General features: G+C 62.6%; 48 protein-coding genes (1 of these 48 running past the window's edge). 35 read left to right on the top strand and 13 right to left on the bottom strand.

Features of this window, described 5'->3' with window-relative positions:
* The 3 genes in view from QCBJ_RS08935 to QCBJ_RS08925 are tightly spaced (at most 37 nt apart) and all read left to right on the top strand, a layout consistent with a single transcriptional unit that may run on beyond the window.
* Positions 1–230, top strand: the end of a protein-coding gene (locus tag QCBJ_RS08935; protein WP_370636195.1) for a secretin and TonB N-terminal domain-containing protein. It extends 430 nt beyond the left edge of the window; only the last 230 of its 660 coding nucleotides appear in the window; its start codon lies beyond the left edge, outside the window; it ends in the stop codon at positions 228–230.
* Positions 227–772 carry an RNA polymerase sigma factor gene (locus QCBJ_RS08930; RefSeq protein ID WP_046036215.1) on the top strand — a complete coding sequence of 182 codons (546 nt, stop codon included), beginning with the start codon at positions 227–229 and terminating at the stop codon, positions 770–772. Before QCBJ_RS08935 ends, QCBJ_RS08930 begins: the two co-directional genes overlap by 4 nt.
* Positions 773–809: 37 nt before the next feature.
* Positions 810–1,736, top strand: coding sequence for a DUF4880 domain-containing protein (locus QCBJ_RS08925; protein ID WP_102060605.1), 927 nt, complete (start codon positions 810–812; stop codon positions 1,734–1,736).
* Position 1,737: 1 nt separating this feature from the next.
* On the opposite strand, the gene QCBJ_RS08920 is transcribed toward QCBJ_RS08925, so the two are convergent.
* Positions 1,738–2,334 carry a prepilin-type N-terminal cleavage/methylation domain-containing protein gene (locus QCBJ_RS08920; protein ID WP_046036214.1) on the bottom strand — a complete coding sequence of 199 codons (597 nt, stop codon included), beginning with the start codon at positions 2,332–2,334 and terminating at the stop codon, positions 1,738–1,740.
* Positions 2,331–2,783 carry a type II secretion system minor pseudopilin GspH gene (gene gspH, locus QCBJ_RS08915; protein WP_012723638.1) on the bottom strand — a complete coding sequence of 151 codons (453 nt, stop codon included), beginning with the start codon at positions 2,781–2,783 and terminating at the stop codon, positions 2,331–2,333. The genes QCBJ_RS08920 and gspH overlap by 4 nt, the downstream gene beginning before the upstream one ends.
* A gap of 93 nt (positions 2,784–2,876) precedes the next feature.
* On the opposite strand from gspH, the gene QCBJ_RS08910 reads away from it, so the two are divergent.
* Positions 2,877–3,308: a type II secretion system protein N gene (locus QCBJ_RS08910; protein ID WP_012723639.1), complete on the top strand. Its 432-nt coding sequence runs from the start codon at positions 2,877–2,879 to the stop codon at positions 3,306–3,308.
* Here the strand turns inward: QCBJ_RS08910 and gspI are convergent.
* Positions 3,295–3,660, bottom strand: coding sequence for a type II secretion system minor pseudopilin GspI (gspI, locus tag QCBJ_RS08905; protein ID WP_102060604.1), 366 nt, complete (start codon positions 3,658–3,660; stop codon positions 3,295–3,297). The two genes, QCBJ_RS08910 and gspI, sit on opposite strands and share 14 nt — an antisense overlap.
* Positions 3,661–3,808: 148 nt before the next feature.
* On the opposite strand from gspI, the gene gspG reads away from it, so the two are divergent.
* From gspG to QCBJ_RS08810, 19 genes are all read left to right on the top strand, one after another.
* Entirely contained in the window at positions 3,809–4,258 is a 450-nt protein-coding gene (gspG, locus tag QCBJ_RS08900) for a type II secretion system major pseudopilin GspG (protein WP_012723641.1), read from the top strand.
* 8 nt (positions 4,259–4,266) lie between these two features.
* The gene (gene gspK, locus QCBJ_RS08895; RefSeq protein ID WP_012723642.1) at positions 4,267–5,136 is read left to right on the top strand and encodes a type II secretion system minor pseudopilin GspK; all 870 of its coding nucleotides are present in this window, start codon (positions 4,267–4,269) and stop codon (positions 5,134–5,136) included.
* Positions 5,133–6,194, top strand: coding sequence for a type II secretion system protein GspL (gene gspL / locus QCBJ_RS08890; RefSeq protein WP_102060603.1), 1,062 nt, complete (start codon positions 5,133–5,135; stop codon positions 6,192–6,194). The genes gspK and gspL overlap by 4 nt, the downstream gene beginning before the upstream one ends.
* Positions 6,187–6,699, top strand: a complete 513-nt coding sequence (gene gspM / locus QCBJ_RS08885; protein ID WP_012723644.1) for a type II secretion system protein GspM — start codon at positions 6,187–6,189, stop codon at positions 6,697–6,699. Before gspL ends, gspM begins: the two co-directional genes overlap by 8 nt.
* A complete protein-coding gene (gene gspD / locus QCBJ_RS08880; protein ID WP_102060602.1) occupies positions 6,696–9,005 on the top strand; it encodes a type II secretion system secretin GspD in 2,310 nt (769 codons plus the stop codon). The genes gspM and gspD overlap by 4 nt, the downstream gene beginning before the upstream one ends.
* Before the next feature lie 799 nt (positions 9,006–9,804).
* Positions 9,805–11,223, top strand: a complete 1,419-nt coding sequence (gene gspE, locus QCBJ_RS08875; RefSeq protein ID WP_012723646.1) for a type II secretion system ATPase GspE — start codon at positions 9,805–9,807, stop codon at positions 11,221–11,223.
* Positions 11,223–12,434 (top strand): type II secretion system inner membrane protein GspF, encoded by a 1,212-nt coding sequence (gspF, locus tag QCBJ_RS08870; RefSeq protein WP_012723647.1) that lies wholly within the window; start codon positions 11,223–11,225, stop codon positions 12,432–12,434. The genes gspE and gspF overlap by 1 nt, the downstream gene beginning before the upstream one ends.
* A 456-nt stretch (positions 12,435–12,890) precedes the next feature.
* Entirely contained in the window at positions 12,891–14,075 is a 1,185-nt protein-coding gene (locus QCBJ_RS08865; protein WP_012723648.1) for a substrate-binding domain-containing protein, read from the top strand.
* 205 nt (positions 14,076–14,280) lie between these two features.
* Complete coding sequence (locus QCBJ_RS08860; RefSeq protein ID WP_102060601.1) at positions 14,281–26,535, top strand: filamentous haemagglutinin family protein; 12,255 nt, start codon at positions 14,281–14,283, stop codon at positions 26,533–26,535.
* 1,146 nt (positions 26,536–27,681) lie between these two features.
* Entirely contained in the window at positions 27,682–28,275 is a 594-nt protein-coding gene (locus QCBJ_RS30665; protein WP_043205185.1) for a transposase, read from the top strand.
* A 59-nt stretch (positions 28,276–28,334) separates the two neighbouring features.
* On the top strand, positions 28,335–29,918 hold the full coding sequence (locus tag QCBJ_RS08850; protein WP_102060657.1) for a ShlB/FhaC/HecB family hemolysin secretion/activation protein: 1,584 nt from the start codon (positions 28,335–28,337) through the stop codon (positions 29,916–29,918).
* 24 nt (positions 29,919–29,942) lie between these two features.
* Positions 29,943–31,742, top strand: a complete 1,800-nt coding sequence (locus QCBJ_RS08845) for a DUF2341 domain-containing protein (RefSeq protein ID WP_102060600.1) — start codon at positions 29,943–29,945, stop codon at positions 31,740–31,742.
* 11 nt (positions 31,743–31,753) lie between these two features.
* Positions 31,754–32,179 carry a biopolymer transporter ExbD gene (locus tag QCBJ_RS08840; RefSeq protein WP_010211136.1) on the top strand — a complete coding sequence of 142 codons (426 nt, stop codon included), beginning with the start codon at positions 31,754–31,756 and terminating at the stop codon, positions 32,177–32,179.
* A gap of 3 nt (positions 32,180–32,182) precedes the next feature.
* The gene (locus tag QCBJ_RS08835) at positions 32,183–32,887 is read left to right on the top strand and encodes an energy transducer TonB (RefSeq protein ID WP_012723653.1); all 705 of its coding nucleotides are present in this window, start codon (positions 32,183–32,185) and stop codon (positions 32,885–32,887) included.
* A gap of 41 nt (positions 32,888–32,928) precedes the next feature.
* Positions 32,929–34,629, top strand: coding sequence for a putative porin (locus QCBJ_RS08830; protein ID WP_102060599.1), 1,701 nt, complete (start codon positions 32,929–32,931; stop codon positions 34,627–34,629).
* An 18-nt stretch (positions 34,630–34,647) separates the two neighbouring features.
* A complete protein-coding gene (locus QCBJ_RS08825) occupies positions 34,648–35,274 on the top strand; it encodes a DNA repair protein (protein ID WP_102060598.1) in 627 nt (208 codons plus the stop codon).
* 20 nt (positions 35,275–35,294) lie between these two features.
* Positions 35,295–35,756, top strand: coding sequence for a YbjN domain-containing protein (locus tag QCBJ_RS08820; protein ID WP_102060597.1), 462 nt, complete (start codon positions 35,295–35,297; stop codon positions 35,754–35,756).
* Positions 35,753–36,694 carry a peptidylprolyl isomerase gene (locus QCBJ_RS08815; protein WP_102060596.1) on the top strand — a complete coding sequence of 314 codons (942 nt, stop codon included), beginning with the start codon at positions 35,753–35,755 and terminating at the stop codon, positions 36,692–36,694. Before QCBJ_RS08820 ends, QCBJ_RS08815 begins: the two co-directional genes overlap by 4 nt.
* A 50-nt stretch (positions 36,695–36,744) precedes the next feature.
* Entirely contained in the window at positions 36,745–37,740 is a 996-nt protein-coding gene (locus tag QCBJ_RS08810; protein ID WP_012723658.1) for a LysR family transcriptional regulator, read from the top strand.
* A 184-nt stretch (positions 37,741–37,924) separates the two neighbouring features.
* On the opposite strand, the gene QCBJ_RS08805 is transcribed toward QCBJ_RS08810, so the two are convergent.
* Positions 37,925–38,791 (bottom strand): LysR family transcriptional regulator, encoded by an 867-nt coding sequence (locus QCBJ_RS08805; RefSeq protein ID WP_012723659.1) that lies wholly within the window; start codon positions 38,789–38,791, stop codon positions 37,925–37,927.
* 93 nt (positions 38,792–38,884) lie between these two features.
* Between QCBJ_RS08805 and QCBJ_RS08800 the strand changes: the two genes are divergently transcribed.
* Genes QCBJ_RS08800 through QCBJ_RS08785 form a run of 4 tightly spaced genes read left to right on the top strand, consistent with a single transcriptional unit; the run spans position 38,885 to position 41,567 of the window.
* Positions 38,885–39,433, top strand: coding sequence for a DUF4865 family protein (locus QCBJ_RS08800; RefSeq protein ID WP_093546603.1), 549 nt, complete (start codon positions 38,885–38,887; stop codon positions 39,431–39,433).
* Positions 39,434–39,480: 47 nt separating this feature from the next.
* Positions 39,481–40,035: a histidine phosphatase family protein gene (locus QCBJ_RS08795; RefSeq protein ID WP_102060595.1), complete on the top strand. Its 555-nt coding sequence runs from the start codon at positions 39,481–39,483 to the stop codon at positions 40,033–40,035.
* A gap of 45 nt (positions 40,036–40,080) precedes the next feature.
* Positions 40,081–40,836: a precorrin-6A synthase (deacetylating) gene (cobF, locus tag QCBJ_RS08790; RefSeq protein ID WP_102060594.1), complete on the top strand. Its 756-nt coding sequence runs from the start codon at positions 40,081–40,083 to the stop codon at positions 40,834–40,836.
* Positions 40,837–40,847: 11 nt separating this feature from the next.
* Positions 40,848–41,567: an alpha/beta hydrolase gene (locus QCBJ_RS08785; protein ID WP_102060593.1), complete on the top strand. Its 720-nt coding sequence runs from the start codon at positions 40,848–40,850 to the stop codon at positions 41,565–41,567.
* 64 nt (positions 41,568–41,631) lie between these two features.
* Here QCBJ_RS08785 and QCBJ_RS08780 read toward each other — a convergent pair whose 3' ends face one another.
* Both QCBJ_RS08780 and QCBJ_RS08775 read right to left on the bottom strand, forming a co-directional pair.
* Positions 41,632–42,186: a hypothetical protein gene (locus QCBJ_RS08780; RefSeq protein WP_012723664.1), complete on the bottom strand. Its 555-nt coding sequence runs from the start codon at positions 42,184–42,186 to the stop codon at positions 41,632–41,634.
* A gap of 72 nt (positions 42,187–42,258) precedes the next feature.
* Positions 42,259–44,067 (bottom strand): monovalent cation:proton antiporter-2 (CPA2) family protein, encoded by a 1,809-nt coding sequence (locus QCBJ_RS08775; protein WP_102060592.1) that lies wholly within the window; start codon positions 44,065–44,067, stop codon positions 42,259–42,261.
* A 222-nt stretch (positions 44,068–44,289) separates the two neighbouring features.
* Between QCBJ_RS08775 and QCBJ_RS08770 the strand changes: the two genes are divergently transcribed.
* A complete protein-coding gene (locus QCBJ_RS08770) occupies positions 44,290–44,655 on the top strand; it encodes a type II toxin-antitoxin system RelE/ParE family toxin (RefSeq protein WP_012723666.1) in 366 nt (121 codons plus the stop codon).
* Complete coding sequence (locus QCBJ_RS08765; protein WP_012723667.1) at positions 44,648–44,953, top strand: XRE family transcriptional regulator; 306 nt, start codon at positions 44,648–44,650, stop codon at positions 44,951–44,953. The genes QCBJ_RS08770 and QCBJ_RS08765 overlap by 8 nt, the downstream gene beginning before the upstream one ends.
* A gap of 45 nt (positions 44,954–44,998) precedes the next feature.
* Here the strand turns inward: QCBJ_RS08765 and QCBJ_RS08760 are convergent, their stop codons facing one another.
* From QCBJ_RS08760 to QCBJ_RS08745, 4 genes are all read right to left on the bottom strand, one after another.
* Complete coding sequence (locus QCBJ_RS08760; RefSeq protein WP_012723668.1) at positions 44,999–45,901, bottom strand: amino acid metabolite efflux pump; 903 nt, start codon at positions 45,899–45,901, stop codon at positions 44,999–45,001.
* A 53-nt stretch (positions 45,902–45,954) separates the two neighbouring features.
* A complete protein-coding gene (gene asnB, locus QCBJ_RS08755) occupies positions 45,955–47,859 on the bottom strand; it encodes an asparagine synthase (glutamine-hydrolyzing) (RefSeq protein ID WP_046036720.1) in 1,905 nt (634 codons plus the stop codon).
* Between the two features lie 45 nt (positions 47,860–47,904).
* Positions 47,905–48,864 carry a diiron oxygenase gene (locus QCBJ_RS08750; protein ID WP_102060591.1) on the bottom strand — a complete coding sequence of 320 codons (960 nt, stop codon included), beginning with the start codon at positions 48,862–48,864 and terminating at the stop codon, positions 47,905–47,907.
* Between the two features lie 79 nt (positions 48,865–48,943).
* Positions 48,944–49,729, bottom strand: coding sequence for a crotonase/enoyl-CoA hydratase family protein (locus tag QCBJ_RS08745; protein ID WP_043205189.1), 786 nt, complete (start codon positions 49,727–49,729; stop codon positions 48,944–48,946).
* 107 nt (positions 49,730–49,836) lie between these two features.
* Between QCBJ_RS08745 and QCBJ_RS08740 the strand changes: the two genes are divergently transcribed.
* The 3 genes from QCBJ_RS08740 (at position 49,837) to QCBJ_RS08730 (ending at position 53,845) form a co-directional block, all read left to right on the top strand.
* Complete coding sequence (locus QCBJ_RS08740) at positions 49,837–50,634, top strand: helix-turn-helix domain-containing protein (RefSeq protein WP_012723672.1); 798 nt, start codon at positions 49,837–49,839, stop codon at positions 50,632–50,634.
* Positions 50,635–50,930: 296 nt separating this feature from the next.
* Positions 50,931–52,484, top strand: a complete 1,554-nt coding sequence (locus tag QCBJ_RS08735; protein WP_102060590.1) for a DUF726 domain-containing protein — start codon at positions 50,931–50,933, stop codon at positions 52,482–52,484.
* Positions 52,485–52,525: 41 nt separating this feature from the next.
* On the top strand, positions 52,526–53,845 hold the full coding sequence (locus tag QCBJ_RS08730) for an Nramp family divalent metal transporter (protein ID WP_102060589.1): 1,320 nt from the start codon (positions 52,526–52,528) through the stop codon (positions 53,843–53,845).
* A 27-nt stretch (positions 53,846–53,872) separates the two neighbouring features.
* Here QCBJ_RS08730 and QCBJ_RS08725 read toward each other — a convergent pair whose 3' ends face one another.
* The 3 genes from QCBJ_RS08725 to QCBJ_RS08715 form a co-directional block, all read right to left on the bottom strand.
* Positions 53,873–54,250, bottom strand: a complete 378-nt coding sequence (locus QCBJ_RS08725) for a type II toxin-antitoxin system VapC family toxin (RefSeq protein ID WP_012723675.1) — start codon at positions 54,248–54,250, stop codon at positions 53,873–53,875.
* Positions 54,247–54,606, bottom strand: coding sequence for a type II toxin-antitoxin system Phd/YefM family antitoxin (locus QCBJ_RS08720; RefSeq protein ID WP_256581478.1), 360 nt, complete (start codon positions 54,604–54,606; stop codon positions 54,247–54,249). Before QCBJ_RS08720 ends, QCBJ_RS08725 begins: the two co-directional genes overlap by 4 nt.
* Before the next feature lie 173 nt (positions 54,607–54,779).
* Positions 54,780–55,712 carry a LysR family transcriptional regulator gene (locus QCBJ_RS08715; protein WP_064054414.1) on the bottom strand — a complete coding sequence of 311 codons (933 nt, stop codon included), beginning with the start codon at positions 55,710–55,712 and terminating at the stop codon, positions 54,780–54,782.
* 118 nt (positions 55,713–55,830) lie between these two features.
* Here QCBJ_RS08715 and QCBJ_RS08710 point away from each other — a divergent pair, with 118 nt between their 5' ends.
* The 3 genes from QCBJ_RS08710 (at position 55,831) to QCBJ_RS08700 (ending at position 57,036) form a co-directional block, all read left to right on the top strand.
* The gene (locus QCBJ_RS08710) at positions 55,831–56,319 is read left to right on the top strand and encodes a DMT family transporter (RefSeq protein WP_102060588.1); all 489 of its coding nucleotides are present in this window, start codon (positions 55,831–55,833) and stop codon (positions 56,317–56,319) included.
* Positions 56,320–56,323: 4 nt separating this feature from the next.
* Positions 56,324–56,776, top strand: a complete 453-nt coding sequence (locus QCBJ_RS08705; protein ID WP_102060587.1) for a DMT family transporter — start codon at positions 56,324–56,326, stop codon at positions 56,774–56,776.
* An 89-nt stretch (positions 56,777–56,865) separates the two neighbouring features.
* Entirely contained in the window at positions 56,866–57,036 is a 171-nt protein-coding gene (locus QCBJ_RS08700; protein WP_012723680.1) for a metallothionein, read from the top strand.
* Positions 57,037–57,671: the final 635 nt, after the last annotated feature.

Genomic DNA, 57,671 nt, shown 5'->3' with positions numbered 1-57,671 from the left:
CGCTGGTGCAAGTATGGGTCAACCCGGACGGGGTGATTGCACACAGCCGGTTGGTCAGCTCCACCGGCGACGAACAACGCGATGAAGCACTGGTACGCAGCCTGGCAACAACACGGGTCGAACGCCCCGCACCCAGCTCACTGCGCCAACCCGTGACTTTACTTTTGATGCCTGACACCACAGGAACGCGCATGGAATGCACAGTAGCGAAAGGAGCCTCGGGCGGATGAAAAACTCCGGGCACAGCACCATGGTCAGCTTGTTCCTGGCCTCCTACGAAGACTTCAAGGTGCGTTTGCGCAAGCGCCTGGGCTCGGAGGACCTGGCCAACGACGTGCTGCACGAAACCTACCTGCGGGTCGACCGCATGGAGGTGCCGCCGAACCTGCAACAGCCCAATGCCTACCTCTACCGCATGGCCCTGAACATCGCCGCCGACCGCCGCCAGGCCGACGCGCGCTTGCTCACCGGCAGCGAGGTCGAAGAATTGTTGCAAAGCGCCGACGAAGCCCAGGACCCCTCGCGGGTGGTAGGCGGCCAGAAAGAAATCCAATCCCTGGTCAAAGCCCTTTACGAGTTGCCGGCACGCCGCCGCAAAATCCTGATCGCCGCCCGCCTGGAAGAGGCGCCGCACCTGGAAATTTCCCAGCGTTTCGGCATCTCCACGCGCATGGTCGAGAAAGAAATCAAGGCCGCCCTGGGCCATTGTGCCAAGCGGCTGGAAAGAAAAGTGATTCAGCGGTTCGGTCCCGGTGCCGGAAAACCGTCTTAGTGTCGAGTCCCTGATAAATCCGTGAGTACGTGCGCGCTTGAATATTTTTAGCTTCTCCACCGCCCGGCAGTCCGCCGCCAGCCCCCTGCACGATGAAGCCCGCGACTGGCTGGTCCTGCTGACCTCGGGCCGCGCCACCGTGGCCGATGCCAAGGCCCTCAAGGCGTGGTGCGCGCAGAGCCCCGCGCATGCCCAAGCATTCGAGCAGGCCAAGACGCTGTGGCAGCAAGTGGCACCGGCGCTCGATCACGTGTCGCAACCGCGCAGCTTTGGCCGGCGTGCCTTCCTTGGCGGTGCGCTCGCCGCTTCGGCGGCCGTGGTGATGGTGCGCGTTGGCGTACCGGGCGGTTTTGCCGGGCTCACGGCTGACTATCGCACCGCCGTCGGCGAGCAGCGCCAAGTGGTGTTGAGCGACGGGGTCAGCCTGGAACTCAATACCCAGACCCGCATCAGCCGGGTCGGGCAGGGCATTGAATTGCTCGAAGGTGAAGTCGAGGTGTTCGCCCACGTTGCCCAACCGCTCAAGGTCCAGGCCGGCGAGGGCTGGGTGAGTGCGGCGCAGGCGCGGTTCAATGTGCGCAACACCGACCATAACGTGTGTATCACCTGTATCCAGGGTTCGCTCTCGGTGGATATCGCCGGGCGCAGTGTGCGCCTGGACCAAGGCCGACAATTGACCTACGGCGCCGCCGGAATCAGCGACGTGACAAGCGTGGACACCCAGGCGGTGCTGGCCTGGCGCGAACAGGTGCTGGTGTTCAACAACGCCACGCTGGCGACGGTGGTGGATGAGATCAACCGGTATCGGCCGGGGATGCTGGTGTTGCTGAATAAACAACTGGGCCAGCGCCGGGTGCAGGCGCGGTTCAGTTTGCAGCAGCTGGCGGGCGTGGCGTTGTTGATCCGGGATGCCTATGGGGCCAAGTGCACGGAGTTGCCGGGTGGGGTGGTGTTGTTGAGCTGACTCACTTCAACGGCCCCACCACCTGCCTATACGTTTCCACCCCCTGCGGCGTCTGCCGTACCAGGCTGATTTCCAATCCCAACGGATCCTCGCGCCGATTCCCGCTTAACTGCCGCCAGCCCTTATCCGGCTCCCACACTCGCACCTGCAGGTCACTCACGCCGGTCAACACCACCAGCCCATCCTTCGCCGCCGGCAACGGGTAGCGGTCACGTGTCGGCGCGGCGGCGCGATACAGGGCGTCGCCCTTGAGCCACCAGCGCACCCGTTGCAGGCCATCGCCTGCCACCGGGGCGCTGCGGATCACGTCGAGACGGAAGCCTTTGCTGTCGGAACTGCGCACCGTGATTGCGGCCAAGCCTGTGTCTTGCGGCGCGTCTGGGGCTGTCAGTTCAACACTGGCCCGCAGGCTGATATCCCGCTGCATCTGGTTCAACGCTCTCAGCAACACCTCAGTTTGCTCGGTACTCGCCTGCAAGTGCTGATCCGCACGGGTGACGCTGTCCAGCCCGCGCCAGGCGATCAGGCTGACCACCGCCATGAGCATGATCGCCACCATCACTTCGATCAGGGTGAAGCCGTGCTGGGATCGGTTCATGGCTGGCTCACCACGCGCATCAAGCCGGCGGCGTCGCGTTGCAGGCTGAGGCTGTGTTGCCCGTCGGACAGCACCACGCGCAGCGGTGGGTTGATCCATTCGGCATTAAGCACCAGGGTTTGCCGGGGTTCGATGTTGATTTGCATCGGTGTGCTTTCCCATAGGCGCGGGCGCAGTTGGCTGTCGCCCTGGAAGGATTCCACGCTCGCGCCATCATCGCTGCGGCGGTTGAAGCGAAAGCCCTTGGCGTCGGCGCGCCAGGTGATGGGGCGGCCGTCGGCGTGGGCTTCGGCTTGGGCGACTTGCAGCAGTTGGCTCAGGCGTTCGGCGTCCTTGCGCAGCAGGTGCAGCGGGTCGGGTTTGATCGTGAGGCTGATGGCGGCGCTGGCGATGCCGATGATCACCAGCACCACCATCAGCTCGATCAGGGTGAAGCCTTGCTGTTTCATCGCGTACTTCCTGGAACACTGGGGAGTGTGTGAAATAAAAGCGTGCGAATTGACCTGTAGGCTGGTGCGACGGACAAACAGGAGGTCCTCCCCATGACATTTGCCCCTCGTATCACCCTGGCCCACGGCGTGCAGGCGCTGGGCGTATTGGCCGCCTTGGCGGGCGTGGCGGTATGGACGCCGCTGCTGCTCACCCGCGCCGAATCCCACACCCCGCAAGCCACGCCCCAGGCGTTGGCGGCGCGCAGCGATAACCCGGCGCTGCAATGGTTTTCGAATGCGCCGACGGCGCTCCAGGTCAAAGTCACAGGCGTGCTCGCAGGTGCCCGTGGTGCGGTGGCGATCCTCAGTCTGAATGACGGCCCGCCGCGCAGCTTTCTGTTGGGTGAGCGGCTTAGCCCCGGCGTGCGGCTGACGGCCATCGAAGGCGACGGTGTGGAGATCGAACGCGGTGGCGAGAAACTGCGCGTCAACCTCGACAAGCTGCCGCAGGGCCCCGCGCTGCCGCTGCTCACTCGGCCATGACCTGGGTGTCCAGGCGCGCCAGGGGCGGCGCTTCGCGGCTGGCGTCGAGCACCTGCAGGTTGATCTGAAACAGGCGGCCATCGGCGTTGATGGTCTGCTCGCAACGCAGCTTCAAGCGGCCTTGGTCACACACGAAGGTGCGCTTGCCGCTGCGCAAGTGTCCTTCCAGGCGCAGTTCCGCCAGGCGACTCTGTGCCGCCAGCAACGCGATTGACTTGTCCCGCAGCAAGCCGTTGCTCTGGGTCATCAGCCCGGCCACGCGCACCGCGGCGGCCATGGCCACGGCGATAATCGCCAGCGCCACCAGCACTTCGATCAGGGTAAAACCTTGCGCGTTGCGACGGCCGTACATGGCGCTCTCAAAGCCGGGAAACAAGCCCGCAGACTAGCGCCGGCAGTTGACCGATTGGCGACCGAAACTCCCGAGGATTTTCAATACGACTGACATGTGTTCTTGCAACACTGCGCCACGAATTGCACTCAAGCCAAGGAATGTCGAGATGGATATCGCGCGCCCAACATCCCCATTGCCGGGCCCTCGCGGCCAGCGTGGCTTCACGCTGATCGAGATCATGGTGGTGGTGGTCATCCTCGGGATCCTGGCCGCCATGGTGGTGCCCAAGGTCCTCGACCGTCCGGACCAGGCGCGGGCCACGGCGGCCAAGCAGGACATCGGCGGGCTGATGCAGGCGTTGAAACTCTATCGCCTGGACCACGGCACCTATCCGAGCATGAACCAGGGCTTGAAAGTGCTGGTGGAGCGCCCGGCGGATGCGAAGAACAGCAATTGGCGCGCCTACCTGGAACGCTTGCCCAACGACCCCTGGGGCCACCCTTATCACTACCTCAACCCGGGCGCCAACGGTGAGGTCGATGTGTTCTCCCTCGGTGCCGACGGCCAACCGGATGGCGATGGCGTCAATGCCGATATCGGCTCCTGGCAGTTGTAAGGCCCGTCATGAAAGGGTATTCGCCCCCAGCGGCGAAGCAGCGCGGCATGGCGATTATCAGCGCCTTGCTGATCGCGGCGGTGGTGGCGGTTCTGGCCGGCGCCATGCTCACACGCCAGACCGTGTTCACCCGCAGCCTGGAGGCCGAGCAACTGCGCATCCAGGGCCAGTGGCTGTTGCAAGGCGGCCTGGAACGCAGCCGGCAGATGCTCTGGGACGCGCGCCAAAAGGAGGTGCTGACGCGCCTTGATCAATCCTGGGCCCGTGCCCAAGGCGGCGCGTTCGAGGGGCGGATTGAGGACGAGCAAGGCAAGTTCAACCTGCGCAATTTGGTCAATCGCCAGCAGGTGGACAGCGAGCAGTTGCAGAGTTTCGAGCGGCTGTGCCAGTTGATCGGCGTCGACCCGGCGGTGAGTCGCCGCGTCAGCCAGCGAGTGATCGCCTCTTATCTCCCCCCGGTCAAATACCCGATGCTGCGCAGCCTGGATGACTTGAGTGGCCTCGAAGGCCTAGACCCCCTCGTGTTGCAGCGCATGCAGGCGTACATCAGCGTGTTGCCTGGGCCTACTTGGGTCAACGGCAACACCGCCAGCGCCGAAGTGCTCAGCGCGGTGGTGCCGCAGCTCAGCCTGTCCCAGGCCCATGGGCTGGTGGCCGAGCGTGACAGCGGGCAGTGGTTTATCAACCGTGGAGACTTCGTCAACCGCCTGCATTTACCCCAGGTGGTGATGGATTCGGTGCAGGTCGGTATTACCAGTGAGTGGTTTCGCCTGCAGGGCCAGGCCCGGCGTGAGCAGCGCCGGGTCACGATCGACGCGTTGCTGCATCGGCCCGAAGACCGTCAGCCACGAGTGATCTGGTCGCGGGTGGGCGTATGAAACGCTTGCGCATCGGCTTGCCGCCGCTGGATCAATTGACCGCTGAAAGCCAGGTCAGGTTTGCCTGGCTGGAGCGTGGCGTGGTCGTTGAAGAGGGCTATGAACACCTCGCGCAGTTGGGTAAGTCCCGCCAGGCAGTGGACTGCTTCCTGCACCCCCAGGACAGTCTGCTGACCCGCCTGGATCTGCCGCCATTACCGGCGGCGAAAACCGCTGCCGCCGTGGCCTGTGCCGCGCAGGCGCTGATACTCGGCCCGGTGGACCAGATGCAGGTGGCCCACGGCCCGCGTGACAGCGATGGGGGCGTGCAGGTGGCCTGGGTGCCCAAGGCCGGGTTGGCGCTGCTGGCGCAACTGCCACTCAAGCTGCGCGGCCTGTACCCGGCGCCCTATGCCTTGCCGGTGGGTGCGGCGGCGTTGGACGAAGGCTATCTGTTGACGCGTGACAGCCTGCAACAAGGCGCGGTGCACCCGTTGGGGTTGCAGGCGCTGGATGTGCCGCTGGTGGAGGCCACGCAGCGTTGGAGCGGGCCGGTGCCGGCTTGGGGATTGCACGGTCGCCTCAACCAACCCTCGACCGGCGGATGGGGCAGGGCGCTGGCCTGTGTGGCGCTGGCCACGGCCATCTGGACCGTCGGCCTCAACCTCTACGCGGCCCGCCAGGTGGAAGAAGGCCAGCGACTCAAGGCATCGATGAGCCAGCAGGTGCGCCAGGCCTTTCCCGAATTGCCGGTGGTGCTCAACCCGTTGCAACAGGCGCGTCAACAATTGGCCGCCCGCCAGACCGGCGCGGCGGCCGACCCAGGGCAACGCTTCGCCAGCCTGGTGCAACTGGCGGGCAATAACCTGCCCTTCATGGTGGGCAGCGTCGACAACCTGAGCTTTGAGCAGGGGCGCCTGCACGTTGAATTACTCGCCGACAGTCGCAACCCAAAGGCCGAAGGTGAATGGCAGGCAGCGTTGGCCCAGGCCGGTTTTACCGCCAGCCGCGATGAGCATGGCTGGACCCTTGCCCCGGCGCAGGCCGCAGAACAACCCGCAGGGGCCGGTGATGAATAAAGTCCAGCGACTGCGCAGCCAGGCCCAGGTGTTCTGGAACGGCCTGGCCCTGCGCGAAAAGCGCCTGCTCGGTGGGGCCGGCCTGGTCCTGGCGAGCCTGCTGACCTGGCTCGTACTGGTGCAGCCCGCGCTGAAGAAGATCGATTACTGGCAGGCCGAAACCCCCAAGCTGCGCGCCCAGGCCGAAGCCTTGCAAGTGCTGTTGCAGGATGTCGCCGCGCCCAGGCCAGGCGACGACACCGCACTGCGCCAAGCCCTGGATGGCGCCGGTCTGCAAGGCCATTACCAATTGCAGGCACTGGAATCCGGTGGTTGGCGCCTGACCTTCGACAACGCCCCGGCGGATGCGGTGGTGGGCTGGCTGTTGGGCAATGCCCGTTCGTTTTCCCTGGAGGTGTCTGAGGCGCGTTTGCAGCGCGCCCTCGATACCGTCGATAACTCGGCCGGCACTGTGTCCGGGACCGTTCGCATGGATCAGGCGCTTGGCGCTAAGGAAGCTTCATGAAGTGGTCAGTCCCCTCTTTTCGTAGGGTCGCGCCTTTGCTGGTGCTGGCGTTGAGTGCGTGCAGCAACCCGTCAACCACGCCGTTGCTGGTGGACAGCGAACTCGGTCAACCGTTGGCGAACACCCAGCGCAGCGGCGAGAACGTGTTGGACCGCCAGCGCGACCTCGCATCCAAGCCGCCCGTACAGCACCGCGTGACCAACAGCGCCCGTGGCCACGCCCCGGCGGCCGTGAAGGCGCGCAACCCGCTGGGTGACCAGCCGGTGCAGCTCAATTTTGTCGATGCGGACATCCAGGCGGTGGTCCGCGCACTGTCCCGCGCCACCGGCCAGCAGTTCCTGGTGGACCCGCGTGTAAAGGGCAACCTCACCCTGGTCAGCGAAGGCCAGGTGCCGGCGCACCAGGCCTACGACATGCTGTTGGCGGCGCTGCGCATGCAGGGCTTCAGCGTGGTCGATGTGGGCGGTGTCGCCCAGGTCGTGCCCGAAGCTGATGCCAAGTTGCTCGGCGGGCCGATCTACAGCGCCGGTAGCAGCGGCATGCAGACCCGCACCTTTCGCCTGCAATATGAAAACGCGGTGAACCTGATCCCGGTGCTGCGCCCCATCGTGTCGCCGAACAACCCGATCAATGCCTACCCCGGCAACAACAGCATCGTCATCACCGACTACGCGGAAAACCTTGCGCGGGTGGCGCAGATCATCAGCGGCATCGACACCCCCAGCGCCATCGACACCGACGTGGTGATGGTCCAGAACGGCATCGCCGTGGACATCGCCGCCATGGTCTCGGAGCTGCTGGAAACCCAGGGTGCCGACCAGACCCAAAAGATCAACGTGATCGGCGACCCACGCTCCAACTCGATCATCATCCGTTCCGGCAGCCCGGAACGCACGGAACTGGCGCGCAACCTGATCTACAAGCTCGACAACGCGCAGAGCAACCCCAGCAATATGCACGTGGTGTACCTGCGCAACGCCCAGGCGAGCAAGTTGGCCCAGTCGCTGCGCGGATTGCTCACTGGGGAAAGCGATTCCGGCGTCAGCGACGATGCGCGTGGCAAGCTCAGCGCCATGGGCGGTAATGGCAAGAACACCCAAGGCACCAGCAATGCGCAAAACAGCAGCGGCACGCCGACTGGCAGTGGTGTGCAGTCGGGGTATGGGCAAACCACCGGTTCGACTCCCAGCACCAGCGGCACCTCCACTGAGAACCAGGACACCGCGTTCAGCGCCGGCGGCGTGACCATCCAGGCGGACGCTACCACTAACACCCTGCTGATTTCCGCGCCGGACCCGCTGTACCGCAACCTGCGCGAAGTGATCGACATGCTCGACCAACGCCGCGCCCAGGTGGTGATCGAAAGCCTGATCGTGGAAGTCGGCGAAGACGATGCCACCGAATTCGGCGTGCAATGGCAGGCCGGCAACCTCGCCGGCAAGGGCGGTTTTGGCGGGGTCAACCTGGGCGGTAGCGGCGTGAACAGCACGCCGACCAGCAAGACCAGCATCGACGTGTTGCCCAAGGGCCTGAACGTGGGGCTGGTCAACGGCACGGTGGATATTCCCGGTATCGGCAAGGTACTCGACCTCAAAGTCTTGGCCCGGGCGCTGAAGAGCAAGGGCGGCACCAACGTGCTGTCGACGCCGAACCTGCTGACCCTGGACAACGAAGCGGCGAGCATTTTCGTCGGCCAGACCATTCCGTTTGTCACCGGCAGCTATGTGACCGGTGGCGGGGGGACCAGCAACAACCCGTTCCAGACGGTGCAGCGTGAAGAAGTGGGGCTCAAGCTGAATGTGCGGCCGCAGATTTCCGAAGGGGGCACGGTGAAGCTGGATATCTACCAGGAGGTCAGCACCGTGGATACACGGGCGTCGGTGGACGCGGGCACGGTGACCAACAAGCGGGCGATCGATACCAGTATTTTGTTGGATGACGGGCAGATCATGGTGCTCGGCGGGTTGCTGCAGGATGGGTATAGCCAGAGTAATGATGCGGTGCCGTGGTTGTCGGATATTCCGGGGTTGGGGGCGTTGTTTCGTAATGAGAAGCGCAGTGTGAACAAGACCAACCTGATGGTGTTTTTGCGGCCGTATATTATTCGGGACAGTGGGGCGGGGCGCAGTATTACCTTGAACCGGTATGAATTTATGCGCAGGGCGCAGGGGGGGCTGCAGCCGGAACATAGTTGGGCGATGCCGGATGTGCAGGCGCCGCAGTTGCCTTCGGTGGAGAAGGCGATTCCGGGTGCGCCGCGGGCGGTGATCAGGGCGGTGCCGGTTTCTGGGGGGGCGCAGCGGTGATTGAGTACATATCCGTTGCTGCGGTAATGGCTACCTATGGTTCCGCTCTTACAGCGGGTCACTTTTGGAAGGACCCAAAAGTAACCAAAAGGTCCTCGCCCCACCACTCGGCACCTCGCCTGGGCTCGGTGTGCCCTCACTCCGGCTTTGGAGCGTGGGCCGCCGCGATGGGCCATCCTTGGCCCAGCGCGGCTAACCCGGCGTCCTGCCGGGTTACCCACGCTCCAAAGCCTGCGTTCGGCCAGCGTGGTTTTACGGGGCGCCTAAGATCAAAAGCAAGAGCAAGAGCAAGAGCACGGCGGCCTGACAGCCGACCTGAGTGGTTGGATCAAAAGCAGGCAAGCCAGCTCCCACATTTGAACCGAGATCGGCTCTCAATACTGGTCGGCCTTAAGGCCGCCGCGTTTGCCTTTGCCTTTGCCTTTGCCTTTGCCTTTGCCTTTGCCTTTGCCTTTGCTTCACACCACTCAAGCCGGCTGTCAGGCCGCTGTGCTTTTGCTTTTGATCTTGATCTCAAGCGCCCCGTCAAACACGCTGGCCGGAATTCGGCAGGGATTTGGGGGGTAAACCGGCAGGGATGCCGGTTTAGCCGCCCCGCGCCATGGATGGCGCGTGGCGGCGGCCCCCCAAATTCCTGTCGGATTACGGGCACACCGAGCGTGAGCGAGGTGCCGAGTGTTGGGGCAAGAGCGTTTTGCTTACTTTTGCGCTTTTCAAAAGTGAGCCGCCGTAAGGGCGGAACCCCTATCAGCCATCACCTAAAAAACGGATATGTACACCCAAAAAAAGGCCCAACCCAATGAGCCTGCTCCCCTACGCCTGGGCCAAATCCCAACGCATCCTCCTGCGCCCCGGCGAGAACGGCATGCTGCTGACCGTCTGCCCCTCAACCCCCGGCTGGTCGATCAGCGAGGTGCAGCGCCAGTTCGGTCAGTCGCAGGTTGAGCAGATACGCGATGACGAACTCGACGGCCTCCTGGCCAGCGCCTACGCCGACACCGGCAGCGCCGCCGCCGTGGTGGGCGCCGCCGAAAACGAGGTCGACCTCGACCGCCTCATGCAAGACATGCCCGAAATCACCGACCTGCTCGACACCCAGGACGGCGCCCCGGTGATCCGCATGATCAACGCGTTGCTCACCCAGGCCGCCCGCGATGAGGCCAGCGACATCCACATCGAACCCTACGAAACCCACTCCGTGGTGCGCTACCGCGTCGACGGCACCCTGCGGGACGTGGTCTCACCCCGCAAGGCCTTGCATGGCGCGCTGGTGTCGCGAATCAAGATCATGGCCCAGCTCGATATCGCCGAAAAACGCCTGCCCCAGGATGGGCGTATTGCACTGCGTGTGGCCGGGCGGCCCATCGACATTCGGGTGTCGACCGTGCCCACCGGGCATGGCGAACGAGTCGTCATGCGGCTGCTGGACAAACAAGCCGGGCGCTTGCAGCTGGAAACCCTGGGCATGGAGGCGCAGTTGCTGGCGCGCCTGGATACGCTGATCCGCCAGCCCCACGGCATCGTGCTGGTCACCGGCCCTACCGGCAGCGGCAAGACCACCAGCCTGTACGCCGCCTTGGCACGGCTGGACGCGAGCACCAGCAATATCCTCACCGTGGAAGACCCGGTGGAGTACGACCTGCCGGGCATCAGCCAGATCCAGGTCAACGCCAAGATCGACATGACCTTCGGCCTGGCCCTGCGCGCGATCCTGCGCCAGGACCCCGACATCATCATGATCGGTGAAATCCGTGACCTGGAGACCGCACAAATCGCCGTGCAGGCTTCGCTCACCGGTCACCTGGTGCTGGCGACCTTGCACACCAACGATGCGGTGTCGGCGGTCAATCGCTTGATCGATATGGGCGTTGAACCGTTTCTGTTGGCTTCGTCATTGCTCGGCGTGTTGGCCCAGCGCCTGGTGCGCCGCCTGTGCCCGCACTGCAAGCAGGAGGACCCTGCGGCGCCCGGCACCTGGCGCCCGGTGGGGTGTGCGCAGTGCAACCAGATCGGCTACAGCGGGCGTACCGGTATCCATGAATTGTTTTGCGTCGACGACGATGTGCGCAGCCTGATCCACCAGGGCGCCAACGAGCAGGACTTGCGCCTGGCCGCACGCCGCGCCGGGATGTTCAGCATGCGTGAAGACGGCGAACGCTGGGTGCGCAGCGGTGCCACCGCGCCCGAAGAAATCCTGCGCGTGACACGGGACGCCTGATGAATCGCTATCGCTATGAAGCCGCCGATGCCAGCGGCAAAGTCGAGGCCGGGCATGTGGAGGCCGACAGCCAGAGTGCGGCCTTCGCCAGTTTGCGCAGCCGGGGTTTGACCGCGTTGCTGGTGCAGATCGAAGGCGGCCAGCCAGCGGCGGCGGGCAGCAGCCTGTTCACTGCCAAACTCTCAGACAATGATTTGGCCTGGGCCACGCGGCAACTGGCGAGCCTGCTGGGCGCCAGCCTGCCGTTGGAGGCGGCGTTGAGCGCCACGGTGGAGCAGGCCGAGAAAAAACACATCGCCCAGACCCTCGCCGGTGTGCGCGCCGATGTGCGTGGCGGCATGCGCCTGGCGGAGGCGTTGGCGGCGCGGCCACGGGATTTTCCGTCGATCTACCGCGCGCTGATCGCGGCGGGGGAGGAGTCCGGCGACCTGGCCCAGGTGATGGAGCGCCTGGCCGATTACATCGAGGAGCGCAACAACCTGCGCGGCAAGATCCTCACCGCGTTTATTTACCCCGGTGTAGTGGGACTGGTGTCCATCGGCATTGTGATTTTCCTGTTGAGCTACGTGGTGCCCCAGGTGGTCAGCGCGTTTTCCCAGGCGCGCCAGGACCTGCCCGGGCTGACCCTGGCGATGCTCAACGCCAGTGACTTTATCCGCGCCTGGGGTTGGCTGTGTTTCGCCGGGATCGTCGGCGGTTTCTGGAGTTGGCGCCTGTATTTGCGCAACCCGGTGGCGCGTTTGAATTGGCATAGCCGCGTCTTGCGCCTGCCGCTGATTGGGCGTTTTGTGCTGGGCCTGAACACCGCGCGGTTTGCCTCGACCCTGGCGATTCTCGGCGGGGCCGGCGTGCCGCTGTTGCGTGCCCTGGAAGCGGCGCGGCAGACCCTGTCCAATGATCGCCTGAGCCAGTGCGTCAACGACGCCACCGCCAAGGTGCGCGAAGGTGTCAACCTGGCCCCGGCACTGGCGGTAGAAAAGGTGTTCCCGCCGGTGCTGATCCACCTGATCGCCAGCGGCGAAAAAACCGGCTCGCTGCCGCCCATGCTCGAGCGCGCGGCGCAGACGCTGTCGCGGGACATCGAACGCCGCGCCATGGGCATGACCGCGTTGCTGGAGCCGCTGATGATCGTGGTGATGGGCGCCGTGGTGCTGGTGATCGTCATGGCGGTGTTGTTGCCGATCATCGAGATCAACCAACTGGTCACTTAGCGCACTGACCGGACCCCCTCCAAATACCGCAGCGAGCTGCCTGTGGTGCGCGGACTTCCTGTGGTGAGCAAGCTTCCTGTGGTGAGAGAGCTTCCTGTGGTGAGCGGGCTTGCCCCGCGCTGGGCTGCGAAGCAGCCCCATTGGTTCTTCAGCGTTCTCGGGTTCCTCATTCCGTCACATCTCGCCCCCTACGCGGCCTCCAGGCCCGCAGGCTGAAACCTCGCTGTCACTTCCCTCCAAACCGCTCAAAACCATGACCAAAACACCCGAGAATCTTTTTAAAAATCAAGCCCTTCCTCCCGAGGTTTTTTCCTTTTGCTGTCATCGGAAGCTGCGAAATTTCCTATCCATGGCCTCACCCCTCGCCACCCCCGCAAACCGGCTTGGGACCGAAGCCATGGCGTCATGCAAGAGCCATCTACCCCAACGTACAAACACGACGAAAGGAGATTCTTCATGTTTAAGCGCAACGTTCTCGCGGTATCCATGACCCTCGCTGCACTGTGCTCGGCACAGGCTGCAATGGCTGACATCAACGGCGGTGGTGCCACCCTGCCACAAGCGCTGTACCAGACCTCCGGCGTGTTGACTGCCGGTTTCGCCCAGTACATTGGTGTCGGCAGCGGTAACGGCAAGGCAGCCTTCCTGAACAACGACTACACCAAGTTCCAGGCTGGCGTGACGAACAAGAACGTGCACTGGGCGGGCAGCGACTCCAAGCTGAGCGCCACTGAGTTGTCGACCTACGCTTCTGCCAAGCAACCGACCTGGGGCAAGTTGATCCAGGTGCCATCGGTGGGGACTTCGGTTGCCATTCCTTTCAATAAAAGCGGTTCCGCCGCTGTAGACCTGAGCGTTCAAGAGTTGTGCGGCGTGTTCTCGGGCCGTATCAATACCTGGGACGGTATTTCCGGTTCTGGCCGTACCGGTCCGATCGTTGTGGTTTATCGCAGCGAAAGCAGTGGTACCACTGAACTGTTCACCCGTTTCCTCAATGCCAAGTGCAACGCAGAAACAGGCAACTTCGCCGTCACCACCACCTTCGGCACCAGCTTCTCCGGTGGCTTGCCTGCCGGCGCCGTTGCTGCTACTGGCAGCCAAGGTGTAATGACTGCCCTGGCCGCCGGCGATGGCCGCATCACCTACATGAGCCCTGACTTCGCCGCCCCTACATTGGCCGGTCTGGACGACGCTACCAAAGTGGCTCGCGTGGGCAAAAACGTCGCCACTAACACCCAGGGCGTTTCGCCTGCCGCCGCCAACGTGTCTGCCGCTATCGGCGCAGTACCGGTACCGGCTGCCGCTGATCGTTCCAACCCGGACGCTTGGGTTCCAGTCTTCGGTCCGGACAACACCGCCGGTGTACAGCCTTACCCAACCTCGGGCTACCCGATCCTGGGCTTTACCAACCTGATCTTCAGCCAGTGCTACGCCGACGCGACCCAGACCACCCAAGTGCGTGATTTCTTCACCAAGCACTACGGCGCCTCCAACAACAACGATGCAGCCATCACCGCCAACGCTTTCGTTCCACTGCCAACCGCTTGGAAAGCCACCGTTCGCGCCAGTTTCCTGACCGCGAGCAACGCCCTGAGCATCGGCAACACCAACGTCTGCAACGGTATCGGTCGTCCGCTGTAACCCACGCTTTCAACGACCTGCACCCCCTGATCAGCAACGGCCCGTGCCGTTGCTGATTTTTGCGTTTGTGCGGTTTTTCGACCCGTTACCAGCCCTATATGAACTTTGCATGACAGAAGTTCAGTCGCGCCCCTCGCCAACCGCCTAACCCTCATACGTGAGCCTGTCTTGCTCCCTGCGTGATAACAAAGAAGGAAGAACCCCGATGGTCCGCTGCAAATCACCGGTCAACCTGAAAGCCCAAGAAACCGTGCTGCGCCTCAAGCCCCTGGCTCAGGCCATTGCCTTGTTGATGGTGGCCGGTAATGCCCATGCAGCCACGGCGTTCAGTTCCAGTTGGTTTGCCGAAAAAGGCGCGACCCAGGCGGCAACGGCGGCGCGGCTCAGTGCCGGGCAGGTGCCGGGGATTCCGTCGCTGAACGAGCAAGCGCGGGTCAACCAGCAGTTGGCGCGCTCCATCAGTACGCTGAACACCAGTGTGGCGGCGATTGCCGCGCAGCAGGCCGCGCAAGCGGCGGGACGCCAGGCGGCGTTCGGCCAGGTCTCGACGATTCCGGATGGCCTGGGCAAGGGCGGCCTGCAGGTCGACAACAGCCTGACCCAGGGCTGGATCAACGCCAAGAACCCGACCCAGAGCCAGTCCGGCGGCAAGACCACGGTGACCATCGAGCAGACCGCCGACAAGGCGATCCTCAACTGGGAGACCTTCAACGTCGGGCGCAACACCACCGTGGATTTCCAGCAGCAGTCCAGCTGGGCCGTGCTCAACCGCGTCAACGACCCCAATGCGCGGCCCAGTGAGATCCAGGGCCAGATCAATGGCGCCGGTACGGTGATGATCGTGAACCGCAACGGTGTGGTCTTCAGTGGCACCAGCCAGGTCAACGTACGTAACCTGGTGGCCGCCGCCGCGAACATCACCGATGAGCAGTTCACCCAGCGCGGGATTTATGTCGATGGCACGGGCTCCCAGCCGACCTTTACCGACGCAGCGGGCAAGGTCCAGGTGCAGCGCGGTGCATTGATCCAGACCCACAACCCGGCGACCTCCACCGATTCGGGCGGCTACGCCCTGCTGCTCGGTTCGGAAGTGGAAAACGCCGGCACGATCACTACTGCCAAGGGCCAGGCCACCCTGGCGGCCGGCGACAGCTTCTACATCCGCAAGGGCGTGGGCACCACCGGCAACGATCGTTCCACTACCCGTGGCAACGAAGTGGCAACCAGCCTCAACGCCGGCAGCAGCGCCGGCAAGGTCACCAACAGCGGCCTGATCATGGCCTCTACCGGCGACATCACCCTGACCGGGCATCAGGTGCAGCAAAACGGCGTTGCGCTGGCCAGCACGTCGGTGGACACCCGCGGCACCATTCACTTGCTCAACGCTGCCAGCGACAGCACCGGCAGCGTGACCCTGGGCGAAGGCAGCACCACCGCGATCCTGCTGGACAGCAGCGGCAGTACCGCGCTGAACAGCCAAAAGGGCAACGGCCTGATCAAGCTTGACGGCACCCCCGCCAACCTGATTACCGGCACGTTCAACAACCTCAGCGCCGTGGCCGACCGCACCGACCAGTCGCGTATCGAGATCGTCAGCGGCGGCACCGTGGACTTCCAGAAAGGCTCGACCACCCTGGCCACGGGCGGGCAGGTGGCGGTCAGCGCGGCCGGGCGCAGCCTGGTGCGTGATGGGGCGATGATCGACGTGTCTGGTGCCATCGGCGTCAGGGTGTCGATGGAGTCCAACAACATCAAGATCAACGTGCAGGGCAACGAGCAGCGCGATGCGCCGGTCAACCGTGACGGCGGCCAGTTGATCAACAATGACGTGTGGGTCGACCTGCGTGAGCTGGTGTTTGTGCCGGCCGGTACCAACGGTTACGCAACGGACCGCTGGTACACCGCCGGCGGCTTGCTGGAGGTGGGCGGTTACCTCGGCACCCAGGGTCACTCGGTGGGCGAGTGGATGGCCCAGGGCGGCACCGTGACCTTTACCGGCAAGGATGTCGTGACCCAGCAGGGCGCGCAGATCAACCTGTCGGGCGGCACCGTGGATGTGCAGGCCGGGTATATCCAGCAGACCTGGCTCAAAGGCCCGGACGGGCGCTTGTATGAGCTGTCCAATGCGCCGGGCGATATTCTCTATTCCGGGTTCTACAAGGGCTACGAAGACACCAGCAAGCGCTGGGGCCAGACCGATTACTACTACAACCCGATGATCGCCAAGCAACGCCGTTACGAGAGCGGTTACACCGTCGGCCGTGATGCCGGCAAGCTGGTGATCGGCACCACCAGCGCAGTGCTCGAAGGCCAGGTGATCAGCGACGTGTTCCAGGGCACCCGCCAGCCCCAGGCCCCGAACATCAACCTCGACGGCTACCAACAGTCGCAGAAGGCCTTGGCCCAGCGCGCGCAGTTGATCATTGGCGGGTACACGCCGGTCTACAACAAGACCACCGGTACCCTGCGGTATGCCCTGACCGGCAACGCCGACCAGGTACTGATCGACAGCAACACGCAGAAAATCGCCGACGGCCTGGACCTCACCACCGCCTTGCCGGCGGATCGCCAGGGCAAGATGGTGCTCGACAGTGATCAGCTCAATGGCTATGAGCTGGGCGCGATCAAGGTCGGGGCCACCCGGCAGATCACGGTCAACGGCGCACTCCAGGTGGCGGACGGTGGTGATATCACCCTGTTCGGGCCTGGGGTCAATATCAATGCCAATCTCACCGCCCACGGCGGCAGCATCAATGCCGGTAACATCCTCAACCAGGTCGATCCGCTCAAAGGCACTGTCCTCGATGCAATCGTGGCGGGGAATGGCGGCGTCAACCTGGCCTCCGGGGTCAAGCTGGACACCACTGGGCGCTGGAGCAACCTGCTGCTGGAACCGACCAACAACAGCGGCGTGGCTTATGTGAACGGCGGCAAGGTGTCGTTGCGCAGCACCGGCAACGTGAACCTGGCGGCCGGCAGTGTGGTGGATGCATCCTCCGGCGGCATCCTCGGCCTGGATGGCAAGCTTATCGGTGGCAAGGGCGGCGATGTGACCTTGGCGTCCCTCAGTAGCCTCGGGCTGGACGGCGAGATTCGCGGCTATGGCGTCAGCGGTGGCGGCACCCTGGCGTTGCAGGCGCGCAAGGTACAGATCGGCACCCGCGCCACGGCGCCCGACGCGGGCACCGTGCAACTGGCGGGCGATTTCTTCAATAAGGGCTTCTCGGCCTATGACATCACCGGCAACGAAGGGCTGCTGGTCACGGACGGCACCCAGGTGGATGTCACCACGCCGGTCTACCGCGTGGGCGAGCAGACACTGGCTGCGTCGAGTGGCAGCGACCCCGCCACCGCACTGGAACGCTGGACGCCAGCGCTCTACCAGGAAAACCCGACCCAAGGCGTCCTGACCCAGCGTCGCGGTGCCAGCCTCACGTTGACGGCTGGCTCCAAGGACTCCACCGCCGCACAACTGGCGACCACTGCCCTGACCGTGGGCCAGGGCGCGGTGATCAATGTCGACCCCGGCCAGGGCATCAACCTGCGCAGCGTTGGCCAGTTGACCCTGAACGGCAGCCTGAATGCCTGGGGTGGCAGTGTCAGCCTGGGCGGCCTGAGCGTGTCGCCACAGGCCTGGGAACAGCCGATTGCGGCTGGCCATGACCGCTCGATCTGGGTGGGAGAAAATGCGCTGATTGACGTTGCATCGCGAGCGGTCACGGCGGTGAGCAATCGGGGCAACGTGTACGGCCAGGTCCTCAATGGCGGCAAGATCAGCATTGGCGGCGATATCAACCTCGCCACCGGCATTGCCAGTGCCGGCGATGTGTTTGTGGTGGTCCGTGAGGGCGCGCGCCTGGACGCGTCCGGTGCCCAGGCGATGCTCGACGTGCCCGGTCAGGGCCGTGTGCCGGTATCCAGCAATGGCGGCAGTATCAGCTTTGCGTCGAACAACGGCCTGTACCTGGACGGCAGCTTCGTTGCCCGTGCGGGCGGGGCGGGGGCGGCGGGCGGCAGCTTGGCCCTTGCGCTGGAAAGCCCGTATTACCTCAAGGCCGGCGTCAACGACAGTGTGCTCAACGTACGTGAACTGGTGCTCAGCCAGACCCATCAAACCAGCCCGAACGCCAACCTGGAATACGGCCATGGCCATCTCGGGGTGGACCAGGTCACCGCCGGCGGCTTTGACAATCTTGCGCTGCTCAGCAACGGCTTGCTGAGTTTTGACGGTGATGTGTCGTTGAACATGGGCCAGAGCCTGCGCCTGTACGGTGGCAGCTATAACCTCAGTGAAAGCGCCGCGGCCAATTCTCGGGTCAACCTGTCAGCGCCGTACCTGCTGTTGGCCGGCCTGCTCGCGCCCGCAGAAACCGGCAAGGAGGCCTACACCCGTGCAGTGCCGGTTTTGCCCAATCCATCAGTGCTGGCCACCACGGCGCAGTTCAACGCCAACGCCAACCTGATCGACGTGCGTGGCAATGTGGTGTTCGGCAACAAGAGCTATCTGTTGCGGCCCGACAACAGCCAGGCCAGCCTTGAACGGCGTGGGTTTGATGATGTGCAACTGACCAGCCAGGGCGACTTGCGCTTCCTGGCGGGGGCCGGTGCGGATGTGATTGCCCAGGGCATCAGCACGCAATTAGTGACCGGTGGTGACATGACCCTGCGTGCGGCGCAGTTGTATCCGGCGACTGAAGTCGGCGCCCGGGTACTGGCGGGCTATGTGAATAATGCTGCCAGCAATGGCACAGGCTTCAATTATGATCCGACACGCACCCTGACCATCGCACGCACCGCCAATAGCAATGCCGCCATGCCTTACTCGGTCTTTGGTCGTCTGCAATTGGGCGGGCCGACCATCAAGCAGGGCGGGGTGGTGCGTGCGCCCCTGGGGCTGATCGAGATCGGCAACCTGGGTTCTACAGACGTGCAACTGCTGCCGGGCAGCCTCACGTCGGTGAGTGGCAAGGGCCTGGTATTGCCTTACGGCGGGACCGTGGATGGGCAGATCTACAAGTACAACGGCAAGACAGTAACGTTTATAGGCCAAGGTGGCGGCAACGTTGCAGGCAGTCTGAACGTCGGGGTGATTCTCGGTGGCCAGGCGGTGGAGGTGCTGCCGCAGGCGACGTTGGATCTGTCCGGCGGTGGTGAACTGCTCGGCGCTGGATTTATTTCCGGGCGCGGGGGGTCTACGGATGCACGTTACAACCCACTGGTACAGTTCGGTGCGAACGGCGGGTTTGTACTGCCGGGTCTGAGCACCAACCCGATCTATGCGATTGTGCCGGGCGTGCAACCGGGCTATGCCCCGGTGGCGCCGGAAGGTGGCGCGGTCGATCCGTTGATCGGCCAGCAGATCACAATCGGCGCCGGCGTGCCGGGCCTGGCGGCCGGCACCTATACCCTGATGCCGTCCACCTATGCGTTGATGCCTGGGGCTTTCCGGCTGGAGATCAACGGCCTGGCCGGGATGGGCGCCGACGGTGCGACCCAGGCATTGCGCAATGGCTCATGGGCCACGGCAGGGCGCTTGTCCATCGCCAATACCGGTATCAGCAACAGCACGGCCAGCCAGGTGATTCTCACGTCGGCCGATATGTTGCGTCGTTACTCCCAATACAACGAAACCGGCTACGCACAGTTCGCCGTGGCCGATGCCACCAGGCTTGGTATACCTCGGGCACTGCTGCCGGTGGATGCCAAAACCCTGCAACTGGCCCTGCGGCCAGGCGCAGGTGCGGATGCCTTTTCGTTCCAGGGGATCGGCCGCTTCGAGGCCGCTGATGGCGGTTACGGCGGTACCGTATCGCTGATAAACGAAGAAAAGGGCAGCTTGGGAAGGGACATCGAAATTGTCGCGGCAGGCAACGCGGCTACCGCCAATTTCAAAGGCATTACGGTGGATGCGGACAGCCTGAATGCAATGGGCGCGGCTCGCCTGCTGATCGGTGGAATGACCTATGTCACGTACGGCCAGGGTGGCAACTACATCAACCTCCCCAGCAGTATCACCAGTTCCATCATCCTGCGCGACGGCGCGAACCTGGCGGCACCGGAGGTATTACTGGTGACCTCCACCGGAAAAATTACGCTCGAACAAGGCGCCTCGATCAACACGATAGGCCAGGGCAAGGCCAGCTACGACGCACGTGACGGCTTTATCTACAACCTGAGCAATGTGCTGGCGGTGTCCAACGGTTTGCTCAACGTAGTCGCCGCGCCGTCATTGGGCGAAGTCATCAGTGGGGGCATCCAGTTAGGCGTGTGCAACAGCGCGCCCTGCAGCGGCCAGACAGCCCTGTATTCCGAAGGCAGCATCGTTACCTTGACCGACAGCTCCCTGCAGATGGGCGATGAGGTGCGCTATGGCACCCGTCACCTGAACCTGGGCGTGTCCAGCATCAACGTCGGCAGTCCCGAAGCCCTGGCCGCTGCAGCCGCCAACAATCGCCTGCCGGTAGGCATGACCCTCAACCAGCAAGTGCTGGAACGCCTGCTGCGCGGTGACACCCAATTCGGCGCCCCGGCCCTGGAAACCCTGCAACTGTCAGCGCGTGACAGCTTTAACTTCTACGGCACCACCACCCTGGACACTTATGACGCCGTGACCGGCAAGTCGATGCTGAGCAACCTGATGCTCTCCACGCCGGCGATCTACGGCTCTGGCGGCTTGAACGACGTGGCGACTGTCCACACCGCCAACCTGATCTGGCAAGGTGCCGTCGCTCCGCCTGTGGCGGCGGTGACCGGCGGTGCTGGCACCGGCAGCGGGCGCCTGGACATCAATGCCGAGCGTATCGAATTCGGCTATGGGGATTTTGCCCAGCCGAGCACGACCAAGACCTTCGACCGCCTCGCCTTGGGCTTTGCCAACGTCAACCTCATTGCCAGTGAGCGCATCACCGCCAACCACAAGGGCAGCCTCTCGGTGTACCAGAGCCAGGGCGCGTTTGATGCGATCAAGGGCTTTGCCTACAGCGGCGGCAACCTGAATATCCTCACGCCGCTGATGACCGGTGAAGCCGGTTCGGTCAACCGTATTACCGCCGGTGGCGCGATTGATGTCAGCGCCTCGGCTGGCGCAGTAGGCAAGGTGGACGGTATCGGCGGCGAATTGTCACTGCAAGGCGATAGCCTTCGCCTGGCCACTGCCGTGGTACTGCCCAGCGGCAAGGTGACCTTGGGCGCGCGCGGCGACGTGGTATTGACCGATGCCGCCTCGATTGATGTGTCCGGCCGGGCCATTGCCTTCAACGACCTGACCAAATACAGCGCAGGCGGCGAGGTGTTGCTGGAAAGCCGTGCCGGCAATGTGCAGCAGGCCGCCGGTTCGACCATCGACCTGTCGGCGCAGCACAACCAGGCGGGCAAGTTGCGCGCGGTGGCGGTGGACGGCGCTGCGGGGATCGTCGACTTGGCAGGCAAGATCATCGCTGGCAGCAGCGGTGACTACGATGCCGGTGGCACGCGGGTGCCCTACCTCGCGGGTGCGGTGGAGATCCAGGCCCAGCGCCTGGGCGGCAGCGGTACGCTCAGCGACCAGTTCGCAGCGCTCAACCAACGCCTCAACCAGGGCCAGGTCTACGGTGCGCGCAGCTTCCAGCTCAAGCAGGGCGACCTGACGATCGGTAATGACGTCAAGGCCAACAGCGTCAACGTCTCGATCGACAATGGCAGCCTGCGCGTGACCGGCCTGGTGGATGCCAGCGGCGAGCGCGTGGGCAGCATCAACCTGGCGGCCAAGAACGGCCTGAGCCTGGACGGCACGGCGGTGCTCGATGCCCATGGCAGCCAACTGCGGGTAGACAGCTACGGCAAGATCATCGATTCGCCCAACCGCGCCATCGTGGTGCTGGGCTCGGGCCTGGGCCAACTGACCCTGGCCGAGGGGGCGCGCATCGACCTGCGTCACGGTACTGCTGCCGCGACCGGCAATGACGGGCGCAGCCGTGGCACGCTGGAACTCAACGCGCCGCGAGTGGGCGGCAATGACATCGCCATCGACGCCCGTGGGCAGTTGACTATCCAAGGCGCGCGTTCGATTGCGCTCAATGGCATGAGAACCTACGACGATGCCCCGACCAACACCGATGAAACGCCCAATGGGCGCCCGTACCAAGTGATTGATCAGGACTACCTCACGAAAATCGTCGATCCAGCAAATACGAATTTCATTAACGCCGCGCGTGTTAACAGCAACTTGCTGCAGAAGCTTGCCGGCTTGAACAACGCCACGTACGGCGATGTTTTCCACCTGCGCCCCGGCGTAGAGATCATCAGCAAAACCCCGGATGGCGACCTGGTAGTGCAGGGCGATCTGGACCTCTCCAGCTATCGCTACGCCAGCCTCAAATCAACGGCCAAGACCGAGTCCGGCAGCCTGACCCTGCGTGCCGGTGGCGACCTGAATATCTATGGCAGCATCAACGACGGCTTTGCCGCGCCACCGACCACCGACGATGACAATGGCTGGGTGCTGCGCGCCGGTATCGACTACACCGGCGGCACCGTGGTGATACCGGGCAGCGGCGTGACCCTGGAGGTGGGCACCGTGTTCCCCGCGGGCGCTGCGCTTAATTTCGATGTACTGACCAACCCCCTGTTTTTGCCGCCGGGCACCCGATTGCCCGTCGCGGCTACGCTCAAACAACCGTTGGTACTCCCGGCGGGTACGGTGTTGGCGGCGGCTGTTCGGGATGCCTCGGGCAATGTGCTGTTCGCGGCGGGCACGTTGCTGACTCAGAGCCAGACCCTCGCCATCGGCAGTGTCCTGGATGCCGGCAGTTTGTTGAGCACGTCAGCCAGTGTCGACGGCTTGATCTGGCCCAAGGGCGTGCCATTGGCCACCAAGGTGACCCTGACCGCCAGCCAAGTGCTGCCCCGGGGCGCCCTGTTGCCGTCGGGGACAGACGTGAAGCTGCCGGGCGGCGTGGAGTCGGTGACGTTGCGTGACGCCGGCCATCCGGGCAAGAACTGGGCAATTGCACCCATGCTGGAGGAGGGTGCGCAGTCGTGGTCGATTCGCCTGGTCGCGGGGGCCGATACCGAGGCGGCGGACAGTCGCCTGCTGCAACCGCATCCGCTAAGCGGCAATCTGCGATTGGCGGACAGTCACTATGGGGCGTTCGGGAAAGGAGCCCAGGTCTGGACCGAGGAGGGCTCTAGAGGGTGGTTCGGCGATGACAGCATGGTAGGCCAACCGGTTGATTTCGACGCAATACAATACCCAGGTGTATGTGACGACTTCCCGGAATACTGCGTTGTCAGTGGTGAGGCCTATACGCTGCTGGTGGGCGGCAGTAGTCGCTTCAGCGTAATCCGCACTGGCGCTGCAGACCTTGACCTGCTGGCCGCCGGCAACCTGAGCATGGAGTCGCTGTTCGGCGTCTACACGGCAGGCAGCTCGTCCACCGGCACCTCGACCAACGATCCGTATAACCTCAAGCGAGCCCTGGGCAGCAATGGCAAGGTATTGGCTAACGCCGGGGGCAACGAAAAGCTGGTCAACGCAGACACCGGCAGTCTGTACCGTGCCTGGTACCCGGATACGGGCGGCAACTTGCTGCTTAAAGTGGGCGGCAACCTGACGGGTAATATCACCAGCCCGGCGCAGAATGGCGTTGGTCGTCCGGTACCGAGCGACCAGGGTCAGGATTCAGCCAACGTCGGCAACTGGCTGTGGCGTCAGGGCAATGGGCTCAGTGGGAGCCAGGCGCAAGCCACCGCCTGGTGGATCAATTTTGGTTCCTACGTCGCTACCGACCGGGCGGACCAGATGGTCGGGTTCACCGGGTTTGGCACCCTGGGAGGCGGCAACCTGAATGTTGATGTGGGTGGCGATGCAGGACTCATCAGCCCTGTCTCGTCAACAGCTTTGAACGTCAGTCGGCGCAGCCAAGGCCTGGTACTGGCAGTCGGCAGTACCGGTCGGGTCGGGGCCGATGGCAGTGTGCAACTGACGGGTGGCGGTGATCTGAACCTGCGGGTCGGCGGAGCGGTTAACCCCGCCAGCCAGACCTTTGTAGAGCACCTCAATGGTGCACTGGTGAACCTGCGTGGGCACGTGCAATTGACCGGCGGCGCCCTGGGCAGTCTGACGCTGCGGTATGGCAATCAACGCAAAGACCAGAGTCCCAGTGAGGTACGCGCCTATGATCCGTTGCGCGCCACTTCGGCCTTTGCTGCGGGAGGTTTGAGCCTATTGCCGGGCGACGCCACTTTCAGCCTGTCCACCCGTGGCGACCTGGTGTTGCAGGACGTCGCCGACCCAGGGCGCGCGCCGCAGATGAACGCCTTGACCTACGTCAATAAGGGGGTCAACGGGATTGGGCAAAGCTGGTTCAGCCTGTGGACCGACCGCACAGCAGTGGACCTGTTCTCTGCCGGGGGCAACCTCACGCCCCTGACCCAGACCCTGGAAACCGATATGGCGGCGGTCTATCCCGCGACATTGCGTGCGGTTGCTGCTAACGGCAGTCTCTATTACGGCAGCGCCTCGACCAGTAATCCTGGCGACGTGCAGCCGCTCAGGGCGTTGGTGCTCGCACCTTCGTCCAATGGGCAACTGGAATTGCTGGCCGGTGATTCGATCTCAGGCGGCGATCTGACGATCAGCCGCTCCAGTGCGGCACCCAATAGCCTGGCGACTATTCTGCGTCCGGCCTTCGCCGGTTTCCTGACTGATCAAAAAACGGCAATAGTGGGCAGTGGCAATCTTTCCAGCGATGGCAACATTGCAACCTTAACGGTTTCTCCACTGTTTGCCTTTGGCCCCAACACCGCCAGCATGGCTTGGGGTGATGCCCTGGAGCCCGCGCGTTTCTATGCACTGAGTGGGGACCTGCTGGGCGTCAACAGTGGGCGCGCCCTCACGATCACGGGGGTGGGTGACGCGCGGTTCGGGCAAACCTTTTACGAAGGCGCAGGCCCGGTATGGATGCAAGCCGGACGCGATATTGTCGGCAGCGGCACGCGCTTGAGCGGTGCCAGCGCAGGTGTCACGGATACGGGTCAATACACCTTTACCGGCAACCTGTTCGTGCACAACAGCCCCACCGATATCTCCATCGCCAGCGCTGGCCGCGACATCCTCTACAGCAGCTTTAACGTTGCCGGCCCCGGTACCCTGGAGCTGACGGCGGGGCGCAACATTCAGATGGAAGACAAAGTCGCGGTGAACAGTCTGGGCGCTGTCGCGGCCGGCGACAGCCGCCCTGGCGCAAGCATCGTCATGCAAGCCGGCATGGGCCCCAACGGCCCGGACTACCGCCGCTTCGTCGAGGCCTACCTGAACCCCGCCAACCTGGCGCAACCGGGTGAGTCGTTGCAGGGCAGCAAGGTCGCCAAGACCTACGAGAATGAACTGGTGTCCTGGCTCACCGAACGCTTCGGCTTCGCCGGCGACAGCGAACAGGCCCGTACCTACTACGCCGCACTGCCCGCCGAACAACAACGGATCTTCGCCCGTGACGTGTACTTCGCCGAACTCAAGGCCGCCGGCCGTGAGTACAACCAGGACGGCAGTGTGCGCCAGGGTAGCTATGTGCGTGGCCGTACGGCGATTGCCCGGTTGTTCCCCGAGACCGACGTGGCCGGCAACCCGATCACCTACAAAGGCGACATCACGATGTTCGGCGGCGCGGGCGTGCACACCAACTTCGGTGGCTCGATCCAGATGCTCACGCCGGGTGGCCGCCAGACGTTCGGCATCGAAGGCGCTGCGCCACCGTCGACAGCGGGTCTGATCACCCAGGGTTCGGGGGATATTCAGCTGTATTCCCTGGGCAGCATCCTGCTCGGCCAGAGCCGCATCATGACCACCTTCGGCGGATCGATCATGGCCTGGACCAGCGAGGGCGACATCAACGCCGGGCGCGGTTCCAAGACCACGGTGGTGTACACGCCGCCCAAGCGCGTCTATGACAACTGGGGCAACGTGGGCCTGTCGCCGTCGGTACCGAGTACCGGTGCGGGGATCGCCACGCTGAACCCGATTCCGGAAGTGCCGGCGGGGGATATCGACCTGATCGCGCCGATGGGCACCATCGATGCGGGGGAGGCGGGGATTCGGGTGTCGGGTAACGTCAACATCGCTGCCTTGCGGGTGGTGAACGCGGCGAACATCCAGAGCCAGGGCAAGTCGTCCGGGGTACCGGTGTCGGCCACCGTTAACACCGGGGCCATGAGCTCGGCCAGCGCGGCGGGGGCGGCGGCGTCCCAGGCGGCGGAAGATGCGGCGCGCAGTCAGCAGGCGGCGGCCAAGCAGGGTCGGCCGTCGATCATGACGGTTGAGGTGTTGAGCCTGGGCAGTGAGCCGCTGCCGCGTGAGCCGGAGCCGGCGCAGAAAACTTCCGGGTACAACCCCAGCAGCCCGGTGCAGGTGCTGGGCGCGGGGCCGCTGAGTGAGCAGGCGCGGGCGCGGTTGACGGATGAGGAGCGTCAGCAGATCAGTTTGTAAGGCTTTGGAAAGGACCTCTCGATGTACCGTTTGGGGCGATCAATGATCGCCCTGTTTTTTTGCGGTAGTGTTCGGTCTTGAGTTGGATAAAGACAGCAATGGTATTGATCGCAGGATGTGCTCTTTTGTCGACGTTGGTGGTGTGGGTGGGGTACATATCCGTTGTTTAGGTAACGGCTGAAATGGGTTCCGCCCTTACGGCGGGTCACTTTTGGAAGAGCGCCAAAAGTAACCAAAAACGCTTCGCCCCAACACTCGGCACCTCGCCTAGGCTCGGTGTGCCCTCACTCCGGCTTGAATCCGTGGGCCGCCGCCACGCGCCATCCATGGCGCGGGGCGGCTAACCCGGCGTCCTGCCGGGTTACCCACGGATTCAAGCCTGCGTTCGGCCAGCGTGTTTGACGGGGCGCCTAAGATCAAGATCAAAAGCAAGAGCACGGCGGCCTGGTAGCCGACCTGAGTGGTGTGGAGCAAAAGCAGATCTGAGTGATCCCTCGGCCCAGAGCAGCGGTCTGGAGCCGGCCGGGTTCTTACTGTCGATCTCGGTTAAGTGTGGGAGGGAGCAAGTCCCCTCCCACAGTTTGATCTCCATGCATCAGGTAGATATCAGCCTGCTTTTGATCTGGCTTGTGATCTTGATCTTAGGCGCCCAGCGTGTTTGACGGGGCGCCTAAGATCAAGATCAAAAGCAAGAGCACGGCGGCCTGGTAGCCGACCTGAGTGGTGTGGAGCAAAGGCAGGGCTGGTTGATTCCTCAGCCGAGAGTGGCGGCCTTAGAGCCGGCCGGGTTCTTACTGTCGATCTCGGTTAAGTGTGGGAGGGGGCTTGCCCCCGATGGCGGTGGGGCAGTCACAGATGCATGAGCTGACACACTGCTATCGGGAGCAAGCCCCCTCCCACAGTTTGATCTCCATGCATCAGGTGTATGCCCCGGTGTCAGGGCGGAACCCATACCAGTCACCCCCCAAATAACGGATATAGACACCACAAAAAATTGCCCCCCACCCAATCCAAAATGAAGCTTTCATGACAAAAGTTCGGTAGTCCCCAGCCACTCCCGTCTCTCCTGTGTAACGCGCTTGAGCCCACCAGAAAGGTGGGCTTTTCAGCCGCAAGCAGGATGCCAGGAGTGGGGCGATGGGAACTATGGAACGTTACTCGAAAGTGGGCATGCAGGAGCTCGACCAGCGCCTGTCGAAGATCGTCGAAGCGGCGCGCAAGAAGCCGGTGTCGGTCTATCGCTACGGCGCGCCTTGGGTATGGATTGTCTCCCAGGACGATTGGCAGGGCACCCGCAAGGAAGTCTCCAGCTACATCCCGGCCAGCCATTCCCTGGTGTTGCTGCGCCCGCAGATCGATGAAGTGCTCGACCAGCACCGCGACTGGCTGGTGGCCGAAGCCCCGATGTCGATCGCCCCGCAGACCGTGCTGCAGATCCTGCTGCTGCAATTGCTGTATTCGGTACCCAGCGAGCAGCAACTGCATGAACAGCTGAACTACAACCTGCTGTTCCGCTGGTTCGTCGGCCTGGACCTCAACCAGAAGGTCTGGAGCATCCAGGCACTGACCCGCGACATCGCCACGCTGCTGAACAACCCGCGTGCGGTGCAACTCATCCAGAAAATCATCGGTGACGTGTTTTGTGGCGCCTTGCTGCACATGCCGGAGTTCTCGCTGAACTTCGCCCTGTTGCACACCTGGCTGGCCCGCCACGGCAACACCTCGATCACCAGCAATTGAGCAGGCCTTGCGCCGGGCAATCGGCGGAGGCGGATAAAATCAGAATGTCAGGGGGCGGTGTGGAGCATCTGTTCAAATTAACGCTGGCGCTGTGTTGCGTGACGCTGGGGAGCCTGGCGCAACCGGTGTTGGCCGAGGAAGAGGAAGCGGCGCGCAAGGTCGACGTCAACGAGTACTTCGTGCGCGGCAACACGGTGCTCGATGCGGCGACGATTGAGGAGGCGGTGTATCCGTTTCTCGGCCCGCAAAAGACCATGGGCGATATCGAAGGCGCCCGCGATGCCTTGCAGAAGATCTACCAGTCGCGTGGCTACCAGTCGGTGTTTGTCGAGCTGCCGGAGCAGAAGGTCGATGACGGCATCGTCTACCTGCAAGTCAGCGAAACCAAGGTTGGCCGCGTGCGCGTGGTCGGCGCCAAGCACTATTCGCCGGTGGAAATCCGCGAGCAGGTGCCGGCCCTGGAGGAGGGCGCGGTGCCGGACTTTGCCACGGTGCAGACCCAGCTGGCCGGGCTCAACCGCGGTGCCGGGCGCCAGGTTACGCCGCTGGTACGCGAGGGCCAGCGCCCGGGCACCATGGATGTGGACCTGCAGGTCGAAGACCAGAACCCTTGGCACGCCAGCATCGGCCTGAACAACGACTACAGCGCCGACACCGAGAAGCTGCGGTCGGTCGCGACCCTGGGCTACGACAACCTTTGGCAACTGGGCCACAGCATTTCCCTGACTTACTTCACCGCGCCCCAGGACACCGAGAATGCCAAGGTTTGGTCGGGTTCCTACACCGCACCGTTGAATGAGCGCTGGACCTTGCAGTTCTCCGGTTACCAGTCCGACAGCAACATTGCCACCATCGGCGGCAGCAACGTGTTGGGCAAGGGCCATTCCTACGGTGTGTCGGCCATCTACAACCTGCCGGCTGCCGGTAACTGGGCCAACTCATTCTCGTTCGGGATCGATTTCAAGGACTTCGACGAGGAAATGAAATTCGGCGCCAGCAGTGACCAGGTGCCGCTCAAATACGCGCCATTCACCCTGGGCTACAACGGCTATCGCTACACCGAGCAATCCCAATTGGGCCTCGGTCTGAACCTGATCGTCGGTACCCGCGCCTTCTTTGGCTACGGCAGCGATGCCGAGGCGTTCGACTATAAGCGCTACAAGGCCAGCGCCAGTTTTGCCGTGCTCAAGGGTGACCTGAATTACACCTACACCTTCGCCAACGATTGGCAGTCGGCGACCAAAGGCGGCTTCCAACTCGCCTCGGGACCGCTGGTCTCCAACGAGCAGTACTCGGCCGGCGGCGCCACGTCGGTGCGCGGCTACTTGGCGGCCGAGCGCACCGGGGACGAGGGCTACTTGCTCTCCCAGGAATTGCGCACGCCGTCCCTGGCCAAGTTTCTCGGCAGTTATGTGCAGGAGTGGCGCTTCTACGCGTTTGCTGAAGGCGCGCGCATGCGCCTGCACGACCCACTGCCCGAGCAAGAAGACGAATACAGCCTGGCCAGTGTCGGCCTGGGTACCCGCGCCAGTTTGAGCAAATGGTTGTCCGGCAGCCTGGATTGGGGTTACCCGCTGCTCGATGGACCGAACACCCAGAAACAGGACTCGCGACTGCACTTCAGTGTGCAGGCGACTTTCTGACTTTTTCTTCCGGAGACTTCACCCATGCAACGCCTATTCCTGAGCCTGTTGATCTGCCTGGGCTTCGCGCTCCCGGCCACCGCCCATGCCTGGTGGCAGGACGACTGGCACTACCGCAAACAGATCTCGGTCGACACCACCGCGCAAGGTGCCGCGATCAACCAGGCCCTGGGTCGTACCGCGCTGTTGGTGCGCCTGCACACCGGTAATTTCACCTTTGACGGGGTCAAGGATGACGGTGCCGATCTGCGCTTTGTGAGTGCCGATGACAAGACCGTGTTCAACCATCAGATCGAAAGCTTCGACCCGTTGATGGGCATGGCGCTGATCTGGGTCGATGTGCCCAAGGTCGAAGGCGGCCAGCGCCAGGACCTGTGGATGTACTACGGCAACCAGAAGGCCCCGGCCACGGCCAACGGCCAGTTGACCTTCGACCCGAACTACACCGCGCTCTACCATTTTGATGGCGCCAATGGCACACCGGCCCGGGACACCACGGCTTACGCCAACACCGCGTTGAACGCCACTGGCGCCGCCATCGATGGCGTGATCGGCCGCGCCTTGCAGTTCGGCGGCCAACCACTGATGTTGCCGGCCAGCCCCTCGCTGCAACATGCGGCAGGCGGCGCGTTCACCTTCAGCGCCTGGTTGCGCTTGGACCAAGCCAGTGGCGAGCAAGTCGTGCTGGCCCGGCGTGACGGCACCCATAGCCTGTTGCTGGGCTTGAACCAAGGCATGCCGTTTGTGGACATCGACGGCCAGCGCGCTGTCTCGACCCAGCCGCTGAACCCCGGCCAATGGCAGCACCTGGCGTTCACCGCCGAAGGTGAAAAGGTCACGCTGTATGTGAATGGCCGCGAAACCGCGACCCTCGCGGTGGCCATGCCGGCCTTTAATTCCCAGCTGGCCATCGGTGCCGACCTGCCGGAAGCGGGCAGCACGCACCTGCCATTCGCCGGGGCCATCGATGAGCTGCGCCTGTCCAAGGTGGCGCGTCCGGCCGCGCTGTTGCTGGCCGATGCCAGTGCCCAGGGTGCCGAATCGAAACTGGTGGCCTACGGGGTGGATGAAGAACAGTCCGGCTTCGGTTTCGGCAGCCTGGGCTTCTTGCTCAACGCCGTACCGGTGGATGCCTGGGTAATCATCCTGGTGCTGGTGGCGATGATGTTTCAGTCCTGGGTCATCATGCTGCGCAAGAACCGCCAGGTCAGCCGTTTAAGCAGTGCCAACGAAGTGTTCCGTGAGCACTTCGCGCAGATCGGCACACGCCTGGAGATGTACGCCGACGACGCCCAGTTGGGCGAGCGCCTGACCCATTCCTCGCTGTGGCGCCTGTACCTGGTGGCGGTCAAGGAGATCCGCACCCGTCGCGCCCAAGGCGCCGACACCTCGTCGGTGTCGGCCGCGACCATCGAAGCCATCCGTTGCTCCATGGACGGCGTGCGCACCCGCGAAAACCAGGCGCTCAGTTCCAAACTCTCGACCCTGTCCAACGCCATCGCCGGCGGCCCGTACATCGGCCTGCTCGGGACGGTGCTGGGGATCATGGTGGTGTTCCTCGGCACGGCCATGGCCGGTGACGTGAACATCAACGCCATCGCGCCGGGCATGGCCGCAGCCTTGCTGGCCACGGCCATGGGCCTGTTCGTCGCGATCCCGGCGCTGTTTGGCTACAACCGCCTGATCACCCGCAACAAGGAAGTCAGTGCGGATATGCGCGTGTTTGTCGACGAGTTCATCACCCGCCTGGCGGAGATGCACGGCGAGAGCCAGCACAGTGAAGCCGCGCACCGCGCACCGCATCACGCATCGGTTCCGGCCTGAGGAGAATCGCCATGGCTTCCGTAAATGCCTCCCACGACGATGACGACGATGCCGCCGTCGACAGCATCAACATCACGCCCCTGGTGGACGTGCTGATGGTGGTGCTGGTGATGTTTATTTTGACCGCCACCGCCCAGGTCTCGGGCATCCAGATTCACCTGCCCAAGGCCAGCGCCTCGGTGTCGTTGTCGGAGGCCAAGACCAAGGCCATTTCCGTGAACGACGGCGGCCAGGTGTTCCTCGACGCCTACCCGGTCACCCTCGGCGAGCTGGAAGAGCGCCTGCGTATCGAGAAAGCGTTGAACCCGGACTTCCCGGTGATCGTGCGCGGCGACGCGATGGTGCAATACCAGAAGGTGATCGAGGTACTCGACTTGCTGCGCCGGCTGGAGCTGTCCCAGGTCGGGCTGGTCACCGGCAAACCGAGTCAGGGCTGAGTCATGACCGCACAGATCCCGATTGCGCCAATACCGGTGAAAAAGAAACCGCCGTTGCGCCCGTTGAAGTGGGGCGCCGGCCTGTTGTTGGGGGCCGTGGCGGCCTGGTTTTTGTGGCAGTGGGCCAACGACATGAGTGGCGTGCGCCGCGAAGCGCCGAAGGTGCCGACGATTATCCCGTTGCCGCCGCCACCACCGCCGCCGCCGGAAAAACCCAAGGAGCCCGAGCCCCAGGTCGAAGAAAAAGTCCCGGAGCCGGTGCCCAGCCCGGAACCCGAAGAGGTCAAGCCGGCCGAGGAAGCACCGCCTTCACCTAACGAAGACCTGGCCAACCCGATGCAGATCGACGGCGACGCCCAGTCCGGCAATGACGGTTTCAACATCGGCGCTGGTAAGGGCGGTGGCATGGCCGGCAGCGGTGGCGGCGGGCTGGGTACCGGCACGTACAAGCAGTATCTGGCCGGCACCTATCAACGGCTGATGCGCGAAGACCCGGAATTACGCAAGAAGGCTTTCTCGATACAGATAGACCTGTGGTTGGGCACCGATGGCCAAGTCACTAAAGCGCTGGTGGCCAAGTCCAGCGGTGATGCCGAGACCGACGCCCAGATGCTCGCGCTGATACGTGCACCGCGTGCCGCACAGAAGCCGCCGGCGTCACTGACGCTGCCCATGCGCCTGTCCCTCAAGGGCCGGCGCCCGGATTGACTGAACCTTTTTTAACGGATTTTTACAGGAGTTGCGTACACATGATTTCCCCCGTGAATCGACTGACCCTGGCGGTTGGCATGGTCATCGCGACCCTGGTTGGCCAGGCGGCTGCAGCCCCGGTTGCGCCTTCGGAAAACGTCACCATCAACCTGATCCGTCTGCTGGTGCAGCAAGGTGTGCTGACCCAGGCCACCGCCAATGGGCTGATCGCCCAGGCTGAAAAAGAGGCCCAGCAGGCACGCCAGGCCAATGCCGTGCCGGTGGTTGCCGCAGGACCGACCGCAGCGCCCGGCGATGTGCGTGTGCAGTATGTGCCGCAGGCGGTCAAGGATCAGATTCGCGACCAGGTCAAGGCCGAGGTCATGGCCACCGCCAAGCAGGAAAACTGGGCACAGCCCAATACCTTCCCCGATTGGATCTCGCGCATCAGCTTTGATGGCGATATTCGTTTGCGCGACGAGTCACGCTACTTTTCGGGTAATAACAGCAACAACATCACCGACTTCGCCAAGCTCAATGACACCGGGCCCTATGACGTCAACAAAAACTCCAACACTAAGTTGCCGCCCTTGCTCAACACCCGCGAGGACCGCGAGAACCTGTTCCGCCTGCGCGCACGCCTGGGCATGAAAGCGGTGATCTCGCCGGAGTGGACCGCCGGCATTCGCATCGCCACCGGGTCTGACAATAACCCGGTGTCGACCACCCAGACCCTGGGCGGCGGCTTCGGCAAAAAAGACATCTGGCTGGATCAGGGTTACCTGACCTGGAAAACCACTGACTACATGACGTTGACTGCCGGGCGCATCGGCAACCCGTTCTATTCCACCGACATGATGTATTCCAACGACCTCAACTTCGACGGCGTGGCCGCGATCTTCAACCACCGCCTCAACAGCGAGTGGGGGCTGTTCGGTACCCTCGGTGCCTTCCCGGTCGAGTACACCGCCGACACCGCCAGCACCAATGGTATCGACAAGGAAGACAGCGACACCAAATGGCTGTTTGGCGGGCAGATTGGCGCTGACTGGAAGATCAACCGCAGCAACCGTCTCAAACTTGCCGCCGCTTACTACCAGTTCCAGGACATCGAAGGCGAGCGTTCCAGCCCTTGCTCCACATGGCAGGGCGCGCCCGCCTGTGACACTGACGGCACGCGTGTTGCCTTCATGCAAAAAGGCAACTCGGTGTTCAACCTGCGCAACAACACCACCAACCCGACTGACCCGGCCAGGACGCCGGACCCTCAATTCGTCGGCCTGGCGTCCAAGTTCGATGTGCTGGACCTCAACCTGGTCTGGGACAGCGACCTGCCCAGCGATTTCAAGCTGCGCACCCAGGGTAACTTCATCCACAACCTGGCCTACGACAAGGGCGAAATGCTCAAGCGCAGCGAGGGCGAGATCGTTAACAACATCAACAGCAAGGGCCAGTTTGAAAGTGGCGGCAATGCGCTGATGGTGTCGTTCACCCTGGGCAGCGCGCTGGAGATGCGCAAGCGCGGCGACTGGAACGTGTTGGCCGGCTACAAGAACATCCAGCCCGACGCCTTGCCCGACGGCTTCAACGACTCTTCGTTTCACCTGGGCGGCACCAACGCCAAGGGTTACTTCATTGGCGCCAACTACGGCATCGACAAGAACATTTACGCCAGTGCGCGTTGGTTGAGCGCCTCCGAAGTGTATGGCCAGCCGTTTGAAGTCGATGTGATGCAACTGGAACTCAACACGCGCTTTTGATGCGCAGGGAGATGCCACATGAACATGCGAATCTGCGGGCTGTTACTGCTGCTGGTCACCACCGGCGCTGCGGCCGAAGGCATGGAGGAGCGCCTGCGCACGCAACTGCGCAGCACCACTCAGCAATTGCAGGCACTGCAAAGCGAACAGGCCCAGGCCAGTGCCGCGCGTATTGCCGCCGAAAACCAAGCCAAGCAGGCCCAGGCGCAAATCAAGCAGCTGACGGCTGAGCTGGAGAAGACCCGTGGCGCGGCCGAGCAATTGGCCGGCCAGCAACAGAGCCTGCACAGCCAGGCGCAGGCCCAGGTGGCGGCCAGCAACGAGCAGATCGGCAAGTTCAAGAAGGCCTATGACGAACTGCTGGTGCTCGCCAAGGGCAAAGAAGCCGAGCGTGCCCGTTTGCAGGTGCAACTGAGCGAACGTGACACACAAGTGCAGCAATGTTCAGTCAAGAATCAACAGATGTACGGCGTGGCCCAGCAACTGCTCGCGGCCTACGAAAAGATCGATGTGGCCGAGGTGATGAGTATTCGCCAGCCGTTCGCCAGCAGCGCGCGGGTCAAGTTCGAGGAACTGGCCCAGGGCTTTGGCGACGATTTGTACAAGAGCCGTTTTGATGCACCCCAGGCAACCGCCAATCATTGATAGACAGGGAAGAGATCACCATGAGCGAATTGATCACCAGCGTCACCACCCAGCGCCTCACCGAGTTGCTGCAGGAAGCCGGCTACCGGGTAAACCCGAGCGAACAAAATGGCGTCGTGCAATTGCTCAGCTCCAGCCAGGGCATCGGCTTTGCGGTGCGCTTCGGCAACCCGGCGGCAGAGCAGGGCAGCTATGTGGATTTCACCTACAGCTGTGCGCTGCGTATCCAGGGCGAGTTGCCCGAGGGCCTGGCCCAGGTGTGGAACGCGTCACGCCGCTTTGCGCGGTTGTCGGTGCAGGGCGAATTCCTGCTGATGGAAATGGACGTGGTGGTGGCCGGCGTCGGCGCCACACACCTGCGTAGCCAGCTGGAGTTGTGGGACCGCCTGTTGCAGGAATTTATCGTCTACCTGCGTGAATACAGCCAGCAGGCCGCGCAGTTGCAGGCCGCAGCGGTGGGCGAAGAGGCACCCGTATTGTGAAAAAACCAACCCTGATGGTCGGCGCGGGTGCGCTGGCCTTGCTGGTGGTGGCGGTGGGCTTGAGTCTGCGGCCGGGCAGCGACCCGGTGGCGGCGCAGCAACCGGCGCCAGTGATCAATCCAGCCGCGAGCGGGCCGGCGGTGGCGCGCTTGGGCAACCAGCAAATCGACCTGCCTGAACTGAAAACCGTGTTGGCCAGCCTGCCGGCCGAATCCCGTGAGCAACTGCGCGGCAACCGTGGTGCGTTGGAAACCTGGATCCGCTCACGCCTGGCGCAGAAGGCCGTGCTTGAACAGGCCGACGCCCAGGGCTGGCGCCAGCGCCCTGAGGTAGAGCAACAGACCCGCGCCGCCACCGAGCAGATCGTGTTCCGCGACTACATGCTCTCGGTCAGCCAGGTGCCGGCGGATTACCCCAGCGCGGCTGAATTGCAGCAGGCCTACGACAGCGGCAAGGCGCAATGGGTAACGCCACCGTTGTACCGTGTGAGCCAGATCTTCCTCGCGGCGAATGACCCGCAAACCCTCGACACGGTACGTCGCCAGGCCCAGGAGCTGAGCCGTCGGGCCCAGGCCGCACCGGGTGATTTCGCCGCTTTGGCCACGCAGTTTTCCCAGGACACGGACTCCGCCGCACGCGGTGGCGACTCGGGCATGCAACCCCTGCAGCAACTGGTACCGGAAGTGCGCAGTGCGGTGTCGCGCCTCAAGGTCGGGGCCGTGTCGGACGTGGTGCAGAGTGCGGCGGGGTTCCATTTGCTCAAGCTCACCGGCCAGCAACCGGCACGCACCGCGACCCTCGACGAACTGCGTGAGCGCCTGACCCAGGCCCTGCGCGCCCAGCGCCAGGAGCAGATCGCCAAGGCTTACCTCGAAGGCATGCTCAACACCGCGACCCTGAGTATCGACGGCGCCGAGCTGAACAAGGTGCTGGAGTAACACGCGTCAACCCGCATTGGATGCACAGACCACAAGACAGGGAGTCTCCCATGGCATTTCTAGAACCGTCTGCCCCCCAGGGGCCCGCCGCTTATCGCGCACCCGCCGAGGGCCGCAGCCGTTGGCTGGCCTTGGCCGATGAGATCGACCCGGAGGTGGCGCGCTACTTTCTGGTGAGTGCGCGCTGCGGGTGTTTCATGCAAGCGGCGCGCAGCTTGAATATCAAGGCGACGCTGCTGCGCAAGCGCCTGGCGCAGTTGGAAGAGCAACTGCGGCATTCGCTGTTCAGCTACCAGGGCAATGGTTTGGTGCTCAGCCGCGACGGCCAGCAATTACAGGCGCAGCTGATCGCGCTGGCCCATGAACGCCGCTTGCCGGTGACGGAGCAGCCATTGATTCGGCTGGCGGTGGCGGAGCCGATCCTGCATGACATCCTGGGTCGCGACCTGATCGCCTTGCTGCGCCGCAATGCCAGCGTGCGCCTGGAGATCATCTCCATCGACAGCCAGTTGTCCCTGCAAGCGGTGGATGTGGATGTGGTGCTGTGGTTGTCGGATGCCGACGGCCCGAGCCCCGGCCCGAGTTTTCCCACTGAACCGCCGCGAGCCCTGGCGCGCTTGCAGTATCTGCCGCATATCGCCAAGCGTTATTCGCGGTTGACGACACGCCCGGACAGTGTGGAAGACCTCGACGATTACATGCTGGTGCAATGGCAGCCCGATGCGCAGGTGGAGGCTTTGCAGGCCTGGAACCAGGTGGTGCAGCAACGCTTGGCGGCAGTGGTGCAGGTGCATGCGTATTCGCTGATGCTGGAGATGATTCGCTGCGGTGCGTGCATTGGGTTGCTGCCGCATTACATGAGCAGTTTTGACCGAGGCTTGGTGGCGTTGCCGGGGTTGTTGGAGGCGCGCATGCAGCGGCAGGTATGGTTGGCGGTGAATACGCAGGTGGAGGATGCTGAGGCGGTAAGGATGATCGTAGAGTTGATCGTGGGCACATTTGAAGGACGGCGCGAGTGGTTTGACTCCAACGCACCTACCTTGTAGTGAGCGGGCTTGCCCCGCGCTGGGTGGCGAAGCCGCCCCAATAAGGACAGCGCGGTTCTTCAGAAGGAATAGCGGCGCCTGGTTTAGGGCGGCTTCGCCACCCAGCGCGGGGCAAGCCCGCTCACTACGATGTTGAGCGGCGGGCCAGGCAAGGTGACAGAAAGGCAGGCGGGCCAATCCGAACTCAGCGTTGCAATGCACCCCGGAAGGTTGCGCTTAATGCGCGCAAGGTTTCCTTGGAGCGGCCATCGCTGATACGGCTGTAAAGCACCACTTCACTCACGGGTAGGGTGGGCAAGCCGTATTGCTCGCTCACGTCCACCGCGCCAGACGGTGCCACGCGGTGGGCGAGGGCGGCGACGCCGAGTCCGGCGCTGACGGCGGCGCCGACGGCCATGACGCCGCCGCCGACAAATACTTCGGTCCAGTCGATGCGCGCCGCGTCCAGTGCACGGGTCGCCAAGTGCCGTACGCCGCAGGGCGCGGCCATGGTCGCCATGCGCAGGGGCGTGCCGGGGCTGTGTTGCCAGGTGGGGGCGGCGAACCAGCCAAAACGTTCCACCGCCAATACTTCGCCGTCCTGGCGGTCGCCCTCGTTGCGCACGATCACGGCGTCCAGCTCATTGCGATCGAAGGCGGCGACCAGCTCGCGGGAGGAGGCAATGCGCACTTCGAGGATCACTAACGGGTCGTAGGCGGCCAGGCGGCTGAGCCAGGTTGGCAAGTCGGGACCGGCCACGTGGTCGCTGATACCGATCACCAGGCGGCGGAGTGCGTGGCTGGCCATATCGCCCAAGGCGCGTTCATGGGCGTTGAGCAAGGCGCGGGCGGCGACGATGAAGTGTTCGCCTTGGGGCGACAGCCGCACATGCCGGGGCGTGCGTTCGAGTAAGCGATAGCCGAGGCGTTCTTCCAGGCGCTTGAGCTTGAGGCTGATCGCCGCCTGGGAGGTGTCGAGGGCTTCGGCGGCGCGGGTGAAACTGGCGAAATCGGCCACCCGTACGAAAGCCTGGACGGTGTCGATGTCCAGCGGTTTGAGCGCGTCAGTCATATTCAATCCTTATCGCACTTATATCGGCTGATATCTTGTTGAAATCATCGCGGCTGCGCAAGCTGAATCCTCATCTTGCACAGGAGTTCTCGCATGTTTGCCAAACAGTATTCACACCGTTTGCCTGCCGACTACGACATGGGCGTGATTCGCCGCCGCGCTGCGCAATTGGGGCCATTGTGGGATAACGCCGAGGGGTTGCTGTTCAAGGCGTTTATCGCCCAGGAGCGCGGCGGCAATGTGTATTCGTCGGTCTACTTGTGGGCCGATCCGTTGCAGGCCGCTGACTTTTTACTCGGCGAGCGTTTTCAGAAAGTGCTCGACAGCTTTGGTCGCCCACATATCGAGAGTTGGTTACCGCTGGATGTGCAGTGGGGGCCGGCGCAGGGCGCGTTGAGTTTGTATCGCGAGGCGTGGCCGCTGGAGCCCGGAGCGGACCGCGCCAGCCTATTGGCCGAGGAGAAGCGGCGTAATCAGCAGGTGGCGGGGCGCAGTGACACGTTCGCGGTGTTCATGGCGCTGGATGTACAGGCTTGGCGGTTGGTTCGGTTTACGTTGTCGTCCGCGGCGCTCGACGAGGCGCGTCAAGGCACGGGTTACCACGTGCTCTACCTGGCACAAGGCGTTGCGCCCCAGCCATAACTGCGCCAGTCTTGAGGCCTTATCTTTTTGGTCTCAAGCACTCTGCAATGCACACCACTCGTTTGACGCTCATTTGCCACGCCGTCACGCCTCTGCAAAAACAGGGGCGTTTTCCTGATGACGAGGCGGTGGTGATGGATTGGCAAGGCTCGGCGTTGTCGCTGGCTGATCGCTATAAGAAAACCCGGCGCCTGTTATGTGGGCCTGAGGCCAGGACGCGGCAGACGGCAGGCTTGTTCGGCGATGACGGGGTGATCGAGTTCGCGTTGCGCGATGCTGATTTCGGGCAGTGGAAGGGCCAGGACATCGGCCAGTTGGAGAGTGAGACGCTGAACACTTGGCTCACTGACGCCACGTGCGCGCCCCATGGGGGCGAGTCGGTCGAGCAGATCTGCTGGCGGGTGGGAGAGTGGATGAAAACCCTCGAATCCCAGCCCGGCCATGTCGTGGCCATCACTCATCCCTTTGTGATCCGTGCCGCGATGTGGCATGTCATGCAGTTTCCACTGTCGATGTTCTACCGGATCGACGTCGAACCGCTGTCCGCCACTGAGCTGCGTTTCAACAACCTCTGGCGCCTGCGCCTGGACACTCACGCCTAGGCGCCTGAACATGGCAAAATCCACGCCCCGCACTGAGAGCAACCCATGAAACGCATCCTGATCATCGGCATTGGCGCCGGCAACCCTGACTACATCACGATGCAGGCCGTGAAGGCGCTCAACCGCACCGACGTGTTTTTCCTGATGGACAAGGGCCAGAGCAAAGACAAGTTGATCGACCTGCGCCGCGAGATCTGCGAGACCTACATCACCGAGCCGGGCTACCGCTTCGTCGAGGCCGATTGCCCCGAGCGTGTGCGCGGCGACATCGATTACACCACCGCCGTGCAGGACCTCAACCGCGACAAGCAGCAGACCTTCGAACGCATGATCAACGAAGAAATGGCTGACGGTGAAGTGGGCGCTTTCCTGGCTTGGGGCGACCCTGCGTTGTACGACAGCACCATTCGCATCCTGCAGGCGATCTTGGCCAGTGGCCGCTGCACCTTTGAGTTTGAAGTGATCCCCGGCATCACCAGCGTGCAGGCCCTGGCCGCCCAGCACAAAGTCCCGCTGAACCGCATCGGCAAGTCGGTCGAGATCACGACCGGGCGCCGTCTGGCGGCGGGGCAGGCCAGCGACGCCGACACCTTGGTGGTCATGCTCGACGCCGAAGACTCGTACCGTACGGTGGCGGCGCAGGATCTGGATATCTATTGGGGCGCCTACCTGGGCACCCCGGACGAGATACTGATCAGTGGCAAAGTGAGTGACGTGGCTGAAGAAATCGAACGGGTGCGCAAGGCGGCGCGCCTGCAAAATGGCTGGATCATGGACACTTATCTGCTCCGCAAACCCTGAGGTAACGTCCCATGCTCAAATTGTTTGCCCTGGCGCTGACCCTGGTGGCCGGTGCCGCTCATGCCGACGATACGCTGCATACCGACTTGCCGTTGTCGTACCTGAAACAGACCCAGGGCGATGCGCGCAACCAGCCGCTGGTGATCTTCCTGCACGGGTTTGGCAGCAACGAGGAAGACTTGTTCGGCATCAAGGATGCGCTGCCGTCTACCTGGACTTACCTGTCGGCCCGTGCGCCGATGCCGGTGGACCCGCACGGCTATCGCTGGTTTACCAAGACGCCCGGTGACGGCGATTACGATGGGGAGACCGCCGACCTGCAGCGCAGCGCCACGTTGATCGAGGATTTTGTCGGCAAAGCCACCACCAAGTACCACACTCAACCTGACCGGGTGTTCCTGGTCGGCTTCAGCCAGGGCGCGATCATGTCCTACGAGGTGGGCTTGCGCCGGCCGGAGCTGGTGCGTGGGATTGCGGCGTTGAGTGGCAGCGTGTTGCCGGTGCTCAAGGCCGAGCTGAAGCCGGATGAGTCACTGGGTGAATTGGCGATCTTCATCGGCCACGGCACGTTGGACCAGGCGTTGCCCTTTACTTCGGCGACCCGGGCGAATGAGGTGCTGACGGGGTTGGGGTTGAAGCCGGAGTTTCATGGTTATTCGGGAATGAACCATACCGTCAGTGCAGCGGAAGTGCAGGACCTCAAAGCCTGGCTGGAAAAAAGCCTGGATTAAACGCGGTCGAACACTGTGGGAGGGGGCTTGCTCCCACATTTGGACCGAGTTGTTGGGAAGACTGTTATTTCCCGCCGGTAATCAACTTCACCAGCGCCGCATGCCCCTTCGCATCATCCGCGCGCGAAATCGCCTGAATCACCAGCAAGTGATTGCCCGAACCGGCCAGGAACGTGGAGTTCAGCGTCTTGCCGCCACCTTGGGTGGCGGTGCTGTCCACCTGGCGCAGGCCCAGGCCCTTGAAGGTCAGTTTTTTCTCGCCCTGTTTCTTGAAGTCAGGCAGCGCCGCGCCTTGGTCCTTGACGAAGCCGGCCACGGCGCCATCAAGGAATTTCGCGTCGTTATCCCCGATGGTTACCCCATCGTTGCGCACGGTTTCGGCGACGATCACCACACTTTTCGTGGTCTGGTTAGCGTACATCGTGCCTTGGGTATCGGCGGTGCCATCTTCGGCTTTGCCGGCGGGCAGGGTGTCGGCAGCGTAGGCCTTGGGCAGGTTGAAGGTGAACTTGCCGCCCAAGGTGGAGATGGTTTGCGTGGTTGGCTTAGCGGCGGCGAACACGCTGCCGGCGGTCAGCGCGAGGACCAGCAAGGCGGCGGTCTTGGTGAAAGTGGCCATGAAGCGCTCCAGGGATTAACGAAATTGCGGCGTATTCTGTCAGAATTTTCGCAAAATCGTTCATCCGAAGCCTCACACCTTGTCGGACTCTTCCTCAAGCCGATCCATTTCAAACAGCCTTGCCAATTCAGCCCGGGCTTCCTGGGCGGTTTGCATGACTTTGGCGGCGTCGTCGTAGACCGCGTGTTGCGCGGCCAGTACCTGCAAGTCATGGTTTTTGAAGCGGGTGATGCGCGCATCGGCCTGGGCCTGGCTCAACCCCAGGCCTACCAGGGTGCGGCGGCTCATTTCGAGGCTGGAGTAGAAGGTCTCGCGAATCGGCGAGGCATCCAGGTCGACCAGGCGGTGCACGTGCTGGCGGTTACGTGCGCGGGCGATGATCTTCATGTGCGGGTAGAGGTTGCGCACCAGCTCGGCGGTCTTGATGTTGATCTCCGGGTCGTCCATGGCGATCACAAAAAACTCCGCCTGGTCGACTTTGGCCGCGTGCAGGATCTCGGGGCGTTGCGGGTCACCGTAGAACACCGGCATGCCGCCGAAGCTGCGGGTCAGCTCGATGGTTTCCACCGAGGTGTCCAGCGCGATAAACGAGATGTTCTGCGCGCGCAGGATCCGCGCCACGATCTGGCCCATACGGCCCATCCCGGCGATCACCACACGCGGCGCGTCGCTTTCGATGGTGCGATATTCCTCGGGCACTTCCACGGTCTTGACCTTGGGCTTGAACAGCTTCGGGCACACCAACAGCAGCAGCGGCGTCACCGCCATGGACAGGGTAATGGTCAGTACGAGCACATCGTAAAGGTGGGGTTCGAACAGGCCTTGGTCGCGGCCGATCTTGAACACCACAAAAGCAAACTCACCGCCCGCTGCCAGCACCACACCCAGGCGCAGGGCGCTCTCGCGATTGAGATCACCGACCATACGGCCTACCGCGTACAACAACGGCAGCTTCAGGCCGATCAGCAGCAGCGTCAGCCCGATCACCACCAGCGGCGAACTGAGCAGCAGGCTGAGGTTGGCGCCCATGCCCACGCTGATAAAGAACAGGCCCAGCAGCAGGCCCTTGAACGGTTCGATCTGGGATTCCAGTTCGTGGCGGTATTCCGAATCCGCCAGCAGCAGGCCGGCGAGGAAGGCGCCTAGGGCCATGGACACGCCCACCAGCTCCATCAACCAGGCGGTACCGATCACCACCAGCAACGCCGTAGCGGTGGAGACTTCACGCAGGCCAGTCTTGGCGACGATGCGAAACACCGGCCGCAACAGGTAGCGACCGCCGATGATCACCACGGCGATGCTGCCGAGGATCTGCAACACATGCTGCAGGCCCTGGGCTTCGGTGGCCGGGTGATCGCTGCCGGCCAGCAGCGGCACCATGGCGATCAGCGGGATCGCAGCGATGTCCTGGAACAGCAAAATGGCAAACGCCAGGCGACCATGGGGTTGGTTCAGCTCTTTGCGCTCGGCCAGGCTTTGCAGGCCAAACGCGGTGGAGGAGAGCGCCAGGCCAAGGCCGAGCACGATGGCACTGTTCCACGACTGGCCAAACAGCCATAACGCGACAACACCCATCACCAGGCCCGTGAGCAGCACCTGGGCCAGGCCGACGCCGAATACCGCCTTGCGCATCACCCATAAACGCTTGGGCGACAGCTCCAACCCGATGATAAACAGCAGCAGCACCACGCCCAGCTCGGAGAACTGCGCGACACTTTGCGGGTTACCGATTAACCCCAGCACCGACGGGCCGATGATCACACCGGCGAACAGATAGCCCAGCACCGCGCCCAGTTGCAGGCGTTTGGCCAGGGGCACGGTCAGCACGGCGGCGAGCAGGAACACCACGGCTGCTTGTAACAGGTTGCCTTCATGGGGCATTGCGAACTCCAGGATCTTTAAAACCAATCAACAGGCGGGTATTAGAGCGCTTTTTACAGGTCGATAATTGTGTTTTTGCAGCGCGTGATCGTGCTGAGAGGCATTGCTGTCAGGGCGGAAGGATGTACAAACAATTTCCCAAGGGTGGCGGGTGGCGGCTCGTCCAGTTTATCTACTACGTTTTATGCTCTTGAGTTTATATTCCTTGGGTGGCATATTTGCATGGATTGGGACATTGAATACACGGATGAATTCGGAGACTGGTGGGCGGGTTTGGGGACAAAGGAGCAAGTGTCGGTATCCGCCAGCGTTGACCTGCTGGGGCTTTTCGGACCGGGCTTGGGCTTTCCCCACAGCAGCGATATCAAAGGTTCCCGGCACGGCAACCTGCGGGAACTGCGCCTACAACACGCGGGGCGCCCTTATCGGGTGCTGTACGCATTTGATCCACGGCGATGCGCGGTATTACTTATGGGTGGGGACAAGACCGGGCAGCACCGCTGGTATGACCAACACGTCCCGGTGGCAGAAAAGTTGTACGACGTACATTTGCAAACTTTGTGTAGAGAGGGCCGTAACCATGGCTAAGAAATTCGCCGAACTTCAAGCCCGCATGACGCCACAAGCGCGTGCTGAAGCCAAGCAGTTGTTCCAGCAACACCTGCAGCAAATGCCCCTGCATGAGCTGCGCAAAGCCCAGCAGTTGAGCCAGCAAAGCCTGGCGAAGGCATTGAACATCAACCAGGCGGCCGTCTCCAAGATGGAGCGGCGTACCGACATGTACATCAGCACGTTGCGCGATTACATCCGTGCAATGGGCGGCGAACTGGAGATTATCGCGACCTTCCCCGATGGCCAGGTCAAGATCGACAATTTCGCGTATTGAAGGTTGGCAGTCGCCCGGCCATGCGCCGGGCTTTTTCGTGCGGGCTTACTTTTCCGCCTGCATCACCGCGCCTTGGCTGGTTGGAGCCAGGTTCGCCGGCCGGCGATACAACCCCACCGCCAACCCGGCGATGATGATGCCGATCGAGATCAGGTTAGGCGTTGAAATGCGCTCGTCGAGCATCAGCATGGAGCTGGTAATGCCGAATACCGGGATCAGCAACGACAGGGGCGCCACGGTGGACACCGGGTACAGCTTGAGCAGCGAGTTCCAGCCCCAGTACGCAAAGTGCGTGGCCAAATACACCTGGAACAGGATCGACAAGATCGCCGTCAGGTCGAGGCTGGCTTGCAAACCTTCGAACGCGGCGCTGCCGTGCATCAGCCAGGCCGTGAGGAACAGCGGAATCGGCGGGATCAGGCTGGCCCACACCATGAACGAGAAGATCTCTTTCACCCCGGACTTCTTGATGATCACATTGCCCACGCTCCAGGCCACCGCACTGAGGACGATCAGCATCACGCCCAGCACGGCATGGTTGCCTTGCTGGGTGGAAATGATCCCTGCGAGGCCGATCAAGGCCAATACCGCGCCGATCATCTGCGCGCCACGGATCTTCTCTTTGAACAGCACAAAGCCCCAGCCCATGGTGAAGAACACGCTGAGTTGAATGATCAATGAGGCAATACCAGGGCTCACACCCACCTGGATGCCGTAGTTGATCACGCCCCACATGCCCAACCCGAAGATAAAACCGTAGGCGGCCACGTAGCTGAATTTAACGGCAGGACGCTTGATAAAGAACACCAGCGGCAGGGCGGCGAGGGCAAAGCGGATACCCGTGAGCACAAACGGATCGATGGCGCGCAGGCCCAGTTTGGTGATGGGGAAATTGACCCCCCACACCAGGGTGACGAGCACGGCAAGTGACAAATGTTTTTTCAGCATGGACCCTCCTTGGGTCAGGCGGCACAGCGCAATTGCGATGTGCCGCCGGAAAGTCAGTTCAAGGCGAACCGTTTTTGCATCAGGCACAGCCCGGCGATTTCCATCAGCAGATTGTCTGCCGAGGCGCGTTGGGCGGGGGACAAGCTTGGCAGGGTTGCCAGCAAGGCGCGTACTTTACGTGGCTCGAAGAACGGCACGTTGCTCAGTGCCGGGCCGCTCAACACGTCGTTGATCATTTCATACAGCTTCGATTGCGGGCTCTCGGACGCCGGCGGCGCGCGGAAGTATTGCTTCTTGCGGTCCAGCACGGCCTGCGGCACATACGGGCGCATGGCTTCGCGCAGGGCGTATTTCTCGGTGGCGCCGCGCACTTTCATGTTCACCGGCAGGCGGCAGGCGGCCTCGATCACTTGGTGGTCGAGCAGCGGTGGGCGGCCTTCCAGGCTGCCGGCCATTTCCATGCGGTCGCCCAGGGAGGTCAGCACCACGTTGGGCAGGCTCGACTTGGCGACCATGTACAGCGAGCGGTTGACCGGTTCCCAGCCGTTCAGCGCCCGTGGGCTCAGACGGTCGTAGAACTCGCGATAGGCGTCGGTATTGCTGAAGCGCTCACGGAAGTCATCGCTGTACAACTGCGCCAGAGGCCCGAACAACGCTGATTGGGTTTGCAGCCAGGACACGCCGTGGCCCAGTTCGTCCTGCACCCATTTCACATCGTTCTTGCCGCCGGGCAGGTAGCGATCTTCGCTGGCGTGCAGGCGGCGGGCGAGCTCGGCGATTGCCGTCGGGTCTTGGTTTTCGTGGTTGTACAACACCATGTCGCGGCGATAGTGCGGGTAGCCACCGAAGACTTCGTCGGCGCCTTCACCGGTCAATACCGCGCGCATGCCCTGGTTCTGCACGTATTTGCACAGCAGGTACTTGGCCACGCTATGGGCGTTGGCGAAGGGCATCTCGGCGTGCCACAGAGCGTTTTCGAAGTTGTCCGCCATGTCGGCGGAGTTCACCGACAGCACATTGAGGTGGGCGCGGTTATGCCGGGCGGCAATTTCAGCGTACTGGCGTTCGTCGTAGGCCTGCTCGCCTTCGAAGGACAAGTGGAAGGCCTGCAGCGGCTGGCCGGTCAGTTCGGTGGCGATGCCCAGCATGGCCGAGGAGTCCAGGCCGCCGCTGAGGCACACACCCACCGGCACATCGGCGTGCAAACGCAGGCGCACGGATTCTTCGATGGTGTGGCGCAGCGAGTCGATCATCTCGGCTTCACTGCGTTGCTCGGTGGCCTGGGCGTCGGGGAAATCCCAGTCCCAATACTGTTCGGTTTGCAGGCCGCTTTCGTCAGCGATGATCCAGCAGCCGGGTTTGACGCTGCGAATGTTGTTGAACACGGTACGGTCGCGCAGGATAAAGCCCCGGTTGGCGTAGGCTTCGTGGTCCCACTCTGCGGGCACGCCGGCGGCGAGCAAGGCTTTGATTTCGGACGCGAAGTACCAGGCGCCTTCATGCTCGGTGTAGTACAGCGGCTTGACGCCCACTCGGTCACGCACGGCAAACAGCTTTTTGCGCAGGCGATCGAAGATCAGAATGGAGAACTCGCCGCGCAGTTGCTTGAGTCCGCGTACGCCGTGACGGCGGTACAGGTGCATGGCGATTTCGCTGTCGGACGAGGTCTTGAAGCGGCAACCGTAGCCCTCCAGCTCCGTACGAATGCGTTGATAGTCATAGAACTCGCCGTTGACCATCATCACCAGGTCGCCTTCATCGGCGACGATCGGCTGGGTGCCGTTACCCAGGCCGACCAGGCCCAGGCGCACATAACCGAAAGCGGCCTGGCCCTTGGGGTCGAACCACTGGCTGGAGCTGTCCGGGCCACGATGATGGATCGCACGCAGGGCGGCATCGAACAGGTTGGGGTTGAACGCACGAGGTTGTTTGGCAAAGACGCCAATGTATCCACACATGACAATTACTCTATTGAATTTGTAGTGATCAGCGACACGCTGGGTTCAAACGGTGATGATCGGTTCGTTCATCCCATGCAGCTCAGGCAGCACCGCTTCGGGGCGTATACCGATGGAACTGAGGATCTCGGGCATGGCCGAGTAGTCCGCTTCGCCGGTCTCGGTGAATTGAGTCGGCAACAGCAGTGAGCGATCACCGAACACTTCAAGCAGCTGCGGCAGGATGATTCGCCACGCCGAAATCTCGCGCATCGGGAAGATCCGGATGGAGTTGGCGATGCCGCGGGTGAACAGCGTGGTTTGCTGCGGGGTAAAGTCACCCACCACCTGCTGCACGAACAGCGGGAAGATGTGTTTGTGCACCAGCTCGTCTTTTTTGTGCAGGGCCACCACGTGACGAAACACCGGCTGGATGTCCGGCGCGTCACTGAGGTCGGCCAGGTAGTCGCTGATAAAGGTTTCCGAGACCAGCGAGAACGCCAGGCGGTAGATTTTGAAGTCCGCCTCGGACATCGTGGCCTGGGCCTGGCTGAGGTGGCGGGTCAGCTCCAGCTCCGGCCATTTAATGCGCATGCCGCGCTGGGTAATCGCCAGTTCACACATGTTGATCGAGAACAGTGTGTGGTAGGCCTCATCCGCCAAGGTTTCGGAAATCGTCGCGGCGCTGGCCGAGCTCAGGCGCGAGCCCAGCTGCAGCAGGTCGATGCAGGACGGGCAGATGATTTCGGTTTCGATGGCGATGGTTTTCTGGTTGTAGATCACCCAGCCGGCCGACAGGATCAGCAACTTCAGGGCATGGGGGTAGTGTTGGTAGCGCGGGTCATGGGCGAAAGGTAACAGGGCCTCGAGAAAGTCCGGCGCTTGCAGGTCAAGCTGGATATCCGGGCGTTGGGAGTCGAGCTTGATCTGTGCGCGTTTGTGCCAGCTGCGTTCGATTTTGATCAATCGTTCATCGGTCGCGTCATTGCTGCGATAAAGATCGTCTTGAGTGCTGTGCTGAAACATGGTTTCACCGGTTGATAGTGAGTTGTGAAGGCCATCCATGGTTTGCCGAGGTGCGCTCGGCAACGTTCACGACCGGGAGTTACACCGCTGGCGCGGTCTGGATCTTGTCCTTCTTGCGATCCAGGAAATCCGCCAGGCGATCCTGTGTGCGGGTGTCGGAAGACACCACGGCGGCAATCAAGGCTTCCGTCATCAGCCCGTCCTGCTGGCTTTGATCAACAATGCGTGGCAACACATGGGTCACCGCGTAATTGGTCATGGGCAGGTTGCCGGCGATCTTGTGCGCCAATTCGGTGGCCTTGAGCACCGCCTGGCCGACCGGCACCAGGTACTGGGCCACGCCGCGCTCGTAGCTTTCCTTGGCGTAGAGCGTGCGGCCGGTGAGCATCATGTCGGTCATCAGGGCAATGCCGGCGATGCGTGGGAAGCGCACCGAGGCGCCGACGCCGACATACAGGCCGCGCATCGCTTCGGGCAGCGAGAAGAAGGCGCTGTCATCGACCACGCGCAGGCTGCAGGCGGTGGCAATCTCCAGGCCGCCACCGATGGCGGCACCGGTAATGGCGGCTACCACGGGCACCTTGCCGAACTGGATCAGTTCGAAGGTCTTGTGCCATTCGCGAAATGCCTGGACGTTATCGATGACCGACTGGTCGCGGATTTCCGACAGGTCCAACCCCGTGCAGAAATGCTGGCTGGTGCTGTAGAGCACCGCAGCACCAATGCCTTCTGGGATGTGGGTGAAGGTCTCGCGCAGTTCGTGCATGACTTCCAGCGACATGGCGTTGCGCTTCTGCGGGCGGTTGAGTCCCACCATCAAAACAGCGCCGTCCACGCGTACGTCCAAGTAGTTTTTGACAGTCATTTTCCGAATATCCCTTCGATATGAGCCCAACTTGGGGAGCGATGATTCTAGGTGGCGGTGTGATGGCCCGCTTGCTATGTCAGGTCATACTTTGACAAAATCGGGCCATGCCGCCGACCTTCACCTTTTCGCCTTACAAACCGGACAGCCCCGAAGCGGTGGTGACGTTGCGCGAGTACCCGTCTGGGACAGTATTTCCACGCCACACTCACCGACGCGGGCAGTTCGCCTACGCCTCCACAGGCGCGTTGAAAATGTTCACCGACCTGGGTAATTGGGTCGTGCCGCCCCAGCGGGCGATCTGGGTGCCGGGTGGGGTGTCGCATGAGATGCACATGCGCGGCGACGTGGTGATGCTCAACACCTACTTGGACGACGCCGCCGCCCGGCGCGCCGGGTTGCAGGACTATTGCCAGGTGTTTGGCGTCTCGCCGCTGCTGCGTCATCTATTGGAAGCGGCGCTGGCGATTGGGCCATCGGCCTCGCCCAGCGTGCGTGATTGTTGCGTGCTGACCCTGCTGATCGACGAAATCGGCACGATGCCCGAGTTGCCGTTGAGTGCGCCGCTGCCTTCGGAATCGCGCCTGGCCCGTTCTTGTCAGCGCTTCCTTGACGCGCCCACGCAGAAAATCTCGATTGGCGAGATGGCCGATTGGTCGAGCATGAGCCGGCGTACCTTCACGCGTAATTTTCGTGAATGCACGGGCATGACCTTTGTGTCGTGGCGCCAACAGGTCTGCCTGCTGGAAGCCACTGCACGGCTCAGCCATGGCTCGTCCATCACCGATGTGGCCTTCGAGCTGGGGTTCAGCAGCTCCAGTGCGTTCACCTCGGTGTTTCGCCGTAACCTGGGGGATTCACCGGCGCGTTACCTGGCCAAGTCCAAGGCCGCTTCCATCTTCTGAAAGGAAGAGGGGGCCAACGTGGTGAATGCCAGTCAGTTAAGAAGCAGCAAGAGCGAAAAGTAACCCGTGGCGAGGGAGCTTGCTCCCGCTGGACTGCGTAGCAGTCCCAGTCTTTTGAAACAAAGCGCTGGGGCCGCTTCGCGACCCAGCGGGAGCAAGCTCCCTCGCCACAGGTACTGTGTGCATCCTTAACTGACTGGCATTAGCCAACGTGGTGCCTTTTCCCCCAGCGGTACCGCGCTGAGCCGCGCCCTTTGTTACTATCGTCGTCCCTTGTCACCAGGAGTCACCGCCCCATGCAGCACCAGTGGGATGAAATGCACCGCACCCGCAAGCCCACGTTCCTACTGTGCGGCGAGCCTCAGGGCGATGTGCTCAATCTCTATGTTCACGGTTATTCGGCGTTCTTCAACCGGCAACAACTGGGCAGCTTCAAGGCGCAGTTGGCGGGCATCGAAGGCTCGACCAACCTGATGCTGTTCTGGCCGGCGGGGCATTTCCTGGAAAACCTGTTTGCGCCCTTCAAGGACGTCATGGGCGCGATGCTCGGCGGTGGTAGCCTGGGCGCGGCGACCGTCGGCGTGGGCAAGGCGATTGCCTATTTTCTCGACCACTACAAAAGCGTCGAGGCGCGGGTGGACGAAGTCGCGAGGAGCCTGCTGCCTGAACTGGCTAACTACCTGCACGGCGAGTCCCTGGCAGTACGGCGTATCAACCTGATCGGCCATTCCCTTGGCGCGCGCATTCTGGTCAAGAGCCTGCTGGCCAACCCTGAGACCGCCCGCGAGCTGCCATTGGACAATCTGTTGCTGATGGGCGGGGCGATCTGCACTTCGAGCCCGTGGGACGACGTCTCGGCGCCGCTTAAAGGGCGTGTGATCAATTGCCACTCCAGCAAAGACTGGGCCTTGGCGCTGAAACCGGACACTGAACGGTGTATCGGCCGCTATGCGATCCCGGTGACGCCGGCGCTCAAGGCCAAGGTCACCAACGTGCACTTGGCGACGTTCGATCACGCCGCCTATTGGCCGCAGTTGCAGACGGTGGTGCAGTACACCGACCTGCTGCACGAGCGACGCGGCATGATCCGTTCCGACCAGCGCAGCCCTGAGGTACGGTTTGCCGAAGAGGACGCGGAGCTGTTCCCGGCGCTGGTGCAGGCGCGGCCCGAAGAGTTGAAGTTCCTCGCCGAACTGATGGCGCAAAAACGCAGTGCATCTATAGACGGCAATGTTCGTGAGCCGCTCAAGCTGGCCATCGAGTTGCAGCGCATGGGCGGTGACAGCTTCATGAACATGGCCCGCGGGCACGGCGTGAGTTATCGCCAGATCGCCGAAGATGTGGTGCGACGGCTGGGTATCAAGTTCGACGAGTCTCTGGATACCGTCGAGTTGGCCGCGCTCGAGGCCCGGGTCGCCGAGAAGCTCATTGAGCAGTACAAAGACAAACTCAGCAACGCTGACCGCCAGGTGTTCGACGCGGAGCTCAAGGCCGCCGCGCAGAAGGAACAGGGGTTGTTCAGCCGGTTCGATGTCGGCCGATCGGCCACCACGGCGTTGAGCGGCACGGCGCTGGCGGGGCTGACCGGGTTTATCCTGCGTCGTGGTGCGGCCACGGCTATTCCTGTGGTCGGCCAGGCCTTGGCTGCGGCGATGCTGCTGGTGAGCGGGGTGCGTGCGTTTTCCGGCCCGGCGTATTCGATCACCACTCTGGCGGTGCTGGTGATTGGTGTGATTCGCCAGCGCATGGAGCGTGAAGCGCTGAACCAGGAGATGGACCTGGTGGTGCAAGTGGTAGAGACGTTCGACCTGCCACGGGAGACGGTGATGCGCACGGTCGCGTCCGACTGATAAGCTGCGTCTCTATCGAGTGTGTTTGCCTGGGATACCGTGTGAAATTCAGCCTGCCAAAAATCGCTACCGCCCCGTTTTGCCCGCCGGAAGTGGCCGGCTCCGTTGCCGTTGACCCCAAGGCTTCGTTCTTCAAGCGCGTGCTGATGTTCGCCGGCCCGGGCCTGCTGATTTCCATTGGTTACATGGACCCCGGCAACTGGGCCACGGCCATCGAAGCCGGCTCGCGCTACGGTTACAGCCTGTTGTTCGTGGTGCTGCTGGCCAGCCTGGCGGGGATGGCGGTGCAGTGCCTGTGCTCGCGGTTGGGCATCGCCACCGGCAAAGACCTGGCGCAACTGTGTCGCGAGCGCTATAGCAAGCGCTCCGCACGCACCCAATGGGTGCTCGCGGAAATCTCCATCATTGCCACCGACCTTGCCGAAGTGCTCGGCTGTGCGCTGGCTTTTCACCTGCTGCTGGGGGTGTCGCTGACCACCGGCATTGTCATCACTGCCTTCGATACCTTACTGATCCTTGCCCTGCAAAATCGCGGTTTCCGCCGTCTGGAAGCGATCATGCTGGCGCTGGTGGCGACCATCGGCGTGTGCTTCTTTATCGAGTTGGTATTGATCAAACCTTACTGGCCGGACGTGTTCAGCGGTTTCACCCCATCGCTGTCGGCCATCAGCGATGCTGCGCCCCTGTACCTGGCCATCGGTATTCTCGGGGCCACGGTGATGCCGCATAACCTCTACCTGCACAGCTCCATCGTGCAAACCCGCCTGATCGGCAAGGACCTGGCCAGCAAACAGGACGCGGTCAAGCTGGCGCGCATCGACACCATCGGTTCACTGGCCCTGGCCCTGCTGGTCAACGCCGCGATCCTGGTGCTCGCCGCTGCCGCCTTCCATAAGACTGGCCACACCGATGTGGTCGAAATCCAGGACGCCTACCACCTGCTCGACCCCCTGGTGGGCGGCGCGTTCGCCAGCATCCTGTTCGGCATCGCCTTGCTGGCGTCCGGGCAAAGCTCAACCTTCACCGGCACCATCGCCGGGCAGGTGATCATGGAGGGCTACCTCAACCTGCGCATTCCCTGCTGGCAGCGGCGCCTGATCACCCGTGGGCTGGCGCTGATCCCGGCGTTCCTGGGGGTATGGCTGATGGGCGACGATGCCATCGGCAAGCTGCTGATCCTCAGCCAGGTGGTGCTCAGCCTGCAGTTGCCGTTCGCGCTGTATCCATTGATCCGCATGACCGGCGATAAACAGTTGATGGGGCCGTTCGTGAATCGGTTGCCGACACGGTTGTTGGCGTGGTTCCTGTTTGCGGTGATCAGTGGGGCGAATGCCTGGCTGATTGGCCAGTGGGTGTTCTGATCGAAGCGGTGCAGCCATTGAAATGATCTAAACCAGGATCGCCAAGGACGTGTATTGGGCGACTTGCGGATCGGCCGTCAACAGCTTCATCGGTTCGCTCATGGCTGTTGCCACGATGAGCCGATCAAAAGGATCTTTGTGATGATGCTCAAGATCCTTAACCGCGATGGCATGTTCTGAAGTGACGGGCAGTTCGACGAATCCGCTTTCGAGGCAGTACTCACGGATTTCCTCCAGATCTACAGTGAGTTTCCCCAGGCCGACCTTGATTGCCATCTCCCAGAATGTTGCAGCGCTGATGTAAATCTCTGCTGCATTCTCAATCAGCTTCCTGGCTTTGCTGGACAGCTTCGGGTCTTCAGTGAGCGCCCAGAGCAGGATATGGGTATCCAACAACACTCTCATGGACGGCTGCCTTCAAAGGCATCCAGTAGATCGTCAGGCAACGCTGCATCGAAGTCTTCGGGAATGACGAGCTTACCTTTCATAGCTCCGATTCGCCGACCCTTGGATTTCCCGAGGGGCACAAGCTGTGCCATCGCACGTCCATGCTTGGCAATGATAATGACCTTGCCCGCGGCGGCCTCATCAACCAATTTCGACAGATTATTTTTAGCTTCACCCAGAGGAACGGTAATCATGTGGTTGTCCCCATATTTTGGCCAAATATAGCCAAAACTAGGTGCGCTATCAAAGACGGCACGACCGCCGGTTGAAGCGACTCGCTCATAGCGCGATATTTTCTGGTACGTGACTTCCATGGCAGATATCTCATGGCAGATCTCTCAAAAAGATGCCCTCAAAGTCTGCCGCAACATACCAAGGCGAGAAATACTGGCCCAAAAATTCAGAACGGACCTACCTATTGCTGTAGGGGGATTTACTTCGTAGCTGGGTTCTTTTCGACAGCTTGGTTCTCCTCGACCCTGAGAGGTCACCGATCCCAATACGGCACCCCCCCAAAGCATTCCACAAAGTAATCAATCACCGTCCGCACTTTCAGCGACAAGCGCCGGCTGCCCGGCCACAGTGCCGCAATCTGCTGCGGCTCCAGGGTAGTCGCCACTTCATACTCCGTCAGCACCGCCTGCAACGTGCCCGCACGCAAGCCTTCGCCGATCAACCAGGAAGGAAACACCACCAACCCCAGCCCTTGTTCGGCGGCGTGGGTCAGGGTGTCGGCGTGGTTACCGGTGATTGGGCCCTTGACGCTATAAGGCGTCCACTCAGCCTGACCCTTGCGGAAGAACCAGCGTTGCTGGCCGGTGATGCCTTTGTAGGCCAGGCACTGGTGGTTGATGAGTTCGTCAGGGTGTTGGGGCGTGCCGTGCCGAGCCAGGTAGGCGGGGCTGGCGGCGAGGCGAAAGCGCTGGGGCGCGAAGATGCGTGCCTGCATGCTGGAGTCGTTGAGCACGCCGATACGGAACAGGAGGTCGGTGCCATCTTGCAGTGGGTCGACGTAGGTGTCGGTTTGCTGGATATCCAGTTGCAGCTTGGGGTAGCGCCGGCACAATTCGCCCAGCCAAGGGGAAATGTGGCGCTGGCCGAAGACCATCGGCGCATTGATGCGCACCAGTCCGCTGGGTTCGCTTTCCTGTTCCTGCAGGGCCTGGCCGGCGGCTTCCAGTTGTTCCAGCATCAACCGCGCATGCCGCCCGAGCAGGCGCCCGGCCTCGGTGGGGCTGACCGCGCGGGTGTGGCGATACAATAACTGTTGGCCGAGCGCCTGTTCCATCAACTGTATTTGCCGGGAAATGGAGGAGGGCGCCAGGCCCTCGCGGCGTGCCACTTCGGAGAAGCTGCCAAAGTCCAGCACGGCGACAAACAGGCGCAGCGCCTTGAAACTCAATTCATTCAAGCCTTGCATCACGTCTCCAGGCTGTGCGTTTTACGCAAAGGTGTTGTCGGCATGCTCCCATTTATCGCACAGGACGGCCACTGGATAATGCGCGCCATCCAATCCTTTGTTGATGTGCAGGTGATGTATGCAAGCAAGTTCTCTCGAAGGCGTGGCGCACGCCAAGCCGAAAAAAAATGGCCTGCGGCTGCTGTTGTTGCCGCTGGTGATCCTGGCCGGCATGGGCCTGTCGGTGGAGGCGGGTTTGCTGGGGCCTTTGGGTGTGCAGGTAGGGCATTTATGGGCGACGTTGAGCATCTTCGGTGTCGGTTCGGCGATCCTGTTTTTGCTGCTGCTGTTCAGCGGCCCGCATAAGGGCCCGGCGCTGTCCGAGCTGCCGCGCTGGCAGTTGATCGGCGGCTTCCTGGGGCCGATCTACGTGGTGGTGCTGACGCTGGCCACGCCGCATATCGGTATCGCGATGACCATGATCGCGATTTTGTCCGGGCAGGTTGGCAAGAGCGTGCTCATCGACCATTTCGGCTGGTTTGGCGCGGCGCGCAAGCGGGTCAATAGCGAGCGCTGGATTGCCCTGGCGCTGATTGTGGTGGCACTTGTTCTGATTGCACGAGGTTAAGGCGATGAATCTGATTCTGTTACTGGTCGTGGTGGTTGCCGCAGGGGCGGTGTTGAGTGTGCAGGCCGCCATCAATGGGCGCCTGGGCCAAACGGTAGGTGTATTGCGTGGCAGCCTGGTGACCTTCGTGGTGGGCGCGATTGTTACCGCGTTGCTGATTCTGTTCTTTGAACCCGCCCAGGCGGTGAGCCTGCTGGACGTGCCGAAATGGCAACTCACCGGCGCACTGTTCGGCGTGGTCTACATGATGGTGATGGTCGGCGCGGTGCCGGTGGTCGGTACGGCTGTTGCCACGGTCGCGGTCATCGTCGGTCAATTGGGCATGGGCATGCTGATCGACAACTTCGGCTGGCTGGGCAACCCGGCCATCGAACTGTCGGGCAGCCGGATCGTGGCAATGGTGTGTTTGGCGCTGGCGCTGGTGTTCATGTACCGCAGCAATACCCGCACCGACTGATGGTTTGAACCATCGACGACGGGCCGCAGTCACTGCTTAAGGTGCCGGCGCCCGCCGCACCGGGACGACCATGAAGAAGGAGTCTGACCATGCCAGATGAGACCTGTGCCTGCCCACACTGCAAGTGTGTGCTGGGTGTTGACGCGGTAATGAAGGACGGTAAAGGCTATTGCTGCCAGGGCTGTGCCGAGCACCATGCCCATGGTGAACCGTGTTCGGCGGCCACTGGCTGCGAGTGCGCCAAGTCGGCCAAGGGCTGAACGCAGTCAAAATGTGGGGCTGGCTTGCCGGCGATGGCGGTGAGTCAGCCACCTTGGATCATCGATTGACACCCCCTCATCGCAGCAGAGGTATCTACACAGCACTCTAACAACCACCCTAACCACGATGCGAAGCGAGTCGCTCTTGATCTCGCTTTTGATCTCAGGCGCCCCGTCAAACACGCTGGCCGGAATTCGACAGGGATTTGGGGGGTAAACCGGCAGGGATGCCGGTTTAGCCGCCCCGCGCCATGGATGGCGCGTGGCGGCGGCCCCCCAAATACCTGTCGGATTACGGGCACACCGAGCGTGAGCGAGGTGCCGAGTGTTGGGGCAAGAGCGTTTTGCTTACTTTTGCGCTCTTCAAAAGTGAGCCGCCGTAAGGGCGGAACCCATAGCAGCCGTTACCTAAATAACGGATATGTACCCGCTCTGATCCAACATCCAGGTGAGCTGTCAGGCCGCCAGCGGGAGCAAGCTCCCTCGCCACAGGTCCTGCGCCATACCCAGAGTGGTGTAGATACCGATGCCCGATGGCGCTGAATCAGTCACCTGATGAATCGACTGACACACCGCTATCGGGGGCAAGCCCCCTCCCACATTTGGATCGCGGTCTAACCGTTAGATGGCGGTGG

The organism is Pseudomonas sp. QC2 (genome assembly GCF_002859085.1).
In the GTDB taxonomy this organism is placed as follows: Bacteria; Pseudomonadota; Gammaproteobacteria; order Pseudomonadales; family Pseudomonadaceae; genus Aquipseudomonas; species Aquipseudomonas petroselini.
Note: the sequence above shows the minus strand (reverse complement) of the source record. Positions and strands in the feature narration are given on the sequence as shown.

What these genes read in the sequence shown, in the direction of transcription:
- gspI (WP_102060604.1), bottom strand. Translation starts at nt 3,660, where the DNA reads ATGTACGGCCGTCGCAACGCGCAAGGTTTTACCCTGATCGAAGTGCTG.
- QCBJ_RS08720 (WP_256581478.1), bottom strand. Translation starts at nt 54,606, where the DNA reads ATGGAAGTCACGTACCAGAAAATATCGCGCTATGAGCGAGTCGCTTCA.
- QCBJ_RS08760 (WP_012723668.1), bottom strand. Translation starts at nt 45,901, where the DNA reads ATGCTGAAAAAACATTTGTCACTTGCCGTGCTCGTCACCCTGGTGTGG.
- gspH (WP_012723638.1), bottom strand. Translation starts at nt 2,783, where the DNA reads ATGAAACAGCAAGGCTTCACCCTGATCGAGCTGATGGTGGTGCTGGTG.
- QCBJ_RS08785 (WP_102060593.1), top strand. Translation starts at nt 40,848, where the DNA reads ATGCTCAAATTGTTTGCCCTGGCGCTGACCCTGGTGGCCGGTGCCGCT.
- QCBJ_RS08930 (WP_046036215.1), top strand. Translation starts at nt 227, where the DNA reads ATGAAAAACTCCGGGCACAGCACCATGGTCAGCTTGTTCCTGGCCTCC.
- QCBJ_RS08820 (WP_102060597.1), top strand. Translation starts at nt 35,295, where the DNA reads ATGAGCGAATTGATCACCAGCGTCACCACCCAGCGCCTCACCGAGTTG.
- QCBJ_RS08920 (WP_046036214.1), bottom strand. Translation starts at nt 2,334, where the DNA reads ATGAACCGATCCCAGCACGGCTTCACCCTGATCGAAGTGATGGTGGCG.
- QCBJ_RS08770 (WP_012723666.1), top strand. Translation starts at nt 44,290, where the DNA reads ATGGATTGGGACATTGAATACACGGATGAATTCGGAGACTGGTGGGCG.
- gspF (WP_012723647.1), top strand. Translation starts at nt 11,223, where the DNA reads ATGAATCGCTATCGCTATGAAGCCGCCGATGCCAGCGGCAAAGTCGAG.
- QCBJ_RS08800 (WP_093546603.1), top strand. Translation starts at nt 38,885, where the DNA reads ATGTTTGCCAAACAGTATTCACACCGTTTGCCTGCCGACTACGACATG.
- QCBJ_RS08745 (WP_043205189.1), bottom strand. Translation starts at nt 49,729, where the DNA reads ATGACTGTCAAAAACTACTTGGACGTACGCGTGGACGGCGCTGTTTTG.
- QCBJ_RS08910 (WP_012723639.1), top strand. Translation starts at nt 2,877, where the DNA reads ATGACATTTGCCCCTCGTATCACCCTGGCCCACGGCGTGCAGGCGCTG.
- QCBJ_RS08795 (WP_102060595.1), top strand. Translation starts at nt 39,481, where the DNA reads ATGCACACCACTCGTTTGACGCTCATTTGCCACGCCGTCACGCCTCTG.
- gspD (WP_102060602.1), top strand. Translation starts at nt 6,696, where the DNA reads ATGAAGTGGTCAGTCCCCTCTTTTCGTAGGGTCGCGCCTTTGCTGGTG.
- gspL (WP_102060603.1), top strand. Translation starts at nt 5,133, where the DNA reads ATGAAACGCTTGCGCATCGGCTTGCCGCCGCTGGATCAATTGACCGCT.
- QCBJ_RS08700 (WP_012723680.1), top strand. Translation starts at nt 56,866, where the DNA reads ATGCCAGATGAGACCTGTGCCTGCCCACACTGCAAGTGTGTGCTGGGT.
- QCBJ_RS08705 (WP_102060587.1), top strand. Translation starts at nt 56,324, where the DNA reads ATGAATCTGATTCTGTTACTGGTCGTGGTGGTTGCCGCAGGGGCGGTG.
- QCBJ_RS08810 (WP_012723658.1), top strand. Translation starts at nt 36,745, where the DNA reads ATGGCATTTCTAGAACCGTCTGCCCCCCAGGGGCCCGCCGCTTATCGC.
- gspK (WP_012723642.1), top strand. Translation starts at nt 4,267, where the DNA reads ATGAAAGGGTATTCGCCCCCAGCGGCGAAGCAGCGCGGCATGGCGATT.
- QCBJ_RS08835 (WP_012723653.1), top strand. Translation starts at nt 32,183, where the DNA reads ATGACCGCACAGATCCCGATTGCGCCAATACCGGTGAAAAAGAAACCG.
- QCBJ_RS08780 (WP_012723664.1), bottom strand. Translation starts at nt 42,186, where the DNA reads ATGGCCACTTTCACCAAGACCGCCGCCTTGCTGGTCCTCGCGCTGACC.
- QCBJ_RS08710 (WP_102060588.1), top strand. Translation starts at nt 55,831, where the DNA reads ATGCAAGCAAGTTCTCTCGAAGGCGTGGCGCACGCCAAGCCGAAAAAA.
- QCBJ_RS08715 (WP_064054414.1), bottom strand. Translation starts at nt 55,712, where the DNA reads ATGCAAGGCTTGAATGAATTGAGTTTCAAGGCGCTGCGCCTGTTTGTC.
- asnB (WP_046036720.1), bottom strand. Translation starts at nt 47,859, where the DNA reads ATGTGTGGATACATTGGCGTCTTTGCCAAACAACCTCGTGCGTTCAAC.
- QCBJ_RS08735 (WP_102060590.1), top strand. Translation starts at nt 50,931, where the DNA reads ATGCAGCACCAGTGGGATGAAATGCACCGCACCCGCAAGCCCACGTTC.
- QCBJ_RS08750 (WP_102060591.1), bottom strand. Translation starts at nt 48,864, where the DNA reads ATGTTTCAGCACAGCACTCAAGACGATCTTTATCGCAGCAATGACGCG.
- QCBJ_RS08840 (WP_010211136.1), top strand. Translation starts at nt 31,754, where the DNA reads ATGGCTTCCGTAAATGCCTCCCACGACGATGACGACGATGCCGCCGTC.
- QCBJ_RS08830 (WP_102060599.1), top strand. Translation starts at nt 32,929, where the DNA reads ATGATTTCCCCCGTGAATCGACTGACCCTGGCGGTTGGCATGGTCATC.
- QCBJ_RS08740 (WP_012723672.1), top strand. Translation starts at nt 49,837, where the DNA reads ATGCCGCCGACCTTCACCTTTTCGCCTTACAAACCGGACAGCCCCGAA.
- gspM (WP_012723644.1), top strand. Translation starts at nt 6,187, where the DNA reads ATGAATAAAGTCCAGCGACTGCGCAGCCAGGCCCAGGTGTTCTGGAAC.
- QCBJ_RS30665 (WP_043205185.1), top strand. Translation starts at nt 27,682, where the DNA reads ATGGAACGTTACTCGAAAGTGGGCATGCAGGAGCTCGACCAGCGCCTG.
- QCBJ_RS08860 (WP_102060601.1), top strand. Translation starts at nt 14,281, where the DNA reads ATGGTCCGCTGCAAATCACCGGTCAACCTGAAAGCCCAAGAAACCGTG.
- QCBJ_RS08765 (WP_012723667.1), top strand. Translation starts at nt 44,648, where the DNA reads ATGGCTAAGAAATTCGCCGAACTTCAAGCCCGCATGACGCCACAAGCG.
- QCBJ_RS08825 (WP_102060598.1), top strand. Translation starts at nt 34,648, where the DNA reads ATGAACATGCGAATCTGCGGGCTGTTACTGCTGCTGGTCACCACCGGC.
- QCBJ_RS08805 (WP_012723659.1), bottom strand. Translation starts at nt 38,791, where the DNA reads ATGACTGACGCGCTCAAACCGCTGGACATCGACACCGTCCAGGCTTTC.
- QCBJ_RS08725 (WP_012723675.1), bottom strand. Translation starts at nt 54,250, where the DNA reads ATGAGAGTGTTGTTGGATACCCATATCCTGCTCTGGGCGCTCACTGAA.
- QCBJ_RS08865 (WP_012723648.1), top strand. Translation starts at nt 12,891, where the DNA reads ATGTTTAAGCGCAACGTTCTCGCGGTATCCATGACCCTCGCTGCACTG.
- gspE (WP_012723646.1), top strand. Translation starts at nt 9,805, where the DNA reads ATGAGCCTGCTCCCCTACGCCTGGGCCAAATCCCAACGCATCCTCCTG.
- QCBJ_RS08845 (WP_102060600.1), top strand. Translation starts at nt 29,943, where the DNA reads ATGCAACGCCTATTCCTGAGCCTGTTGATCTGCCTGGGCTTCGCGCTC.
- gspG (WP_012723641.1), top strand. Translation starts at nt 3,809, where the DNA reads ATGGATATCGCGCGCCCAACATCCCCATTGCCGGGCCCTCGCGGCCAG.
- cobF (WP_102060594.1), top strand. Translation starts at nt 40,081, where the DNA reads ATGAAACGCATCCTGATCATCGGCATTGGCGCCGGCAACCCTGACTAC.
- QCBJ_RS08775 (WP_102060592.1), bottom strand. Translation starts at nt 44,067, where the DNA reads ATGCCCCATGAAGGCAACCTGTTACAAGCAGCCGTGGTGTTCCTGCTC.